59 protein-coding genes and 2 pseudogenes (1 of these 61 running past the window's edge) are annotated in these 55,895 nt (G+C 69.7%); 28 read left to right on the top strand and 33 right to left on the bottom strand.

The window, feature by feature from the left end; all coding sequences use genetic code 11:
• Positions 1-108: 108 nt before the first annotated feature.
• Positions 109-1,653 carry a sigma-70 family RNA polymerase sigma factor gene (locus ABT137_RS16440; protein ID WP_351708836.1) on the top strand — a complete coding sequence of 515 codons (1,545 nt, stop codon included), beginning with the start codon at positions 109-111 and terminating at the stop codon, positions 1,651-1,653.
• Positions 1,654-1,806: 153 nt separating this feature from the next.
• Here ABT137_RS16440 and ABT137_RS16435 read toward each other — a convergent pair whose 3' ends face one another.
• From ABT137_RS16435 to ABT137_RS16395, 9 genes are read right to left on the bottom strand one after another with little or no spacing between them, the layout of a single operon-like run.
• Positions 1,807-2,268 (bottom strand): TadE/TadG family type IV pilus assembly protein, encoded by a 462-nt coding sequence (locus tag ABT137_RS16435; RefSeq protein WP_351708833.1) that lies wholly within the window; start codon positions 2,266-2,268, stop codon positions 1,807-1,809.
• On the bottom strand, positions 2,265-2,684 hold the full coding sequence (locus ABT137_RS16430) for a TadE/TadG family type IV pilus assembly protein (protein WP_351708830.1): 420 nt from the start codon (positions 2,682-2,684) through the stop codon (positions 2,265-2,267). Before ABT137_RS16430 ends, ABT137_RS16435 begins: the two co-directional genes overlap by 4 nt.
• Entirely contained in the window at positions 2,685-3,137 is a 453-nt protein-coding gene (locus ABT137_RS16425) for a TadE family protein (protein WP_351708827.1), read from the bottom strand.
• Between the two features lie 51 nt (positions 3,138-3,188).
• Positions 3,189-3,440: a hypothetical protein gene (locus ABT137_RS16420; protein WP_351708824.1), complete on the bottom strand. Its 252-nt coding sequence runs from the start codon at positions 3,438-3,440 to the stop codon at positions 3,189-3,191.
• 59 nt (positions 3,441-3,499) lie between these two features.
• Positions 3,500-4,420, bottom strand: a complete 921-nt coding sequence (locus ABT137_RS16415) for a type II secretion system F family protein (RefSeq protein ID WP_351708821.1) — start codon at positions 4,418-4,420, stop codon at positions 3,500-3,502.
• Complete coding sequence (locus tag ABT137_RS16410; RefSeq protein ID WP_351709229.1) at positions 4,417-5,400, bottom strand: type II secretion system F family protein; 984 nt, start codon at positions 5,398-5,400, stop codon at positions 4,417-4,419. The genes ABT137_RS16415 and ABT137_RS16410 overlap by 4 nt, the downstream gene beginning before the upstream one ends.
• A 30-nt stretch (positions 5,401-5,430) precedes the next feature.
• Positions 5,431-6,738, bottom strand: a complete 1,308-nt coding sequence (locus ABT137_RS16405; RefSeq protein WP_351708818.1) for a TadA family conjugal transfer-associated ATPase — start codon at positions 6,736-6,738, stop codon at positions 5,431-5,433.
• The gene (locus tag ABT137_RS16400) at positions 6,735-7,574 is read right to left on the bottom strand and encodes a hypothetical protein (protein ID WP_351708815.1); all 840 of its coding nucleotides are present in this window, start codon (positions 7,572-7,574) and stop codon (positions 6,735-6,737) included. Before ABT137_RS16400 ends, ABT137_RS16405 begins: the two co-directional genes overlap by 4 nt.
• Before the next feature lie 17 nt (positions 7,575-7,591).
• Complete coding sequence (locus ABT137_RS16395) at positions 7,592-8,323, bottom strand: hypothetical protein (protein WP_351708812.1); 732 nt, start codon at positions 8,321-8,323, stop codon at positions 7,592-7,594.
• 493 nt (positions 8,324-8,816) lie between these two features.
• Here ABT137_RS16395 and ABT137_RS16390 point away from each other — a divergent pair, with 493 nt between their 5' ends.
• A complete protein-coding gene (locus ABT137_RS16390) occupies positions 8,817-9,488 on the top strand; it encodes a hypothetical protein (protein ID WP_351708809.1) in 672 nt (223 codons plus the stop codon).
• Between the two features lie 9 nt (positions 9,489-9,497).
• On the opposite strand, the gene ABT137_RS16385 is transcribed toward ABT137_RS16390, so the two are convergent.
• From ABT137_RS16385 to ABT137_RS16350, 8 genes are all read right to left on the bottom strand, one after another.
• Complete coding sequence (locus ABT137_RS16385; protein WP_351708806.1) at positions 9,498-10,094, bottom strand: hypothetical protein; 597 nt, start codon at positions 10,092-10,094, stop codon at positions 9,498-9,500.
• Positions 10,094-10,750, bottom strand: coding sequence for a hypothetical protein (locus tag ABT137_RS16380; protein WP_351708803.1), 657 nt, complete (start codon positions 10,748-10,750; stop codon positions 10,094-10,096). The genes ABT137_RS16385 and ABT137_RS16380 overlap by 1 nt, the downstream gene beginning before the upstream one ends.
• A complete protein-coding gene (locus ABT137_RS16375) occupies positions 10,747-11,541 on the bottom strand; it encodes a hypothetical protein (protein WP_351708800.1) in 795 nt (264 codons plus the stop codon). The genes ABT137_RS16380 and ABT137_RS16375 overlap by 4 nt, the downstream gene beginning before the upstream one ends.
• Positions 11,542-11,600: 59 nt before the next feature.
• Positions 11,601-13,016 carry an MrpF/PhaF family protein gene (locus ABT137_RS16370; protein ID WP_351708797.1) on the bottom strand — a complete coding sequence of 472 codons (1,416 nt, stop codon included), beginning with the start codon at positions 13,014-13,016 and terminating at the stop codon, positions 11,601-11,603.
• Positions 13,013-13,252 (bottom strand): hypothetical protein, encoded by a 240-nt coding sequence (locus ABT137_RS16365; RefSeq protein WP_365706376.1) that lies wholly within the window; start codon positions 13,250-13,252, stop codon positions 13,013-13,015. Before ABT137_RS16365 ends, ABT137_RS16370 begins: the two co-directional genes overlap by 4 nt.
• Before the next feature lie 791 nt (positions 13,253-14,043).
• Entirely contained in the window at positions 14,044-15,132 is a 1,089-nt protein-coding gene (locus ABT137_RS16360) for a lipocalin-like domain-containing protein (RefSeq protein ID WP_351708791.1), read from the bottom strand.
• Positions 15,133-15,326: 194 nt separating this feature from the next.
• Complete coding sequence (locus ABT137_RS16355) at positions 15,327-16,361, bottom strand: type 1 glutamine amidotransferase family protein (protein WP_351708788.1); 1,035 nt, start codon at positions 16,359-16,361, stop codon at positions 15,327-15,329.
• 43 nt (positions 16,362-16,404) lie between these two features.
• Positions 16,405-17,241, bottom strand: a complete 837-nt coding sequence (locus ABT137_RS16350) for an oxidoreductase (RefSeq protein WP_351708785.1) — start codon at positions 17,239-17,241, stop codon at positions 16,405-16,407.
• A 178-nt stretch (positions 17,242-17,419) separates the two neighbouring features.
• Between ABT137_RS16350 and ABT137_RS16345 the strand changes: the two genes are divergently transcribed.
• From ABT137_RS16345 to ABT137_RS16315, 7 genes are all read left to right on the top strand, one after another.
• Positions 17,420-18,097 (top strand): TetR/AcrR family transcriptional regulator, encoded by a 678-nt coding sequence (locus tag ABT137_RS16345; RefSeq protein ID WP_351708782.1) that lies wholly within the window; start codon positions 17,420-17,422, stop codon positions 18,095-18,097.
• A gap of 680 nt (positions 18,098-18,777) precedes the next feature.
• Positions 18,778-19,440 (top strand): hypothetical protein, encoded by a 663-nt coding sequence (locus ABT137_RS16340; RefSeq protein WP_351708779.1) that lies wholly within the window; start codon positions 18,778-18,780, stop codon positions 19,438-19,440.
• Positions 19,441-19,508: 68 nt separating this feature from the next.
• Entirely contained in the window at positions 19,509-20,483 is a 975-nt protein-coding gene (locus ABT137_RS16335) for a hypothetical protein (protein ID WP_351708777.1), read from the top strand.
• A 61-nt stretch (positions 20,484-20,544) separates the two neighbouring features.
• On the top strand, positions 20,545-20,847 hold the full coding sequence (locus ABT137_RS16330; RefSeq protein ID WP_089099578.1) for a hypothetical protein: 303 nt from the start codon (positions 20,545-20,547) through the stop codon (positions 20,845-20,847).
• A 58-nt stretch (positions 20,848-20,905) separates the two neighbouring features.
• Positions 20,906-22,048, top strand: a complete 1,143-nt coding sequence (locus ABT137_RS16325) for an enoyl-CoA hydratase/isomerase family protein (protein ID WP_351708775.1) — start codon at positions 20,906-20,908, stop codon at positions 22,046-22,048.
• Positions 22,049-22,057: 9 nt separating this feature from the next.
• Complete coding sequence (locus ABT137_RS16320; protein WP_351708774.1) at positions 22,058-22,726, top strand: hypothetical protein; 669 nt, start codon at positions 22,058-22,060, stop codon at positions 22,724-22,726.
• 36 nt (positions 22,727-22,762) lie between these two features.
• A complete protein-coding gene (locus ABT137_RS16315; protein ID WP_351708772.1) occupies positions 22,763-23,653 on the top strand; it encodes a hypothetical protein in 891 nt (296 codons plus the stop codon).
• 120 nt (positions 23,654-23,773) lie between these two features.
• On the opposite strand, the gene ABT137_RS16310 is transcribed toward ABT137_RS16315, so the two are convergent.
• Positions 23,774-24,070, bottom strand: coding sequence for a GntR family transcriptional regulator (locus ABT137_RS16310; protein ID WP_351708769.1), 297 nt, complete (start codon positions 24,068-24,070; stop codon positions 23,774-23,776).
• Positions 24,071-24,227: 157 nt separating this feature from the next.
• Here ABT137_RS16310 and ABT137_RS16305 point away from each other — a divergent pair, with 157 nt between their 5' ends.
• From ABT137_RS16305 to ABT137_RS16270, 8 genes are all read left to right on the top strand, one after another.
• Positions 24,228-24,575, top strand: a complete 348-nt coding sequence (locus ABT137_RS16305) for a hypothetical protein (RefSeq protein ID WP_351708766.1) — start codon at positions 24,228-24,230, stop codon at positions 24,573-24,575.
• Entirely contained in the window at positions 24,575-24,970 is a 396-nt protein-coding gene (locus ABT137_RS16300) for a hypothetical protein (RefSeq protein ID WP_351708763.1), read from the top strand. Before ABT137_RS16305 ends, ABT137_RS16300 begins: the two co-directional genes overlap by 1 nt.
• A gap of 807 nt (positions 24,971-25,777) precedes the next feature.
• On the top strand, positions 25,778-26,095 hold the full coding sequence (locus tag ABT137_RS16295) for a hypothetical protein (protein WP_351708760.1): 318 nt from the start codon (positions 25,778-25,780) through the stop codon (positions 26,093-26,095).
• Positions 26,092-27,435 carry a putative T7SS-secreted protein gene (locus ABT137_RS16290; RefSeq protein WP_351708757.1) on the top strand — a complete coding sequence of 448 codons (1,344 nt, stop codon included), beginning with the start codon at positions 26,092-26,094 and terminating at the stop codon, positions 27,433-27,435. Before ABT137_RS16295 ends, ABT137_RS16290 begins: the two co-directional genes overlap by 4 nt.
• A 24-nt stretch (positions 27,436-27,459) precedes the next feature.
• On the top strand, positions 27,460-28,125 hold the full coding sequence (locus ABT137_RS16285; protein ID WP_351708754.1) for a hypothetical protein: 666 nt from the start codon (positions 27,460-27,462) through the stop codon (positions 28,123-28,125).
• A gap of 31 nt (positions 28,126-28,156) precedes the next feature.
• Complete coding sequence (locus ABT137_RS16280; RefSeq protein WP_351708751.1) at positions 28,157-28,834, top strand: hypothetical protein; 678 nt, start codon at positions 28,157-28,159, stop codon at positions 28,832-28,834.
• Positions 28,835-29,243: 409 nt separating this feature from the next.
• Complete coding sequence (locus ABT137_RS16275; protein ID WP_351708748.1) at positions 29,244-29,921, top strand: hypothetical protein; 678 nt, start codon at positions 29,244-29,246, stop codon at positions 29,919-29,921.
• A complete protein-coding gene (locus ABT137_RS16270; RefSeq protein ID WP_351708745.1) occupies positions 29,912-30,997 on the top strand; it encodes a hypothetical protein in 1,086 nt (361 codons plus the stop codon). Before ABT137_RS16275 ends, ABT137_RS16270 begins: the two co-directional genes overlap by 10 nt.
• A 154-nt stretch (positions 30,998-31,151) precedes the next feature.
• Here ABT137_RS16270 and ABT137_RS16265 read toward each other — a convergent pair whose 3' ends face one another.
• From ABT137_RS16265 to ABT137_RS16240, 6 genes are all read right to left on the bottom strand, one after another.
• Positions 31,152-31,745 (bottom strand): hypothetical protein, encoded by a 594-nt coding sequence (locus ABT137_RS16265; protein WP_351708742.1) that lies wholly within the window; start codon positions 31,743-31,745, stop codon positions 31,152-31,154.
• Positions 31,738-32,430, bottom strand: coding sequence for a hypothetical protein (locus ABT137_RS16260; RefSeq protein ID WP_351708739.1), 693 nt, complete (start codon positions 32,428-32,430; stop codon positions 31,738-31,740). Before ABT137_RS16260 ends, ABT137_RS16265 begins: the two co-directional genes overlap by 8 nt.
• On the bottom strand, positions 32,423-33,814 hold the full coding sequence (locus tag ABT137_RS16255; protein ID WP_351708736.1) for a hypothetical protein: 1,392 nt from the start codon (positions 33,812-33,814) through the stop codon (positions 32,423-32,425). The genes ABT137_RS16260 and ABT137_RS16255 overlap by 8 nt, the downstream gene beginning before the upstream one ends.
• Positions 33,807-35,327 carry a putative T7SS-secreted protein gene (locus ABT137_RS16250; RefSeq protein ID WP_351708733.1) on the bottom strand — a complete coding sequence of 507 codons (1,521 nt, stop codon included), beginning with the start codon at positions 35,325-35,327 and terminating at the stop codon, positions 33,807-33,809. The genes ABT137_RS16255 and ABT137_RS16250 overlap by 8 nt, the downstream gene beginning before the upstream one ends.
• Entirely contained in the window at positions 35,324-35,539 is a 216-nt protein-coding gene (locus tag ABT137_RS16245) for a hypothetical protein (protein WP_351708730.1), read from the bottom strand. Before ABT137_RS16245 ends, ABT137_RS16250 begins: the two co-directional genes overlap by 4 nt.
• Before the next feature lie 221 nt (positions 35,540-35,760).
• Positions 35,761-36,063 carry a WXG100 family type VII secretion target gene (locus ABT137_RS16240; protein WP_351708727.1) on the bottom strand — a complete coding sequence of 101 codons (303 nt, stop codon included), beginning with the start codon at positions 36,061-36,063 and terminating at the stop codon, positions 35,761-35,763.
• 241 nt (positions 36,064-36,304) lie between these two features.
• On the opposite strand from ABT137_RS16240, the gene ABT137_RS16235 reads away from it, so the two are divergent.
• Complete coding sequence (locus tag ABT137_RS16235; RefSeq protein WP_351708724.1) at positions 36,305-40,882, top strand: FtsK/SpoIIIE domain-containing protein; 4,578 nt, start codon at positions 36,305-36,307, stop codon at positions 40,880-40,882.
• Positions 40,883-40,920: 38 nt separating this feature from the next.
• On the opposite strand, the gene ABT137_RS16230 is transcribed toward ABT137_RS16235, so the two are convergent.
• Both ABT137_RS16230 and ABT137_RS16225 read right to left on the bottom strand, forming a co-directional pair.
• Positions 40,921-42,627 carry a serine/threonine-protein kinase gene (locus ABT137_RS16230; RefSeq protein WP_351708721.1) on the bottom strand — a complete coding sequence of 569 codons (1,707 nt, stop codon included), beginning with the start codon at positions 42,625-42,627 and terminating at the stop codon, positions 40,921-40,923.
• 135 nt (positions 42,628-42,762) lie between these two features.
• On the bottom strand, positions 42,763-43,614 hold the full coding sequence (locus tag ABT137_RS16225; RefSeq protein WP_351708718.1) for a menaquinone biosynthetic enzyme MqnA/MqnD family protein: 852 nt from the start codon (positions 43,612-43,614) through the stop codon (positions 42,763-42,765).
• 317 nt (positions 43,615-43,931) lie between these two features.
• Between ABT137_RS16225 and ABT137_RS16220 the strand changes: the two genes are divergently transcribed.
• Entirely contained in the window at positions 43,932-44,135 is a 204-nt protein-coding gene (locus ABT137_RS16220) for a cold-shock protein (RefSeq protein WP_003992177.1), read from the top strand.
• Positions 44,136-44,228: 93 nt separating this feature from the next.
• Here ABT137_RS16220 and ABT137_RS16215 read toward each other — a convergent pair whose 3' ends face one another.
• Complete coding sequence (locus ABT137_RS16215) at positions 44,229-44,828, bottom strand: helix-turn-helix domain-containing protein (protein ID WP_351708715.1); 600 nt, start codon at positions 44,826-44,828, stop codon at positions 44,229-44,231.
• 179 nt (positions 44,829-45,007) lie between these two features.
• Between ABT137_RS16215 and ABT137_RS16210 the strand changes: the two are divergent.
• The 4 genes and pseudogenes from ABT137_RS16210 to ABT137_RS16195 all read left to right on the top strand — a co-directional run.
• Positions 45,008-45,142 (top strand): annotated as a pseudogene (locus ABT137_RS16210) (AzlD domain-containing protein); the annotation flags it as partial.
• A 37-nt stretch (positions 45,143-45,179) separates the two neighbouring features.
• The gene (locus tag ABT137_RS16205) at positions 45,180-45,833 is read left to right on the top strand and encodes a class I SAM-dependent methyltransferase (protein ID WP_351708712.1); all 654 of its coding nucleotides are present in this window, start codon (positions 45,180-45,182) and stop codon (positions 45,831-45,833) included.
• 61 nt (positions 45,834-45,894) lie between these two features.
• On the top strand, positions 45,895-46,515 hold the full coding sequence (locus ABT137_RS16200; RefSeq protein ID WP_351708709.1) for a TetR/AcrR family transcriptional regulator: 621 nt from the start codon (positions 45,895-45,897) through the stop codon (positions 46,513-46,515).
• Positions 46,512-47,204 carry a response regulator gene (locus ABT137_RS16195; protein ID WP_351708706.1) on the top strand — a complete coding sequence of 231 codons (693 nt, stop codon included), beginning with the start codon at positions 46,512-46,514 and terminating at the stop codon, positions 47,202-47,204. The genes ABT137_RS16200 and ABT137_RS16195 overlap by 4 nt, the downstream gene beginning before the upstream one ends.
• Here the strand turns inward: ABT137_RS16195 and ABT137_RS16190 are convergent.
• The gene (locus ABT137_RS16190) at positions 47,185-48,417 is read right to left on the bottom strand and encodes a sensor histidine kinase (RefSeq protein ID WP_351708703.1); all 1,233 of its coding nucleotides are present in this window, start codon (positions 48,415-48,417) and stop codon (positions 47,185-47,187) included. The genes ABT137_RS16195 and ABT137_RS16190 overlap by 20 nt on opposite strands.
• 482 nt (positions 48,418-48,899) lie before the next feature.
• On the opposite strand from ABT137_RS16190, the pseudogene ABT137_RS51025 reads away from it, so the two are divergent.
• The 3 genes and pseudogenes from ABT137_RS51025 to ABT137_RS16180 form a co-directional block, all read left to right on the top strand.
• Positions 48,900-49,727: pseudogene (locus ABT137_RS51025) on the top strand (MMPL family transporter); the annotation flags it as partial.
• A gap of 183 nt (positions 49,728-49,910) precedes the next feature.
• Positions 49,911-50,894, top strand: coding sequence for an MMPL family transporter (locus tag ABT137_RS51020; protein WP_502984525.1), 984 nt, complete (start codon positions 49,911-49,913; stop codon positions 50,892-50,894).
• A 9-nt stretch (positions 50,895-50,903) separates the two neighbouring features.
• Positions 50,904-51,215 carry a PASTA domain-containing protein gene (locus ABT137_RS16180; RefSeq protein ID WP_351708697.1) on the top strand — a complete coding sequence of 104 codons (312 nt, stop codon included), beginning with the start codon at positions 50,904-50,906 and terminating at the stop codon, positions 51,213-51,215.
• Here the strand turns inward: ABT137_RS16180 and ABT137_RS16175 are convergent.
• Both ABT137_RS16175 and ABT137_RS16170 read right to left on the bottom strand, forming a co-directional pair.
• Positions 51,184-51,456 carry a DUF397 domain-containing protein gene (locus ABT137_RS16175; RefSeq protein WP_351708694.1) on the bottom strand — a complete coding sequence of 91 codons (273 nt, stop codon included), beginning with the start codon at positions 51,454-51,456 and terminating at the stop codon, positions 51,184-51,186. The two genes, ABT137_RS16180 and ABT137_RS16175, sit on opposite strands and share 32 nt — an antisense overlap.
• Positions 51,453-52,319, bottom strand: a complete 867-nt coding sequence (locus tag ABT137_RS16170; RefSeq protein WP_351708691.1) for a helix-turn-helix domain-containing protein — start codon at positions 52,317-52,319, stop codon at positions 51,453-51,455. The genes ABT137_RS16175 and ABT137_RS16170 overlap by 4 nt, the downstream gene beginning before the upstream one ends.
• Positions 52,320-52,451: 132 nt before the next feature.
• Here ABT137_RS16170 and ABT137_RS16165 point away from each other — a divergent pair, with 132 nt between their 5' ends.
• Complete coding sequence (locus ABT137_RS16165; protein ID WP_351708689.1) at positions 52,452-52,868, top strand: ATP-binding protein; 417 nt, start codon at positions 52,452-52,454, stop codon at positions 52,866-52,868.
• Here the strand turns inward: ABT137_RS16165 and ABT137_RS16160 are convergent.
• A complete protein-coding gene (locus tag ABT137_RS16160; RefSeq protein ID WP_351709226.1) occupies positions 52,865-53,704 on the bottom strand; it encodes an SDR family oxidoreductase in 840 nt (279 codons plus the stop codon). The two genes, ABT137_RS16165 and ABT137_RS16160, sit on opposite strands and share 4 nt — an antisense overlap.
• Before the next feature lie 93 nt (positions 53,705-53,797).
• On the opposite strand from ABT137_RS16160, the gene ABT137_RS16155 reads away from it, so the two are divergent.
• Positions 53,798-54,499 (top strand): TetR/AcrR family transcriptional regulator, encoded by a 702-nt coding sequence (locus tag ABT137_RS16155; RefSeq protein ID WP_351708686.1) that lies wholly within the window; start codon positions 53,798-53,800, stop codon positions 54,497-54,499.
• Positions 54,500-54,508: 9 nt separating this feature from the next.
• On the opposite strand, the gene ABT137_RS16150 is transcribed toward ABT137_RS16155, so the two are convergent.
• Both ABT137_RS16150 and ABT137_RS16145 read right to left on the bottom strand, forming a co-directional pair.
• Entirely contained in the window at positions 54,509-55,702 is a 1,194-nt protein-coding gene (locus tag ABT137_RS16150) for a cytochrome P450 (protein ID WP_351708683.1), read from the bottom strand.
• Positions 55,703-55,728: 26 nt separating this feature from the next.
• A protein-coding gene (locus tag ABT137_RS16145) for a DUF1259 domain-containing protein (RefSeq protein ID WP_351708680.1) crosses the window boundary here: on the bottom strand, positions 55,729-55,895 show its end. The gene runs 817 nt beyond the window's last position; 167 of the gene's 984 nt are visible here — the last part of the coding sequence; the start codon falls outside the window, past its right edge; it ends in the stop codon at positions 55,729-55,731.

The following is a 55,895-nucleotide window of genomic DNA, read 5'->3' as shown; positions in this document are numbered from 1 at the left end:
AGTGACATGTGTCACTTTCCGATGCGCTTGAAACTTTGCTTGAACGTTTCGTCATCTACGCTGACAAACCTTCTCCCGCCCCTGCGCCGGCAACTGGAGCGTTCCGCCATGCACGACGGTTCCTCTGCAGTGATCAGCACCACCGCCTACGCCCGGATATACGAGGAACAGCAGCCGCGGCTCGTCGCGTACGCCCGCTCCCTCACCCGCAACGCCTGGGTCGCCGAAGACCTGGTCGCCGAGGCGCACTTCCGGGTCTGGCGACGGCTGGCCGAGGGGCACGAGATCGACAACGTGTCGGCGTACCTGACGACGACCGTCCGGCATCTCGCGTACGCCGCGAACGGTGCCGCGCACGAGACGCCCCGCGACCCGCACGAGGACGAGCAGGCCGAGTCCGGCCGGCACGGCGAGGACCCCGCCGAGCACGTCTCCTCCGTCGACCTGCTCGTCCGCGTCCTGGCCCAGTTGCCCGAACGCTGGGTCAAGGCCCTCTGGCTGGCCGAGGCGGAGGGCCAGCCGCTGGCGCAGATCGGGCCGCAGCTGGGCACCAAGGAGGGCGCCACCGCCGTCCTGCTGCACCGCGCCCGGGAGGGGATGCGGCAGGCCTTCCTGCGCACCCAGACCGGGGCCCCGGACGACCCCGCCTGCCAGGTCCACTGGAGCCGGATGCCCGCGTACGTGCGGGGTGCCGCGACGGAACGTCAGTCCGACCGGCTGCTCGGCCACGTGGACACCTGCGCGGACTGCCGGACCCGGCTCGCCGCCCTGATGAGCGCCAACGACCGGCTCCCCGCCCTGGTCGGGCCGGCCCTGCTGGTGTTCGCGGTGGGCGGCACGGCCGGCAGGTTCCTGCTGACCCTGACCGCGGCCGGGGCCTCGGCGGGCGGCCACGCGGGCGGCGGCGGAGCGGGGAGCGGGCTGCTGCACGGCGTACGGCAGGCCACCGGTGTCGCCGGCGCGAAGGCGCCGGTGGTGGTCGCGGCGGCGGGCGCGATGGCGGCCGGTGCGGCGGCGCTGGTGCTGATACTCGGCCCCGGCCAGTCCGCCTCCGTCCCCGCGCAGCGGACACCGGTCGCCGACGCGCCGGCGGCACAGGTACCGGTGGCCGAACAGCCGTCGGTTCCCAAGGACGCGCCCGCCACGCGGCCGACGGTGACACCGGGTCAGGGCGGAGCGGAGGCGGCACCGCCGCAGGTCGCGGACGACGACGGCGCGGACGGCGCGGTCGCGTCCGGGCCCACGGCGCCGCCGCCGACGGCCGGCGGCAACGGCGACGGCGGCTCGACGGCGGAGCCCGGTGGGAACTCCCCAGGAGGCGACGGGGACGGGACCGGGGACGGCGACGGTGGCAGCACTCCGCCCGCGCCGACGGAGCCGACGCCGCCCCCCGCGCCCACAACCCCGGCCCCCACTCCCCCGGCACCCCCGGCACCACCGGCCGAGCCGACGCCGCCCGCCGATCCCGCTCCCCCGGCGGACCCGGCTCCCGTGGATCCGCCGCCCGTCTCGGACCCGGCCCCGGACCCGGCCGACCCGGACCCGGTCACTCCACCCGGCGACGACTGCCCGCCCCGGCACGGTCACGGCAACGGCCGTACCCACGGCGGCAACGACGACGACAGCCGCAGTCGCACGGCTCCTGAGGCCTGAGCGGGGGTCCGTTGAAGTCAGCTGCGGTTCGGCAGCGCCACTTTAGGGGCGCGGGGAACCGCGCGACCAGCCACGACGGCGCCGCTGACGGCAGACGGCAGACGGCAGACGGCAGACGGCAGACGGCACATCGCGGCACCTCCAGCGGAGCGCCTAGCCGACCTCGTTCTCCGCCGTAGCCTCGCCGTGCACCACGATCGCGCCGCCGTAGAACATGCCCGTGAAGACCGGTTCGTAGGTCAACTGGACCTCGACCTGGACCTGTTGGGTGTCGGCGGCGATGCAGTGGGTGCCCGCGATGTCGGCGGTGGACATGTCCATCTCGCGGGCGAAGGTCTTCACCCGGGCGTCGCAGTCCTGGAAGTTGATCGGCGCTTCGCCCTGGTTCTCGTACAGCTTGTCCAGGTCGAGGTCCTGGGCCGCGTAACGGGCGGCCTGTTCCGCGATGTCGGCGGCCCGTTCGCGCTTGGAGATGGACAGGCCGCCGTCGATGACGAACGCCGACAGGGAGAGGAAGACCAGGGCGAAGATGATGACCGCGCCCGCGCCCGAGCCCCGGTCGTCGAGACGGAGCCGGCGCGCGGTCCACCAACTGCGCAGCACCGCAAGGCTCATGCCGCCCTCCGGAGCGGGTCGAGGGGCGAGGAGAACGTCGAGGAGAGGGTCGTCGGGATGTCCAGGCCCAGCATCGCCAGACCCCTCACCTCGCAGCTCACCTCGACCGTGAAGATGGTGCCGGACTGGAAGCCGGCGCTGGTCTGTACGACGGAGACCGGCCCCGAGCAGACGTCCGACAGGTCGGCCTCGGCGGCCTTCTGGGCCTCCGACATGGCCGTGGCGTGGTCCTTCTGGATGGACCCGGCGCGGGCCGCGTCCCGCGCGGCGCCGTCGATCGCCCCACGCCCGTCGACGAGCTGGCCGAAGGCGACCAGAACCAGAATGAACAGGATCATGACCGGGGCGAGGATGACGACCTCGACGGTCGACAGCCCCCGGTCGTCGTCCAGAGCTCTCTTCTCCACGGCGGACATCTAGTTCTTGTCCTCCACGAACCGCTCCACCGGCCCCGCGGACCGTGCGTGCACCGTCAGGTCCAGGCCCGGGAACACCGTCGGGATGCGGGCCGTGATCTCGACGCCGACCGTGGTCTGCTCCGGCTGGACCATCTTCACGTCGGGCGACAGGACCAGCTGCGGGCCGAGTTGCCTGATGTAGGAGTCGACCACGTCCTGGGCCTCGCCGCGCCAGGCGCCGGGCTCCGCGTCGGCGGTGGCGCGGGCTTTGCGGGCGCCGGCCTGGGCCGCCGCCTGGGCCACGTGGTCGGCGAAGAAGTACAGCGCGAACTGCACCGTCGCGAAGATCATGAAGAACAGGACAGGGGTGAGGAACACGAACTCGATCGCGGTCATGCCCGAGTCGCCGCGCGCGGCCGCCGTCCGGCGGCGTATCCAGCCGCGCAGGCCTCCGCTCACGCCCGCAGACATCCCCGTCACCCCCGTCACCCCGTCATCCCCGTCGTGGTCGCGCCCGGCCGCTCAGCAGGTTCCGCTCGCGTTGGCGCCCTTGATGCAGTTGCCGACCTTGTTGGCGCCGTCGCTCAGCGCGGCGTTGATGATGGCCGCCACCACGCCGACGATCGCCACGACGACCGCCGAGATGATGACCCACTCGACGGCGGAGGCGCCGCGGTCGAGTTCGCCGGAGCGGGCGCGCTGCACCCGGCCCTGGAGGAAGGTGACCAGGAAGTCGACCGCCGGCATCCCGGTGCTGAAGTTCCGTGTGTTCATGATGACTTGTCCTCTCGAAACAGCAGTTGGCGAAGGTTCTCGACTCAGCTCACGTCAGCTCACACCTGGAACACCCGCATCGCCGCCGGGAAGATCAGGAAAACCAGGAAGCCCGCGCACAGCAGCAGCTGGGCGACGAGCATCGACTGGGACTTCTCGCCCGCGCTGCCCTCGATCTCGGCGAGTTCGCGGTGGCGCATGGTCTCGGCACGGGAGGCCAGGGACTCGCGGACCTTGGCGCCGTCGTCCGCGACCAGGGCGAGGGAGGCGGAGAGGTCCTTGAGCTCCTCCACGCCGAGTTCCTCACCGAGCGCGCCCAGCGCCTGCCACTGGCTGACGCCGGTGATGCGGGCGTCGGCGAGGGCGTTGCGGATGCGCTGGTTGGCCCAGCCGTCGGAGACCTCGGCGGCCGCCATCAGGGCCTCGGGCAGGCCGCGGCCGCCGGCGAGGCTCATCGACACCAGGTCGAGGTACGCCCCGATCACGCGCCTCAGGTCCCGGCGCTTCTCGGCCGCGTCCCGTCGTACCTCCAGGTCGGGCAGGAAGAAGAACAGGGCCGCGCAGGCCAGGGCCAGCCAGACCGGGATGACCGGGTTGTGGCCGAAGCCCATCGTGTAGACGACGGCGAACAGGAACGGCCCGAAGATCAGGCCGGCCGCGGCGAGCAGCACCTTGGTCGCCAGGAACTTCTCCCAGCTGCGGTCCAGCACGGCGAGGTCGGCGCGGAGCGAGCGCTGTTCCCAGCCCTGCTGCCGGTAGAAGTCGGCGACGCGGTCGCCGACCTCGGCGCGCAGCGTGCCGAGCCGGCCGGTGTCCTGCGTCCGCCGTGCCGACTCGTAGGCCGCGCCGCGCGCCCGCATCGCGTCGATCCTGGCGACCTGGGCCACCGCACTGCGCCTGGACGGCATCAGGGCACGGATCAGGACGTAGACGCCCAGCCCCAGGGTCACGCCGACGACGATCGGCATCGTGAGATTCACCGGCGTACTCCATCCTCGGTGGGCAGCGGCTGCTGACCGACCGGACCGGACTGGCCCGGCTGACCGGGCTGGCCGGGAGCGGTGCGGGGCGGTCGTACGAACTGCACGGAGGACTGGTCGCGGACCAGGAACCGTTCCGGGGTCTCGATGGTGGACAGCTTGCGCAGCCACCAGAAGCCGAGCGCGAACAGCCCGCAGACCAGGGCGAGGACCAGTTGGCCGACGGCGGTGCCGTACGGCTCCACGAAGTCCCGGTTGAAGACGGCGAGGCCGAGGACGAACGCGACCGACACGGCGACGACGATCTGCACCGAGCGCCGGGTGGACGCCCGCTGGGCCATCACGCGCTGGCGCATGTCCACTTCCTCTCGCGACGACTTGGCCAGCGCGCCAAGGACCTGGCGCAGACCGGGGCCGCGGAGGCGGGCGTTGAGGATGAGCGCCGCCACGATGATGTCGGCGGAGGCGTCGTCGATCTCGTCGGCGAGGTGCTGGAGCGCGTCGGGCAGCGGGGTGCGGGCGCGCAGCCGGTCGACGAGGGCGTCGAGGTGCGGGCGGAGGATGGGCGCGGCGGCGCGGGCGGAGGCCGGGATGGCCTGCTCCAGGCCGACCGCGCCGGCGATGGTGTCGCGCAGCGACTCGGTCCAGGAGGCGAGGGCCTCCACGCGCTTCATCGCGGCCCGCTCCTCGGCGGCGCCGCCGAACAGCCTGTCCCAGAAGAAGACGAGGACACCGGCCGCGATGCCGGCCACCGCCCAGCGGGTCAGCAGCAGCACGACGAGGCCGACGATGGCGGCGAGGGAGCCGCGCTGGCCGGCGAACCGGATGAGCTCGGCGGCCCGTTCGTTCGCCTTCTGCTTCTCGTGGTCAGGCTTGGCGGGCAGGCCGCGCACCGCCAGGACCAGCAGCGCGAGTCCGCCGCCGGCGGCGACACCGCAGCCGAGGGCGTAGAGGACGGTGGTGGAGAAGAGCCCGCCCATGGAGCCCAGGGAGTCCAGGTTCATGTCATGTCACCCCCACGCCCCGTGCGGCTGGTAGCCGTAGGCCATCAGGTCCTCCAGGCAGGCTATGGGCGCGTGCGGGACGACCCGGCCGTCGTGGGCCTCCGCGAACACCTCGCTGGACAGCACCCTGCCGTCCACGCCGTTGACCTCGCGGACCGAGGTGACCATGCGCTGGAGGCGGCCGCCGGTCTGGTAGTTGTTGCGCCGCTGGATGAAGACGACGAAGTTCACCGCGCCCGCGATCAGCATCTGGCTGGCCTCGATGGGCAGCCGTTCGGAGGCCTGGAGCGCGTAGGTCGAGATGCGGTTGAAGACTTCGCTGGAGCTGTTGGCGTGGATCGTGGACAGCGACCCGTCGTTGCCCTGCGACATCGCGTTGAGCATGGTGACGATCTCGTCGCCGAGGACCTCGCCGACGATGACCCGGGAGGGGTTCATACGCAGCGACCGGCGCACCAGCTCGGCCATGGAAATGGTGCCCTGGCCCTCCGAGTTGGGCAGCCGCTCCTCGAACGCGACGACGTTCGGGTGCAGGTCGTGGAAGGTGTCGAGCCCGAGCTCCAGCGCGCGCTCGACGGTGATGAGCCGTTCGTGCGGCGGGATCTCGTTGGCGAGGGCGCGCAGCAGTGTCGTCTTGCCGGCGTTGGTCGCCCCCGCGATCATGATGTTCTTGCGGGCGCGGACGGCGCAGGCCATGAAGTGCGCGACCTCGGGCGTGAGCGTCCCGTTCCCGACCAGGTCGGAGATGAAGACCTTGCCCATGCGGGCGCGGCGGATGGAGAGCGCGGGCCGCCGGGTGACGTCCATGACGGCGGAGAGCCGGGAGCCGTCGGGGAGCCGGAGGTCGAGCTGCGGGTTGGCGGAGTCGAAGGGCCGCGACGACAGACCGGAGTAGGCGCCGAGCACCTGGATCAGCTCGATGAGCTCCTCGTCGGTCTCCGCGACGGGATCCCCGACGGCCTCCCGTCCGTCGCTGAACCCGACGAAGACCTGGTCGCACCCGTTGATGTCGATGTTCTCGACGTCCGGGTCGTCGAGCAGCGGCTGCAGCCGTCCCACGCCGAACAGCGCCGCGTGCACGGCGGCCGCGTACTGCTCCTCGGTCTCCGCGTCCAGCGGGGTGCGCCCGGTGTTGATCTCCGCGCGGGCGTACTCCTCCAGGATCTGGGCTATGACCGCGCGGGCGTACTGCCGTTCGTCCTCGGTGGACATCGGCGTCACGCCGGACGTCTGGTCCTGGCGGCGCTGCTCGGCGATCCGGTCGCCGGCGTCCTGCCGGAACCGCTTGACCAACTGGTGGTCGACAGCGGTCATCGGCCGGCCCCCGCGTGGGGCGCCTGCGTCGGTACGGACCAGGCGGCGCCGTACTGCTGGTGGAGGTCGGCGGTGACCTTGCGGGCCGAGCGGATGAGCAGGGACTTGTCGAGGCGCCCGCGCTTGCGGCCGGCCAGTTGGTCGGCGCCGGCCGGGTCGTCGGCGATGGTGCCGACCACGCGGGCGCCGGTCTGGGCGTGCACGAGCATGTCGTTGACCTGGTTGACCAGCTTGCCGGCGCCGGACGGGTCGGCGATCAGGACCACCCCGATCAGCGGGGTGGCGAGGGCGGCGGCGCCGCGCGGACCGCCGTGCAGCTTCTGCGCGAGGGCGGCGGCCCGGTCCCGGACCCGGGCGAGCGCCTCGGGCTCGGTCCGGGAGACCAGGAGCACGAGCGCCGCGTGCGGGAACATCTCCACGGCCGGGGTGTCGCCGCTGATCCGTCCGCAGTCGGCGATGACGTCGGCCGGGGCGTTCGGGGAGTCGGCGAGGGAGGCGAAGGCGTGCCCGAGGGTGGGCCACAGCCCGGCGAGCCCGGCGGCGTGCTCGGCTATGCCGAGCCCGACGAGCACTTCAAGACCGCCGCTCAACGGCTGCACGTGATCCCAGAGTTGGTCCGGGACGAGTCCTCGTCGCGCGGTGGCTGCGATGGACAGCATGCCGGTGTTGGGGTTGAGCGGTCCGCCGTGCGCGGCGGCGCTGCGGTAGACGAGGTCGCCGCCGGCCGGGTCGGCCTCGGCGAGCAGGACCCGGCGCGGCCAGACCGCGGCGAGCGCGACGGCCGCGGTGGTGACGCCGGGGGAACCCTTGTCGGCGGCGATTGCGATGAGCGCCATGGGGTGGGGCCCGCCTTCTAGTTGCCGTTGCCGGGTACGAGGACGAGGGCGACCGAACCGGTGGCGGCGGCCTGGGCCAGCGCGGCGGCGTCGCCACTGTCGACGGTGAGCGTGACGGCGAGGTTGGTGCTGCTGACGAGGGAGTTGTCGCCGCTCTTGGTGTCCGGTACGTAGCTGACCTTGGCCTGGCTGACGATCGGGGAGTCGCTGCTGCCGGACGACGAGGAGGAGGAACTGTCGCCGGAGGAGGAGCCGTTGCTGCTGACACGGTAGGCGGCGACGACGTCACCGGTCTTGAGCTTGGCGGGGTACTGGCCCTCCTTGAGGGAGAGACCGACCACGGCCTTGCCTGCGGAGAGGGTGCTCCCGGTGCCGAACATCTGCCCCATGACGACCGTGTCCTTGTAGATGGTCGTCTTGGCCTTGAGTGTCTCCAGGGTGCTGAGCTGGGACCACCTGACGTAGTTGATGCTGTCGTCGGCCGCGACCATCACGGACGTCACGTCGCTGTTGGTCACGGACTCGCCGGGCTGGATGTCGGCGGTCACCTTGATGACCTCGATCCGGTCGCCGGCCTGCAGCACGAGCGTCGTCGCACCCAGCGCGCCGAGCAGGATCAGCAGCACGGCGAGCGCGGCCAGGGCGGGCTTGCGCTCGCGCGGCGCGGTGGGAAGCCGGTCACCGGCCGAAGGCTGAGCCGGACCGGCGGAACGACCGGCGCCCGCCCCCGTACGCTCTTGGATCTTCACGCAACCGCTCCCCGTTACAGCCAAGACAGTGTCTGTCAAGAACTCTGAAAACCTGTCAACGCTTGTCACCCTGCCTACCGGCACAGCGAAAGCGGACACTCCACACCAATCACCCCGAACCGGCCAAATACTCGGCCGCGGGGTGAGTGTCAAGCGATCGCACCGTATCAGCCGCACATAAGCCCCTCAAGGCGCGGCCGGACTCCTTGACCTCACTGAAATCGTCGTTGCGATCTGCAACGGCGGTGACCTGTACGCCGGTTGGGATTCCGGACACATCAAGGGATCCCGAAGTGTGCGCCGGTGAATCCTCCCCACCCTGCTCGCGGCCGGTCCGTCCCCGGCGCCGTCACCGTGCGCCCATGAGGCCTGCACGAAGTGCTCACGACGACGGCCGGTTCCGGGCGGCGCCCCGACTAGGATCACGGGATCACGGACCACCCGGCCGGACAACGGGTTTCGCCGCCGTGAACGACCGTGAGGATGGCAGACCGTGACCGTGCCGCAGCGCCACTCCTGGCACCCCCCGGAGGGCGAGGAGCTCGTGGCGCGCGCCCCGGTGTCCTTCGCGACCGGCGCGGCGGACCGGGTCCAGGGCCGGCGTTGGTTCCGCGACCCCGAACGGCGCGACATACAGGGCGAGTTGCCGGACTGGCCGACAGGCCCGGCATACCGCCTCAGATCGAGGATCGGCCCCGTGGTCTGGGCCGTCCTGAAGACCGTGTTCCTCCTCGGTGTCCTCGCGCTGGCCGTGGTCTCCGACGGCAACGTGCCCTCCGGCGGCGGCTCCGGCGGCTCCGGCTCGCTGGGCAGGAGCGAGGACCCGGAGAACGAGGAGACGGACTTCCCGGTGCTGTGGGCGGCCCCCGGCACGGTCGCCCGTACCCTCCCCTGGGAACTCGACCCGGCCCGCCGCCCCGACACGGACACCACGCACCTGGTCCTGACCGACCGCCGCCTGCTGGTCCTCGGCGGACTCCAGGACCCCAGGGAACCCTGGGAGGAAGTCCTCTGGGAGACGGAGCTGAGCGCGGTCGCCACGGTCGAACGACGGCCGTTCAGCGTCGGCGGACGGGACTTCCGGATCACCTTCACGGACGGCTCGTGGTGCCGCCTGACGTCCCTGGAGGGCGAGCCCCTCGTCGGTCACCTGACGGCGGCCTGACCGTTCCGGCTAGGCCGTGACCCGTACGGTCCGGGCCAGTTCGTCGGTCAGCTCGCACAGGGCGTCCGTGTGGGCCGGCGCCTGCCAGGACGTCAGCAGGACCAGCCCCCACGTCTCGTCGGCCCGGATGCCGTACGCGCACGTCTCCATCACCGTCCCCAGCCCGTCCCGGCCGACGTCCCGGACATACGCGTGCCGGACGCGCACCGCGGGCCCGGCGGGCAGGGCGCGCAGCTCCGCCTCGGGCGGCCGGTAGGAGTCGGCGGTGGGAGCGGCGAGGAAGCTCCGGAGGAGGTCGACGGTCACGGCCGGGTACGTGTCGTCGGCGACCAGCGCCGACAACTCGATCCGGGCGAGCTCACCGAGCCGCGGCTCCGGCACGTACGACAGCGCGGTGACCGGTCCACGCCCACGGGAGTCGGCGGCGGCCGCGCGGAGTTCGGCGGCGAGGGCGTCGAGGAGCTTGGGGTCGGGGGTGTCGGGGCCGACGAGCCGCCGGGCGGCGTCCGCGGCCCAAGCGCCCAGCTCGACGGACGTGCGCACGGGCAGCGCGACGGCGTCCTCCGGCGTCCGCAGACGGACGGTGGCGGCGGCGAACTCGGGCATCAGGCCATCCATTGCAAGGTGCGGGCGACGGAGTCGAACAGCGTGACCAGGGCCTCCACCAGCGGCTCCAGCGGCGGTGCCGTCGGCGTCGAGAAGGAGAGCAGCAGCCGCTGGCCGCTGTGCGGGACGGCGAGGTAGACGTCCAGATGAGCGACGGCGAGCTTGTTGCCGTCGGGGTCGTCGGCGGCGGGCCGACGGAGGTAGCGGTGGCGTACGGCGGGGCCGGCGGGGAGGTCGACGAGGGTGACGTCGTCGGCGCCGGTGTCACCGGCGTCGGTGCGGAGGGCGAGGGAGCGGGCGATGTCGCCGAGGTCGCCGGGTTCGGTGCCGGGCGACGGCCGCAGAACCGTCACGACCAGACCGGCGGAGACGGGGACCTGGCCGAGGATCTGGTTGACGACGTACATCTCCACGCCGCCGTTGGCCTGTGCGGCCTCGGCCTGCGCCCGCATCCGCTCCGCGAGCGCGGCCTCCAGCTGCGGGGTGGCCTGCGTCCGCCGCAGCCCCCGCTTGACCAGCTTGTCGATGCGGTGGGTCCAGCGCTCCGGACTGTCCAGCACGATCCGCTCCCAGCCGTCGGGGACGGCCAGGCGGTAGTCGGAGGGGGGTGGGACGGGGGCGCTGGTGACGGCGCGGGTTTCGATGCCGCCGGTCATACGCCGGCCTCGCTCGGGCGACCCCCCCGGTTACGGGGCCTCCTGCTCGCGGGACTCAGGGCGGCGGCAGCCATCGGTGTGAGGACGAGAACGACGGCGGCGCCCAGGCAGAGATAGTCGATGACGCCGTCATCAAGGTCCGACTTGCGTCCCAGGAAAGGCCGGTAGTGCCCTGCTGGGTCGACCACCGCCTGTGTCCTCGTCCCGACCATGGTCTCGTCCGTGCACCACTTGTCGTTCCTGAACACCTGGCGGATCGATCCGTCCGGGAGCTTGACACGGCAGTACAGGGTGGTCACACCGTGCGACCCGCGGTCGACGGCCTTGGCATACGTGACCGTGGTCTCCTGCCCGCGCACCTGGAGATACCACTTGTCGGCCTGCTGGGACCCCAGCCAGACCAGCACTACATAGGCGGCCACGGCCAGCACCCGTACGACGGGGCCACCGCGCAACAGCGGGGCTTTGACCGCCACCCAGATCACGGCCATGCCCCAGACCAGGCCGACGAACAACGCGTACCTGTCGATCAGATACGTGGACGCCAGACAGCCGACCACACCCACGAGGGCGATCAGCGGCAGTCGGATCCAGGGCCATACGCCGGTGGTGTCTTCCGGCTTTCCTCCGTCGATGTCCAGGATGCGCCGCACGCGCCGCGTATGGCCGTCCTCTTCGGCGATCCGCCTCAACTCCGGCAGGCCCAGTCCGACTTCCTCGAACGTGCGCTGCTTGGCCGGCGAGAGTCCGGCGAACAATTCGTCGACGGTCCGACCGTCTTCCCGTGCCACTTCTTCTCTGCTCCCCTTGCCCTCATGGGCCTCGCGATGGTCGGGTCTCGTCGGGTGTCTCAGCCTCCGGCGACCTTCAGATGCCCGTTGTAGAAGGGGATTCCGTTCGCGCCCCAGCCGTTGGTGTGCTTCAGGCCGTCGAAGGCGTTGGGCTCCAGCGAGGTCGGTTCCCAGGAATGCAAGGGGGCCACGTTCATGACGCCCGCGGCCGTCGGCAGGATCTGGCTCGCCTGGTAGAGAGCAGCCCGCGAATAGGCCACGGTCCTGAACCCGGCGTCTGAGAGACCGAGCAGCCTGGGCAGTTTGCCCTTGACGAGTATTCCGTCGTCCTGGGCCGTCTTCGTGATGGCCTCACGTATGTCGTTGTAGTACGCCTTGAAGTCGAGGGAATCCTTGACGATCGACCGCATCTTCGGCAGGACGCTGTTCGGCCCCTTCGCCAGGGCCTCACTGATCTTGCCCGCCTTGACTCCCGTGAGCGCCTCCGCGCTCTCGCTTGCCACCTTCGCGTCCACGCCCAGCTCCCGCAGGGCGAGGAACTGTTTCAAAGCGGCCGACCCTCGCGCGGCGGTGGCCGCTTCCTTCGCGGCCGTGCCCAGGATTCGCCCGGCGCCGAAGGACAGCACACCGACGACGTCGATGGCGACGTCCAGCCAGGTGCCCTTGCCGTCCAAGGCAGAGACCGTGTCGCAGACGAGGGCGACCACCGACGCCACCAGGGCCAGCGCCACGATGATCTCGCCGAGCACGGGGATCGCTCCGAACACGAGCGCCAGGACGCAGAGCACGCCGGCGATCGCCCCCGCCCAATGCCCCACCTCGGCGACCCAGTCCTTCCAGTTGTCCCACCAGTGGTGCTTGGGATCCTTCAGCCCGTCGTGGTCGATGGCGTCCCGTATCGCCTTGGCGGCATACCCGGCCTGCGTGTCCCGGTAGTCGAGCGCGGCCCGGAGCTCCCGCTTCGCCGCGTCGAGATCCCCGTCCGAGGCCTCCTTCTGCCGCTTCAGCTTCTGCTTGTCCGGGTGGTTGTCGTCACCGGACGGATGCTGATCGATCTGCTTCTGGTAGCTACTGCTGTCGGCATCGGCAGCCGCGGCCTTCTTCAGAGCGGAACGCACGCGATTCTGCGCATGGTTGAGGGCAGTGGCCCAGTTCTCCCGCACGGTGTCGGCGATGGGCTCGTACGGCACGGACGAACCGAGTGCCGCCCCCGCCGCCGCATACCGCTGATGCGACTGGCTCAGCAGCTTGACGGTGTCGCCGGTCTTCGTGGTAAACGCCCTCCCGGCGTCGGAATCCCACCCGTTCCCGTCGACGAGGTTGTTCAGCTTGCCGGCCTGCTCCTCGATCAGCCTGGCGGTGTCGGAGATCCGCTTCCCGAGCCGGGCGACCTCGTACGGATCGCCCGGCGTGAACTCCTTGTCGTCATACCGGGCCGTCTGCCAGTCGACGCCGGAGAAGTCGTGATCGCTCACTTGTCCCCCGGCTGAGCCTTGACCAGCGCGTCGGCGAGATGCTGATCGACCCCGTCGTAGGCCTTCGCCGCCTCGCCCGCGGTCTTCCCGAGGAACTCCAGCCCGTCGCAGAGCTCTTTGCGCTTCTTCTTCCAGTCGTCCGCGAAGTCACCGAGGGCATCGGCCACCTCGCCGGACCCGATCTCGGAGCCGTACGAGTCGACGAGATCCTTCGCATGTTCAAAGTTGGACTTCAACTTCGCGACAGATCTGCTGATCTCCCGCAACTCTGTCGTGGACACCTTGACGTGATCCGCCACTACTACCCCCGTGAACAGCTACCTACCCAGCCGCCCCGCGAGACGCAGAGGGCCAGGGTCACTGTGTGTCGAGGGTTTTCGGGTCTACAACCAACGGACCGCAAAGGGAGCTCAAAGGAGCGGGCCGTCATCCGGCGGACCACACAGCCTCCACGTCCTGCTCACGCACCCCCCGCAACCGGTCCGGCGAGCTGCCGTCCCACACCACCGCTCACCCGCGAGCACCGAGTTTGCCGGGACGTTCGCCGTGGCGAAACGACGCACTCCACCGCTGGCGTTCGCCCTCTTGCCGATCTCCATTCTCACGGGGAGCCGACGCTGAAGCACCACACCCTGCCCGCCATCGCCGCTACCGCACTCACCGCGGCCCTGCTGCCGACGGCCTCGCGCCGATACGACGTACCAGCTCGTCCTGCACGCCGCGCTCGACCAGCAGCCGTGTGGTGGGTGGTCCGGCCGCTCTGCGGGGACCAACTGCACATCCTGCGGCGAGGAGGGCCGTCGGCGCCGGAAGCGGTCGATGACGGCGCGAGAGCGAGATGCGGTCCAGGCCGGTGGCCGGCGGATATTTCGTCGGCGGTGCCCTGTTGTGCTCGTGCGGTACGAGGGGCTCGGTTTCCCCGGCTACGGCTACGGCTACGGCTACGGCTACGGCTACGGCAGAACGCGGACCGTCACGGCGATCGCCATCAGGATGGGTGATGTCTCCAAGGACCGTCGGACACGTTCTACTTCCAGAGGCCGAACTGCTCGACGTAGGCGTCGCCGGTGACCGGTTGCCCCTGGTAGGTGCCGCGCACCGATGAGTCGGCCTCGTTGATTCCTGGTGTGAACGGCTGGTTGGCCTGGATTTCCTGGAGCACGGGCCTGGCGGTCACGACGAGCTCGGTGTTCAGGCCGGGGATCGTGACGGTCCATTTACCGGCGTAGCGCTGGCCGGTCGTGGGGCTGGTTTCGAAGTGGGTGGCCTGTGGGGCGAGCGGGTTGACGGAGACGACACGGTGCGTGCCGTCGGGGCTGAGGACGGTGGCCCAGTGCTTTTCTCCGTTGTTGTCGAACATGTCCCACAGGTTGAGGACCTGTCCGTTGTCGAGCCGTACGGCCATCCAGGTCCACTTGTGCAGCGTGTCCCAGTTCCAGTTGCCCCACTGGCGGTCGAGCCAGGAGGTGCCGGTGACGTGTCTGGCTGAGCCGTCCAGCGTGAGGGTGCCAGTGGTCCGCAAGTTGGGGAGCGAGTAGTAGTAGCTGGTGTCGTCCAGGAAGGGGAACAGGCCGGTTCCGTTGTTGTACAGCGTGGGGCCGACGGCCTTCAGCGTGAGGTCCAGGGTCCCCTGGTGCCGGGGCAGTTCTGCCTCCAGGTGCATGGCGTCGAGCGGGCCGGACAGTGATGCGTTCGGCATCCGCACGTCGAGCTTGCCGGCGGACGTGCTGAACTGGTCGGGCTTGAACACCTGCTGCTCCGAGGTGTACGCCCCGCTCGCTTCATCCGTGATGGAGATCTGCGTGATGCCCTTGCGGCTGAGCTGCACCTCGTAGCCGTACTTGTGCCCGCCGGCCTGGATGTGACCGACGGTGTACCACCACTCCTGCTTGGCGTTCGGGTGAGCCGCCTGGTCAGCGGGCATGTGGACGAAGGTGGGGAAGCCGGGATCATCGCCCGGACCAGGCCGCGACGCCTCCTGCGACATGGTGCGTGCGGGGCTGTTTGCGGCGTTGGCCGCCGCGGACATTCCGACAGAGCCCGCGGTGGCGACTCCGGCGAGGGCGACCGCGATCGCCATGGCCCTGCGTCCGTGGATCCGGTTCGTTGTGCGCACCGGTTCTCTCCTCTCGTAACGTGTTCTGATCCCTCGGTGTCCTTCGTGCCCCCGCCTGGCGAGTCGGCCGTTCAGGCCGGCCGGTCACCCGTCGGCGGACTCGGCCGCGACCACTGCGGCCAACCATGGCGCGCCCTCACGGCGCGGCTGTCTGCCGGCCGGACGACAGCGCCCGAGGGGAGGGCCGGGTACATCTAGCGCGTGCGCGACAAGGAGTCGCGTGACCGGCCGCGCACGATCTCGGCCAGGCGGGCAGCCTGCTCATCCACGGCCTGGGGTCCGTTGCCGGTCAGCAGGGAGTGGTCGGCGTCCCAGACCACCCTGGCGGCCGAGGGGTTGAGGGTGAGGCTGACGTCGTAACCGGCCTCCTTGAGTGCCACGTCGACGTAGTAGGTCAGGCGTGTGCGTTCTCCGGGCACCTTCGGGTATCCGGACGCGAGCATCACCTTTTCGCCGTACTTGGGGACGGTGGTGATGCGTGCGCCCTTGAAGGCGTGGTCGGGATCGGTCGTGACCTTCCCGTCGCCGTCGACCCGGTAGCGCGCCGAGGTCAGGCCCACCGGGGCGTGGCAGATGAGGGAGATCGGGACGTCGACCTCGCGGAGTGTGTTGAGCAACTCCCCCATCCACGGGTTGTTGTTGAAGTCGACCATCGGGGCGTGTCCGCCGGGCATGTGCACGAAGGCCAGGTCCGCGAGCGAGAAGTCGGAGGAGGGATCACGGTGCCGTTCGATGAGCTGCTGGATGGACAGGTACTCGCGCTGCGGCGATGCCTCGAAGCCCGCGACGACATCGCTGCGGACGGAGACGGCTTCCGCGTCCGTCCTGGGGAGCGGCTCGGAGACCGGGATGCGGCCCAGGAGCCGGTGGGCGAGGGCGAGTTCGCTCTCGCGGCGCTTGAGGAGGTCCGGGTTCTTCTCGCGCAGCTTCTCGGGGCCGAACCGCTCGACTCCGGCCTGAATGGTGGTGCGGGCGGTGGCGGGACCGAGGCCGGCGGCAGCGTGGAAGTTGAGAGCGAGTCCGTTGACGTCGAGCTGCGGCAGCCGGCCGTCCGGCGTGGCCAGGATGAAGTCGTAGTCCTTCTCGAACTCCGCCATCACGGCGGCGAGTTCGACGAGGAAGAACCCGGTCGGTATCCCGGGGTGGCCGGCGGGCTCAGTCAGCGGGAGCCGGCGCGCCGACGACAGGACGATCAGGGCCTTGGGCCGAGGTGCGGTCGATTCGGTCATGGTCTTTCCATCTCTTCGGAGTTGGTTTCAGGACGGGGGCTTTTCACGCCGGTACACCGGACGAGCGTTTGACGAGCGCGTCGAAGGTGCGGTCCGGCAGCAGCCTGTTGAGGAAGATGAGGGGGCGCGCTCCGAAACCGACGCGGTAGCGGGTGCGCGGACGCCGGGCGGTCGCCGCCCTGGTCACGGTCTTGCCGATGACGGTGGCGGGTGAGGTCATGCGGGTGCCGGGCTGCGAGCTTCGCTCCAGGGACGTGGCCATCGCGTCGGCCTGCTCGCCGTACGGGCCGTGGGAGGAGGTGGCACGCAGCTTGCCGGCCGCGATCGCACCCCAGTCGGTCCGGATGGAGCCGGGCTCGATGAGTACGACGTCGATGCCGAACCGCTTGAGTTCCAGGCGCAGCGCGTCGCTGAGGCCTTCGACTGCGTACTTGCTGGCGTGGTACCAGGCGCCCATGGGAGTGGCGAACCGTCCGCCCATGGAGCTGATGTTCACGATGGTGCCGCTGTGTTGGGCGCGCATGTGCGGCAGGACCAGTTGGATCAGGCGCGCCAGGCCGAACACGTTCACCTCGATCTGTGCGCGGGCCTCCTCCATGGGAACGTCCTCCAGCGCGCCGTACGAGCCGTAGCCGGCGTTGTTGACGAGAACGTCGATGCGCCCCTCGGCCGCGATGACCTCGGCGACCGCATTGTTCACCGAGGTCTCACTGGTGACGTCGAGCGAGAGCGTTCGCACGCCGGACTCCGCCAGGCCGTTCATCCGGTCGATGCGCCGGGCCGCGCCGTAGACGATGAAGCCGGCCTGCTGAAGCTGTCGAGCGGCGGCTTCGCCGATCCCTGAGGAGGCACCGGTGACCAGGGCTACCTTTTTCGTCATTGCCGCTCCTTGCGAGTCGTGTCCCAGCGCACTGGGGCTTGGAAGCGGTCAGGCGCGGGGCGGAGGCCGGTCCAGGGTGATCAGTGGCTTCCGCCCCACCTAACAGACCGGCGGGCTCTTCGAGCATAAGAGACCTTCGGTCTTTAAGCAAGGTACCGGGGGTCTGTAATATGTCCGCATGAACACGTTCCAGCGCGCCAGAAACGAGGAGCAGCGCGAAGTACGCCGCCGGAGCATCCTGGAGACAGCGGCGACCATGCTCAGCGAGATGCCGGTCTCAGCCCTGAGCCTCAATGAGCTCAGCCGCCGCGTGGGACTGGCGAAGTCCAACGTCATGCGCTACTTCGAGTCGCGGGAGGCGGTCCTTCTGGACCTCCTCGAGAGCCTGACCCGCGATTTTCTGACGGAGGTGGTCGATCAGCTGCCCGCCTGCATCGACCGGACCGGTCCCGCGATCACGAGAGCCGAGGCGGTGGCATCGGGACTGGCCACATCGTTCGCGTCCCGAAAGATGCTCTGCGAACTGCTCAGCGCCCAGGCCGGCATCCTTGAGCACAATGTCTCCGCCGAGCTGGCCGCGAAATACAAGCGGGGGGCCCACGAAGGTCTTGCCGGTCTGGCAGCCATGCTGCGGGAGATCCTGCCCGAGCTCGGCGACCAGGAGGCCGCCGAAGCGGCCGGCATGACGATCATCCTCGTCGGAGCGTTGTGGACGCACAGCCATCCGGCGGAGGCCGTGCGGACCGCCTACGCCGGCGATCCGAGTCTCGTATTCATCCGTACCCCCTTCGCCGCGACGCTCGAACGTTCGATCGCCGTCTACCTGATCGGCCTGCTGGCCCAATCCGAACGGTGATCCCAGCGGGACCAACCGAGCGCGGGCTCAAGCGCCGCGTCGGCAGAGGTCTCGCGCCGCCATCGGCCCGCGCCGCCATCGGCTCGCGCCGATCGGCCATCCCTCTCCGGCACCTTCCGCCTCGGATCCGCGCATGGACGGAGCGGGGCGCAGGAGGGGACCTGGGCCCCCGCAACCGAACCGCTCAACGGAGTTCAGGCTTCCTTGCCGAACAGCGGGACATCACCAGGGGCCAGATCGCTCCTGACGCGCACCAGCCGCACGGGGTGCCGCCACCGGCCGGTCGCGCCCAAGGCCACATCGACCGCTACCGGTCCAGCGCCCCAGCGCCGTCGGCGTGAACTGCCGCGGCACGACGTCGCAGTGCTCGCACAACTCGATCACCGACTGGACCAACGGGTCGACCGACGCCGGCATCAGCCCAGCCGCGCCCCGAGCCCTGATTCACCGTCGTCACCCAGAAGACGCGCAGCGAGGTGCACGCGCACCTGCCGAGGCAGACCGGGCCGGAGGGCTGAGCACACACCGGCGGGGGCACGATAAGAAAACGGACCAGCCACGTCGCATCCGGTTCACACCATATTGCCCACGTTGGCAAGGAAGTTCGCGCTGGCGAATCGAGAACCTCGCAGATAGCGTTTGTGTCCTTGCCAAACATCTGTCTCACGGGGGAGTCCACAGTGAAGCGCCGCACCATGCCCGTTGCCGCCGCGCTCGCCGCGACCGCAGCTCTGCTGCTGACGGCGTGCGGAGGCGGGGACGACAGCGCCAAGGGCAACAACGACAAGATCTCGGGGGCCGGTACGGGAGGGTCGAGCTCTCCGTCGCCCTCGCCCTCCGCCTCGGCCGACAAGAACGCGCCGGCGTTTGCCTATCCATCGGACATCGACACGACCGTGGAGCGGCAGTCGACCGGGGACGCCACGAAGGACGCCGTCCTGCGGGACGTCGCCTACTCGGCACAGGCTCGGCTCGAAGCCTTCGCCAAGGGCCAGGGCCAGACGGCCAACATGAACCGCTACTTCGCCGCATCGGCCCTTTCATACTGGACTCAGCGAGTTGCGACGGTCAGAAAAGAAGGCCTCACCGTCACTGGCCACTACCGCTTCTTCAACTTCGAGGTCACGGATGTAGCGAGCGGCAAGACGGCTGCCGTCCGTTACTGCGAGGACCAGAGCAAGGGTTACAGCAAGGAAATCAAGACCGGCAAGGTGCTGCGCACCAAGCCGAGCAATGATGACTTCATCTTCTACACGCTTCAGGCCGCGAAGGACTCACGCGGTGACTGGCAGGTGACCGAGCAGACCTGGAAGAAGGCGGACTCCGCGTGCGTACAGGGCTGAGGTCAACAGCCGCTTGTCCGCTTCTCGGGACACTCGTTGCGGCGACTCTCGTTGTGGCCATCGGGCCCTTGTCTCCCGCCTACGCGGGGGACGGCCAGGTCGATGGCAAGGGGGGCGGCACTCGGACTGATCAACCGCCCGCCGACTCCGGCACCGGCTCCGGTTCGGATTCCGGCGCCGACTCGGGCGCCGGCACCATCGGCGCCCACATCCGCATCAACCAGAAGACGACTGGCTCGTCCACCTCCACCGCGACCACGACCTCCTCGAACGCCAACTGGAAGCCCCCCGTCTGCTGGTACGAGCCGATGTACTCGCCGGACGAGTACGAGGACTTCATCAAGTCCTCGTACAAGGGCGCCCAGGAACCGGCCGCGAGCTACGCGAAGAAGCGCGCCGACGAGGACTACCACAAGGGCGACAAGGGCCTGTGGTGGCAGGTGCAGTTCCGGAACGACAACTACACCGACGCCTGTCCCGTGACCCCAGCCAACTGGGAGATCTGGATCCCGCCCGCCCAGCCGAAGGCGGATCCCAACCAGCTGACTCCGGAGATCCTCTCCGAACTCGCCTACAACTCCACGAAGTTGCCGAAGCCGCCCGTGGTGCTGAGCCCGAGCCCGGACCGACTCAAGGTGAACCTCGGTACGCGGGTGAAGTTCGAGGGGAACTTCGACCGGGTCTGGACGACCGCCAGCATCAACTACAAGGGCGTCGCGATGGCCGCGACGACCGTCGCGACTCCCGTGGCCCTCAGGGTCGACGCGGGTACGTCGGACGCCGATCCGCAGACCTGCACGTACGACCTGGTGAAGGGCAACGACGGCTACACGGTCGACAGCAAGGACGCGGCCTGCAACGTCACCTACCAACGCTCGTCCGGAACCGGCACCTACCCCTTCAAGGCGTCGATCACCTGGAAGGTGACCTGGACGGACTCGGCCGACCCCGACGGACCCGCACGGCAGCCGGGCCTGCCCGACGGCCTGTCGACGTACGAGCAGAACGTGACCGTGAAGGAAATCCAGGCGGTCAACCGCTGACGAGACGTGGGCGGCCCGCCGAGCTCCGGCTCCGGGCTGCTCCAGGAGACCGGAATCCGACATGAGTGACCTGCGCCTCGAAGACACGATCTTCCAGGACCTGAAGAAGACCTTCTCGTCCATCAGCGACCGCATGGAGACCACCCGCCGCACCCTCCGCAGCGCGGACGCCTCGGCCGTCGGCGAGAAGCAACTCGTCGAAGACGTCCAGGACTTCGCCGACGACTGGGGCTACGGCATCAAGCAGCTGGGCAAGCACACCCAGGGCGCCGTGAAGATGATCAACAAGATCGGCGAGAGCTTCGGCAAGCTCGACCTGGACCTGGCCGAGTCCCTCAAGGCTCCCCAGCAGAAGGGCAAGTGACGTGGCTGGGCAACGGCCTGCCTTCCCCCACATAGGCTGGGACCCCACGCCGGGGAGCGTGGAGGACACCCGGGACCTCGCAAAACAGCTCGGCAAGCTGGCCGGCGAGTTGGGTACGGCGCTGAGCGAGCTGGAACGCATCGAGACCGGTGCCTGGAAGGGCAAGACCGCGATCGCCTTCAGCGAGTACGTCGGCCAAGACGTCACCCCGCTCATCCGCAAGAGCCACGAGTCCTTCGACAAGGCCTCGCGCGCCCTGCACCGCTGGGCAGGCGACCTCCAGGACTTCCAGGACCGGGCGGACCGGCTGGAGAAGAGCGCCGGGGAAAAACTCGACGCGAGGGCCGAGGCCGAAGGGAAGGCCGCCGGCAAGGGCAGCGACGAACTCGCCAAAGCCTCGAGCGCCGTGGACGGCGTCATCCAGAAGGTCCATGAACTGGAGGCGGACTACCGGGCAGCCGCCCGTCAGGTCAGCAAGGAGCTCGACAAGGCCGGCGACATCGCGCCCGACGAGCCAGGCTTCTGGGACAAACTCGGCAAGGGTATCGAGGGTGCCTGGGACGCCACCGGCGACTGGATCAAAGATCACGCGGACGTCTTCAAGGCGATCGGCGACCTCCTCAGCCTGGCCAGCGGTGTACTGGGACTCCTCGCCATCATCACCGCTCCCTTCGAACCCCTAGGCGCCATCTTCGCCGTCGCAGCGATGATTACGAGCGGCGCAGCCCTCCTGACCCATCTGGTTGCCAAAGCAGCAGGCGCGGACGTCAGTTGGACCGAGATCGGATTCGACGCCCTCGGTGTCCTGCCTGGTGTCAAGGGGCTCACAGGCAGCGCAGAACTCGCGAAGGGCGCCAACGCGGCCGCACGGGCCGCAGAGCTCGGCGAGGGCTACCGCGGTGTAACCAGCGTCGGGAAGGCATTTGTTCTCTTCGGCCCCATCAAAGCGGTGCCCATGGTGAAACTGGGTGAAGGCGGCAGCCGACTGACCTTGGCGGTCGAAAGCGGATTGCAGAATATTCGCAAGGGTCAGTTTCTCGGCACCCAGGGCATCAACTTGGTGTCGGGTTTGAAGTTCATCAAGGGGGCCGACGCAATCGCCCCCATGGGCAGGGCGGGCCGTATCATCGATGGTTCGATCAAGGGCGCCCTCGATGCCTACAAGGTGCATACCATCGCAAAAAATGACTTTGGGGGCTGAGCGCTGTTCATGAGCATCCCCGAGACACTCCAGGACCTGACTATCGAGGGCGCCGTACTGCCCCCAATGGCCTTCCGACTGCCCCACGGTATGCACGCGATCGAGGTTTCACTCGATGCAAACGAGCGGGCACAGGCAGCACAGCAACTCGTCCGCGAGATCTATCCACATGGTGAAGTGCCGCTGTGGGAAACCATGGGGTCGCTGTACAGCGCCATGGCCGACCAGATGCTTGCGAGCGGGGTCGGTTTCTTCGGTATCGGACTCTACGGACTGGAGGACGACGGAGGCGTGGCACACTGCTCGCTCACCATCGCGGCCTTCGAGTCGGGTGAGACGGATCAGGAGGTCGTCGCGCAGGGAATCAAGGCACTTCTGCTCCGGGACCCATTGCGCGAGGTGACCTGGCTGGACCTCCCGTGTGGGCCGGCGGTCTGCGGAGTCACCTTCCAGAAACTTGTCGTGGACGGCGGATACACGAAGTCCGGCCAGGACGAGGAACTCATCATGGGACAAATCCAGGTGCACATCCCGTTCGCAACCGGTCCGTACACCGCTGTGTTTACCCTGGACACGGCTTCAGTGGAACAGTGGGATGAGTTCGCACACGCCGTGGCGGGAATCGTCGGCTCGGTGGAATTCCCGCCCTCGACCGCTCCTGCCGGTCTTCCCGACTGACCGAGTTGTGTTCCTCCGTGGAGAGATGACGTACTGATGGACTGGTATCCCGAAGCCGACGAGGACCTGCTGATCAGGACCGCGGCCAAATTCGCCACCGGCATCTCACCGGCTGTCTCCGGATCCCGCTGGTTCCGAGATCTCGATCGCAACGACATCCAGCAGGAACTGCGTGACTGGCCTGAGGGTCCGAGCTACACCCTGCGTACGACTGGGGACCGTGTCGCGCAACGCACCGGCCGTGCCTTCGCCGTCGGGATTCCACTGATCGCCAACCTCATCGCGAACATCGGCGGAGCCGCTGGCTCGCCCTTCGGCGACGTACCCGTGCGTGGAAGGCCGGAGGAACCGGAGAACGAGGTCGAGGACTTTCCCGTCATGTGGGCCGCGCCCGACACTCTGGCGCGGACCGTGCCCTGGCAACTGGATCCAGCGCGCCGCCCCAAGGGCTACGCCACCGACGTCGCCCTGACGAGTCGGCGCCTGCTCTTTCTTGGTACCCGAACAGGCACATTGGACAAGGCCGACGTGCTCGCGGAATTCCCTCGCGATTCTCTCGCCGGAGCAAGGCGGATGACATACAGCGAGGCCGAAGCCGACGTACGGCTGAGCTTCGTGGACCAGTCCTGGATCCGTCTGTTCACCGGCAATCCCGACAGCGCCGAGCGGCTGTGCCAGCTACTCTCCGGAGCCGTCCACACCGTCACCGAAAGCGAGTTGTCCCCAGGTCAGCGTGCCCGGCTGACGCGATTCCTCGGCGAACTCCCCAGCCGTTCCCAGCCCCCGGTCATCACCCGGCTCCGGAGCGGGATCGTCATGGTGGAGGTGAGTGTGCCCACGAAGGCAGCCAAGGACGTTCACGAGACCCACTCCATCCTCATGGGTCCCTCCGGAGAAGCAGCGGCGCCGAAGCCGGGCGATCTGTAGCGAGGTACGCATCCGAGGGCGGACGGCAACAGTATCGGTCACGCGCCACACATCGACGTCGAGTAGCCGACGCAGCTCAAAGAATGCAGAAGAGGCCGCGCGACACACCGCGCGGCCTCTTCAGTTGTCCGAATCGCTCTCCTTCTCCGCGTCGACCGTTGGCTGTTCGACCACGAAGGATCCCTTGCCGCGCACTGTGACGATGAGGCCGCGCTCGCGCAGTTCCTGTGCGGCGCGACGTGCGGTGAGACGGGCTACGCCGTACTCGTCGGCAAGATGGTTCTCGGAGGGGATGGGCCTGTCCGGTGCCAGATCTCCAGATGCGATCTTCCCTGCGATGACGTCGGCCAGCTGAACATAGAGCGGTCTGGCGCTCATGGGGTCCAGCGGGGTCATCGATTCTTCCGTATCGCTCATATGTCCAACGTAGAGCGGTGGCGACCTGCACAATCGTATGGATCCCTCTGCACTTGTATGCAGAGGGCTATAGACCGGTGTAGCGTCAAAGACGACAGACCCCGGCGAGGTGGCTAGACCTCCCGGGGCACGGCCAACGCTTACAAGGAGCGTCGACATGCACGACCCTATCCCTCGCGCCCTCCAATGGCTGCGCCTCCTCTTCGCCCCCGGCACCGGTAAACGGCGCCGCCGCCCTCACCGTCAGCCCTTCCTCCACCTGCACCTCACCCTCGTACGCTGCCCGCTCACCGCCGAGCCCCGGCACCTCCCCGGCCACCGGTCGCCGTACGGCCTGGTCACCTTCCTCGACGGCGCCGACTCCGCGCTCGTCCGCCCCTACCTCACCGCCCACGAACGCGAGGCCGCCCTCCAGCGGCGCCGCCGCCTCACCCTCGTACTCGCCGCCGACTTCGGGATCGACCTCGACCAGCACGTGGTCGGCGCGCCGGAGGTGGCTGCCTGATGGAACAGGCAAGGAGCAACACGCACGCCCCAGCCTCCGCCCGCCTCCTCCCCTGGCCCACCCCCGAGGGCAAGCCTTGCTACTTGGTCACGGACAACAACGGCAGCTACCTCTCCCGCCTCGCCGACGACCAGGAGGCCGCCCAGCTCACCACCGCCACCGACGTCCTGGTCAGTGCCCGCGAGGTGCTCGACGACCTGATGTCGCCGTACACCGAGGTCCGCTACGTCGGCATCCGTCTCGCCGAATGCCTCACCGACGCGCTGCGCGTCGCCGAGTCCCGAGGCATGCGCTTGGGCGTACCGGACGATGAGGACGACCACGAAGGCACCCACGGACAGGCAACGCAGAACACGGCGACCGGGCTACGGTTGAAATCACCACGCGTCGAATGAGTTCAGCGGTCATGATTGCCGACGCCGCCGAACCGATATCGACCGTCCTGCCCATGCCGGAGCACCTCGAAGGCCCCGCGCGCGGCGATCGCGCGGGACACCCCGCAGCTGCTTCCCACCTTCGACTCCGACGCCGGCCTTCCGGAGAACAAGCACGTCGAACCCGTCCGGTCCACCGCTTCCAAGGGGCTGCGGATTCTGTACTTCGAGTGGAGGTCTTCTGACGGCGAAGCCAAGCCGAGCACACCGGTGGCAGCAGAGGACCGTCGGGTGATCGCGGTGGGGCGGACGGCCCGTCAAGGGCCCGCTCGCCCCACGGGGCTTCTGCGGCCCGTTCACGGTATTCACATATGCACGGACCGCTTCGCCTTGCCAGTGGGGTGCGTCGAGAAACCAGGGGGACGAACGTGCGGCCGCCTCATGGCCGTGGAAACGACGGTCGGCTCGGCTTACCTGAGGAACGACGGAGCGGCTGACAGCCTCCCAGCCGCCCGCCCCCCTCCCCCCACACACCAGGAAGCCGGTCTCCGGAATGACCGGATCTGGGGGGAAGTTCACGCTAGCGAACCACACTTCTTGAAGATAGCGTTGGACTCTCTTGACGAACTTCTGACTCTCGGGGGAGTCCACTGTTGAAGCGCCGCCGAACACTGCTCCACGTGTGTCGCAGCGAAGGACACCGGACCCTTGCCAGGCGATGCGACGGGGGCGAGCGAGCCCTTGCCGCCGACTGCGGCGCACACTGCTCCTCCGCGTTCCCTGCCGCCACGAGTGCGAAGACCCCTGATTGCCGCGGGGAAGAAGCATATGGCTGACCGCCTGGTAGTGGACGGCGGCGAACTCGCCCATTTCATGAAGCTGCTCAACAAGTCGAGCAGTTCACTGAAGGGTCTACGCAAGGCCCTGAGCGATGCCACCGTCACGGGTCTGGGCACCGACGACCTGGACTCGGCCTGCGAGGACTTCCAGGACGACTGGAGGTACGGGACCGAGGAGATCGGAAAGCAGACCGAGGACCTCGCCAAGATCATCGGCGAGAGCAAGAAGAGCTACGAAGAGGTCGACAAGGCGTTGGAAGAGGCCTTGAAGAAGTCCAAGCACAGCGGCGCAGGGGGGACGAAGTGACGTACACGCCGGGCGCCGAAAGGCCGCCGTACGCCAACTCTCCGGCCGCCCGCGACGGCACTCTGCCCCAGGGCCTGAAAGCCTCTCCGTCCATCCCGAATCCGGACTATCCGCACCTGGGCTTCAACCCGACGCCGGGTGACACCGACACAGTCCACGACCTGTACCTCAAGCTCGGCAACTGCGCCAAGGTCCTCGAAGAGTCCCATGGGCTCGTCACCAAGCTCATGGACGGCAGTTACTGGGAGGGCGACGCCGCTGTGGCCTTCCGCGAGCAGATCGAGGGAGGCCCCCTCCCCCTCAATCTGAAGAACGCGGCGCACTCCATCCGTAAGGCCGCTCGCCAACTCGACAGCTGGGAGGGCGAGCTCGAAGAGTTCCAGCGTCGGGCCAAGAAGCTTGAGCAGGAGGCCCAGGACGCCCGGTCCACCCTGGACGCGGCGAAGGGGAATGCCGCGAAGGCGAAGAACGATCCCGGGCTCAAGGGCAAGGGAAGCGAGCACGACAAGGCACAGAAGAGCCTGACCCACGCCAACACCGCCGTGGAGACAGCGCAGTCCGAACTCGACGAGATCATCGGACGGGCGAAGAAGCTCGCCGAGGAGCACGAGGAGAAGGCTCGGTACCGCGCCGGAAAGATCCGCGACGCCACGCAGAAACTGGCGCCGCACGAGCCGGGCTGGCTGGACGAGTTCAGCGACTGGTTCACCGAGAACCTGCCCGACATTCTGAGTTTCACCGCGGGTGTCATCGGTCTGGTGGCGCTGTTCGTGGCGACCGGAGGTGTGGCCGCGGTGGTGCTCCTGCTGACGGCAGCCGCATTGAGTGCGACCGCCCTCACCATGCGGCTGAGCGACTCCGAGGTGCTCGCCTCACTCAAGGACGGATTCACCAAAGGTGAGTTCGACTCCGACTTCTGGGGGAATGTCGTCAGTCTCGGCGGCGACGTGCTCGGAGCGGTTCCCGGTGTGGGCGCAGTGGGCCTGGGCGCCCGTGGCGCAGTGAACGCCCTCCGCGCCGGCGAGGAAGCCGTCACCCTCGGAACGGTGCTGAGGACATTCGGCGGCGAGACGATGACTCATGCCAAGGCGATCACCGGCCTCGGAAATCCGGCGTTGAACCTGGTCGTGCGTGGGGCACGGGACTCGGCACGGGCCGGTGAGATCGTGGAGATCACCTCTGCTTCGCTCGGTGTGGTGACTGCGGGCTACGGACTGGTGTCCAGCGCCGTGGACGAGCTCGACAACGACGGTGCCAAGGACAGCGGCACCGGAATCGACGGCGTTCGAAGCATCCTGGACGGCGGCGCGCTGATCGACCTCGCACGGCATGTGTTCTGATTCGAAGAACGAGAAAGAGCTCATATGAACCCCGCAGACCACCCCACAGCGTGGGAGCACCCTCCGACCCGGCAAGCCTGGGGCAAGCAGCTGGCGATGAACGTGGCCGCTCTCGTCGCCTGGATCGCGTCATGGTTCGCCCTGCTGGCCGCATTGGCGGTGTTCCTGGGGCCCGGGTTCGTGGTCGTCGTCGTACCGTTCCTGATGTACAGCTTTTACCGGGCCTTCCTTCAGCTCTTCGTGATCGCCGGCGTCTTCCGGATGCGCCGGGTCCTGCGGGTGTACCCCTGGCAGCTGTCCCACGAGATCCCGTACGGCCTCACCAAGCGAACCGATGTCGTCGGCAGGCAGTTCGGCTGGTTCGAGTTCCCGAACCCGGCTCGGCCGGAGGAGTCGCTGCCCATGGTGTTCGGCCGGCACTGGGGAGTGGGCTGGTGGAGCCGACGCATGTCACCCCGTGCGGCATCCGAGCTGAAGGCCCAGATCGGCGAGGTGTGGTTCGCCGGCGACCCACGTTTCATCGGGGTGCTCGGCGCGCCCGCGTCCGACGGATCGATGCCACGCCGCCTCCGTTTCCTTCACCAGCAGAGCGGGGCGGACGAAGAGACTCGTGGTGTCGCCGGCTGGGGGGCCACCGCCGAGGACATCGAGCGCGGTCGTCGCGCCGGGGTCGTGCCCACCCGTCCCTGAATCCCCGACACCGACGGAACTTTCGAAGAACATGGATCCAACGCCCCAGATCGTCATCGACGACTCGGCCACCGACCCGCACGCCGGAATCTGGTTCGCCACCCCCGGCGGCTTCACGGAGCTGCCCATCGACGTGCTTCTCGCGCCGCCCGCTTCTGCCGACGCGGACCGGCTCCGTCAGGCACTGGCCCCCCTGGTCGAGGCCATCCCCGACGGCGTCACCAGGCAGCAGTTCATCGCCCAGCTGGCATCGGGACAACAACTCCTTGGCGCCCTGCGCGAAGTGGGCACCGTCCACTGCGCTCTGGGCGTCCACCGCGACGATGTCGCGGGGAGCAGCGGCGATACCCTGCACTCCCTCTTCACCGTGTCATGGCGGGACGTCGCCTGGGCACCGCGGCCGGTGAGCGCGGCACGGGCAGTGGCGACGGTGGAGCAGCATGCGCACGTCGAGTACCTGGACCTGCCCAGCGGACCGGCGTCCATGGGCGAGACGGTACGCACCCCATCCCCCGAGTCCGGTCTTCCCCCGACCCCGCTGCTCCAGATCCACGCCTACCTTCCCCACCCGGACCGCAGGCGCATGGCAGTTCTCACACTCAGCACCACCGCGGTGGAACGACGCGTCCAATACCGCGCGATACTCCACAACATCGCGGAACTCACGAGCTTCGAATCGCCCTTGGGCGACGCCCGGAAAGAGAAGTGAAGGAAGGGCACTGAGCCCGCCTTGACGCATCGCGCCTCGCCGAGTGCCTCACCGACGCACTGCGCGTCGCTGAGTCCCGGGGCATGCGCCGACGGGCAATGTCGAATGCGGGAAGCACAGGGCCGAACCGGAGCCGTGTGCATCGGTATACCCGCCGTACGCCCGCCCGAGCTGCAAAGCGCCGCGATAGCGAAACGGAACTCATGCCCTACGGCACCGGTACGCGACACACAAGCGCACCCAAGGCCGTCACCCGTTCAGGCTGGATCAGGACGCAGGTCACACCCCCGAGCACCCCATGCGCCCAGGATTATCACCATTCACAGCGATGTTCGCGCTGGCGAAACCGGGAACCTCCCCGATACCGTCGGATCTCTTGAATGGACTTTTGTCTCATGGGGAGTTCACTGTGAAGCGCCGTACTTTGCCCGCCGCTGCCGCACTGGCGGCAACCGCAGCACTGCTGTTGACCGCCTGCGGCAGCGGGGACGACAAGGCCAGCGACAACGACAAGATCGCCGGGGCCGACCAGGGGACGAAGACGCCGGCGGCTTCGGCATCCGCTTCAGGAGCACCGGCAGCGGACAAGCCGGACGGCGTGGATGTGTCGCTGCCGAAGGACATGGACCTGACCATGGTCTTCGACTGGGACAAGCCGAAGGACAAGAACGAGGCGGCGGCGATGGAGGATGCCGCGAACTTCCTCCGCGCCATCTACCGGGGCATCGACAAGCGAACGACCAAGGACGCGGCACTGACCACGTACGCCACCGGTGACGGGCTCCACTACGGGCAAGTGCAGATCAATGACTGGATCAAGGGCGGTTGGACGGCGACCGGCACGGAGCGCCACTACGACGTCAGCACCCGGTCCACCACGAACAGCCAGGCCGTGGAGGTGGCTTTCTGTGTGGACTCGACCAAGTTCTATGGCAAGGAGATCAAGACGGGGAAGGTCCTGAAGACCAAGCCCAGTCTCGCGGACTTCGACTACTTCAAGATCGTCATGGCCAAGTTCCCCACGGCCGACGACCTGTGGCAGGCATCCAAGGTGTACGTCCAGACCAAGGCGGCGAAGTGCCAGTGAGCGGGTCGCGACGCGTACTGCTCGGTACCGGAGCGCTGACGCTGGTTCTCGGTGGTCTCCTCCTCACGGAACCGGCCTACGCGTCAGGACCGCTGGGCAAGGATAAGGGCGCCGACACAGAGCAGTCGGGCGGCGGGGACTCGAACGGCATCTACGCCACCGCAAAAATCCAGTACTCCGGCGCCGTCACCAAGGACGGCGGCACCGGAAACATGACCTCCTCCGACGTCAACTGGACGCCTCCGCCGTGCTGGTACGCCCCCTACCTCGGCGCCAAGGACTTCAAGAAGAAGATGTCCGGGCAGATCGAGAGTGCCAAGAACACCCCCGGTATGGGCGGTACCGCGGGCGCGGCGATCGGCGAGATGCAGCGTCACTACGAGGACGAGTACGGCTGGACGGACACCCCCGGCTACAAGGACTACAACGTCGACAAGGACGGCGAGGGGATGTTCTGGGCCGCGGTCGAGAATCCCGACGAACCCGACGTGCTCAAGCGGAGTTCGTGCAACGACCTCCCCTTCTGGGTCGACAACGGCAACGCCCCGCCGGCCCGGTTCAAGCAGGCCATCAAGCCGGAGATCCTCGCCGCCCTCGCGTACCAGCGCATGCAACTGCCCCACACCAAGGTGACCCTCGCGCCCGCGGCCACCACCAAGGTGAACCTGCCGACCTGGGCCTGGCTCGACAAGGCCGTCTTCGGCGAGGTGCAGGCCACGGCGGCGCTCAACGTCCCCGGCTTCAGCATCCAGGCCACGACCACCGCGAAGCCCGTCTCCCTCAAGCTCGAACCCGGCACCGCGGACGCCGAGACGTTCCCCGCCTCCGGCGAGTGCGTCTTCAACGCCGACGGCTCCATCGGCCAGCCCTACGCCAAGGGAGACGCGGGCAAGACGCCGCCCTGTGGCATCAGGTACCTGCGCTCCTCCGGCGACAGCGTCTTCAAGCTTCGGGCGACGATCACCTGGAAGATCTCCTGGACGGGAACCGGCAACGCGGGAGGAGACCTGCCCGACGGCACCTTCGGAACCACGCAGGACGTCACCGTCAAGGAAATCCAAGCCGTCGTTCGCTGATCAGACGCATGTGTCCTGCGGAGAGAGGGAGTTCGCCGTGCCGTTCGGGCAACACCCGGCGGTCAGGACGCCAGTGCTGGCCTGAGCCGAGACGATCGCGTGTGCGGTCCCCTGGTCGTCGACGAGCAGTCGACGACCATCGGCTCCCCTCGGCTCAGAACCCCACCGTCAATGTCCGCGCGATGCTGTCCGCGGCCTCCTCGATCTCCTCGTCGATGCCCGGCACGGACCAGGAGACCTGGAGCACGACGGCGTTGTCGGTGCCCTCCGGGAGAACTCCGTACGTGACTGTCTGCAGCAGCACTCCGGGACCGCCGCGTGGCATGCCGGCCGCCGCGAAGTGCTGGCGGAGGCGCACGGCGGGGCCGAGAGGCAGTTCGGGGTGTGAGATCTGCGGGGGGCCGAACTCGTGTGTGCTGAAGGTGTCCGCCAGCCAGTCGAGGGAGAAGCGAGGAACTGTCTCGTCGGGCCGGAAGACCTCGACCTCCAGGAGGGCCAGGGCGGTGTCGAACCCGTCCGGATAGAAGGCGAAGCCGTACAACGGACCGCGGTTGCGGCTGTCCTCGGCCCAGCCCCGCAGGTCCTTCCGCAGGGCTCTGCTGTCCAGTTCGTACCCCGCCGCGCGACTCCGCTCGCAGAGTTCCGCCGCGGTGGTCTTCGCCCACTTCTTCACGTCGTCCGAGGGATCGAGCGGGAGCGGCACCCAGTCCGTCGGGCAGACGATGCCGCATGTCTCGATGTCACTCATGGGTTCCGTCACCGTCCAGCCAGGTGAGCGAGCCGGCCACCGCGTCGAAGAGTTCGACCATGGCGTCGGCGATCTGCAGGAGTGGGGTGGAGAAGGTCAGCAGGACGTGCGCTGTGGTTCCCGGCACGAGTAGTTGGTAGTCCACTGTCACGGAGGGCAGCGCCTCGTCGACGCTTCCGGGTGCCCCGGCGGGAGCAGGGGTGCCCGGCTGCCCTGTCGCTCGGCGCACGCGAACCGCCGTGCCCGCCGCCAGCTCCAAGACCGTTGCCTCGGCGGCCATGTCGGCCGAGAGACGCCTGGCCAGTTCGGTCGGGTCGGGCTGGGCTGTGCCCGGTGCCGGTCGCAGCAGCGTGATCAGCAGGGAAGCGGGGATCGTGAGGGGGCCCGCCTGCTGGAGACTCAGGTACAGCTCGATTCCGCCGTCCCGGTAGGCCGCCGTGGCCTGCGCCAAGAGTTCGTCCCGCAGTTGCCGCTTGAGGTGAGGTGCGTTGTCGACTCCCGCGAACTGGCGGTCGACCAAGGCGTCGACCGAGCCCTCGCGCCCCTCCGGGTCGATCCGTACCCGGAACCAGCCCTCCGGCAGCAACAGCCGGTAATCACCGGGGGATGCGGGGTTGCGGGTGCTGCCCACGTTCGCGGTCACAGTGGCTCCGGGGTCGTCGGTCCGGCCGGGGTCGTCACGCATGCTCGTTCGGCTTGTCATAGTGGAAGCGGCTGTACAGCGACTTCGCCGCGGCCGGGCCCCATTCGGCCACGATGGTCAGTGCGGAGAACAGACCGGCCAGGCGGGCTGTGACGCTGTCGCCGAAGAGTCCGGCGAGCAGCACGAGGCTGAAGAGGGGAACCAGCAGCAGCTCGTTTCCGCCGATCACCGAGCTGTGCCAACTCGTCTCGGCGCGCGCGTCCTTGGCCGGCAGAGGCGACATCGCGCGAGCGTCAGCAGCGAGGGGGTGGCTGTGCCACCAGGGCTTCGTGGCCCCCGCGGCCTGCCCGCTGCTTCGTACCTCCTCGTCCACTGCGGAGACCGAGAGCGCCGAGACCATTTCCTCCCAGCGACTCCGGCCCAGCGGACCGGCGAACCAGTGCCGCCACGGCAACAGCGCCCGGGCCTGGCCGCTGTGGTCCCTGAACTCGACGCCCAGCGGCTGCCGGTCCGCCGGGGACACGAGGCGTACGAGCCGCGCGACGCCGTGCGCGCCATCGCGTCCGAGCCAGCGCTCCCGACCGACGGTGTCGGTCAGCACCACGTCACCGGGCAGCACGCGTGCGGACGCCGTACGGCGAAATCGAGGCGTGGCTCCCTCACCTGTCGCCGGTTCGGGCGTGATCAGTACCGCCTCGGCGAAATATCGGCCGTCGTCCCGTCGGTTGCGCCACCACGCGCCGACACGCACCACGGAGTCGGCTGCCGGTACCGCGAACAGAGCGCTCGCGGCGATCGGCAGGCACCAGTCGACATCGCCCGCGAAGGCGACGACGAGAGCGACGAGCCAGCCCAAGAGGCCGAGTCCTCTGATCCAGCTGTGCCAGCGGGGCAGTTCGCGATGAACCGCGCGGTCCGGAGCCGGTCCCGAGCTGCCGTGTTCCGGCAACTCACGTTCACCGGTCTTCGAACGCGGCTTGTCCTCCACCGGGATGCCGAGGGCCGCTGCCAACTCCCGCAGCCCGGTCCGGTCCAGGCACTTCGCGGGTTTCAGTTCCAGGATCCCCACGATGCCGGCTTCCGGCAGCCAGTCGGCGAGCGGGACGCACAGGACGTCATGCCCGTCCTCGTTCTGGAAGACGAGGACACCCCAGCGCTCCGCAGGCCGCTTGGTGACGGTTTCCCACGCGTCGGTCGGCGGCGGGACGAACACGGCTCGCCGAATGCCTCCCGGACCGACCGGATACCGGCGCTCTCGCAGGCGCCGGTCGCGTACGACAAGGGTCTTTCCGTCCGCGTAGAGACGAGCCCGGCGTACGACATCGACGTTGTGCGGGCGCATGCGTCTGGGCCGCACCAGAGCGTTCTGCCTGCCCGGCACCTCCTCCGTCGTCCGCTGCTCGGCCTTCACTGTCCGCTCACCCATCGCCTGTCGTCGTGGCGTCCTTGACCCCGGTTGCCGACCAGACCCCGTCGTCCAGCCCGCTGATCCCGACATGATCGCCGATCCAGCCCGTGATCTCGCCCTTGTCGAGGAGGTCGGTGGCCGAGGCGACGAAGGTCGAGCCCGCCCAGATCCGGGTCTGCGTCTTGAACACTCCGCCGGCCGCCTTCACGGCATCGTCGGCTCGCAGGGACTCCGAGATCTGTCCCATGCTCTTCTCCAGCCCGGCGATGCCGCTGTCCCCGACCCGTGGCCATGCTCCAGCCCAGGTGGAGCCGTCACCCAGCTGCCGCAGGTTGCTCCAATTGAGATCCTTGACGCCCTTGAGGCCTTCCCATGTCTCCTTGCCGATCGACCCAGGGCTGAAGGCATCCATGAGCCGGGCGGTTCCGGGGTTCCATCCCTTCGGTGCGCCGGCGAGGGCCTCGGCACCGGCCTTGCCACGCAGCGCACCGCCGCTGAGTTCGTTGGCTCGCCTCCAGGTCTGGCTCAGGGCCCGCTGGTAGGCGGCCGTACCGGGCTTCGCCTTGATGCCGGCCCTGAGCACGCGCCCCGCCGCGGACCTCGCGGAGACCTTGGCGGCGAGTGACGCGCCCTTGGCCCCCGCGATGGCACCTCGGCCGATGCCCAGCGTGACGAGGCCGACGACGTCTAGGGCGACGTCGAACCAGCTGCCGTCGCCGGACAGGGCCAGCAGCAGGTGCCCCACGAGCGAGACCAGGGTGGCGAGGAGCGCGATGCTGCCCAGGATGCCGGCGAGCGCCTGGCCGACGATCGGGATCCACCCCACCATCAAGGAGAGCGTCCCGCAGATCGTGGCGATCCAGCCGCTCCACGCAAGGATCGATTCGATCACCCCGGCGTGATCGTGCACCCACCCCTTGAACTTGTCCCAGCCACTGTCCTTGAGACCGTCATGGTCGATGGCGTGCCGGATCGCGTCGCGGGCTCGTTTGGCCGCCGCGTCCCGGACGTCCTTCGCCGTCTCCAGCTCCTTCTTCGCCCGCTCCAGCGCCGAACTGGCCGCCTCCTGGCGGTTCTGGAGCTTCTTGCGGCTCGGATCGTCGTCCGGGGTGTCCTTGGGCAGCTTGTCGAGGGCGCCGCCGCTCGCCCGGTGCTCGTCGTCGGCGGTCCGGGCGTCGCGGAGTGCCTTGTCGGCCATCTGCTGCGCGCGGTGGAGCTCCGAGGCGTACTCGGTGGAGGACGAACCGTCGAGAACCCGCTCGCCCAGCGCGTCGGCCGCCGCGTCGTAGCGCTGGAAAGCCTTGCGCAGCTTCCCTCCGGCCTCTTCCGCCTGCTGCCGGAATTCGTCCGCCGCCTTGCTCTTCCACGCCTCGACCGAGGACAGGGCCTTGATCTCGGCGGCTTGCTTCTTGATGGACTCGGCGGTCTTCCGCAGTTCTCTGCCGAGTGCGGCGACTTCGTCGGGGTCGCCGGGTACCGGATCGGCCGATTCGCCGATCACCGCCCACTCGTCGGCCCGGGGCCGTGTCACTTCGCGCCTCCGGTGGGCCTGGCCGGCTTGGCATCCGTCCCGCGCAGGGCCTCGGCGAGCTGGTGGTCGATGTCCTCGTAGCCCTTCGCCGCAGCGGTGAGGATCTTCGAGAGTTTCTCCAGTTCGTCCAGCAGACGCCCGCGGTGGACCCGCCAGTTGTCGCCGAAGTCGTCGAAGACGTCGACCAGCCCCTGTTCGCCGAAGACGGGCACCCCCAGCCCCTTCGCAGGGTTCGCGTTATCGGCGAACTCCTTGTGGATCCTGGAAAGCGAGCGTGCGCTCTCCTTGATGCGTGAGAGATCAGCGGTCTGATCCGACACAACTACCCCCGTTACCCCCGTCGAGAAGGCTCATGAAACGTCGGCGCACAGCCCGTCGGTGCGATGGCCGACCGCTCCATCGCACCGACGTGACTCGTCGCCTGCCGAGGTGACTAACCCTTGGCCTGCTTCGCCAGCGAGTCGTCCAGCTGCTCGTACGCTTCCTTGGCCTTCTTCAGGAAGTCGGACAGCCCGTGCAGGCCCTGGATCGTCTTCGTCGCGCCCTTCGTGAAGTCCTTCATGGAGTCGTCGTACGCTCCCGAGGCCTTCTGGGTGGTGAAGCCGTTCTCCACCAGGGCGGAGACGCGCTTCTCGACGTTCTTGATCTTGTCCTCAAGCTCGTGCATGTCCTTGATCAGGTCGCCCGCGACCTTCTCCATCTCCGCATATGTGAGATCCGTGTCTTTGCTGGCCATGACGGCTCCCTCCCGTTGGTGTGGCCTCAGGGCCTTCCCCCGTGGCACCGTTCGCGCGGATCCTTGGCCATGGCATGGCCGTCCGCACGAGCAAAGATCCTACGGGGGTGACGCGTGCGACCGCACGGGCCTTGTGCGGCGGAATCGTGAATCGCTCACATCCCGTTGCACCCGGGAAAGAGCGGGCGGCTAAGGTCACTTCCACTGTGTTGGGTGCTCTCGGTGTGTTGGGGGACGGAACGTGCGCCTGAGTCTGACCGTCGTCGACCCGGTCGGCGGTGCCACCGCCGACGTGGTGCTCGACGCGGATCCCGAATCGACCGTCGGTGACGTCGCAAGGGAGTTGGCCCGGCAGGTCGGTCTGGGATATCCGGACCCCGGCGAGGGCGGCGCCCAGGTCATACCCATCGGCGCGGGCCGGCAACAGGCCGCGGCCGTCCAGGTCTCCGGGCCGCTCGCCTACGTCGACGGGTACGCCCTCGACCCCGCCGCCACCGTCGTCGGCTCGCCGCTGCGGGACGGTGTCGTCGTCAGCCTGCACGACCCCGCCGGGTGTCTGCTCGGTGAGCCCACCGGCATCGTCGAGTTCCGGGTCGCCGGCGGTCCCGCTGCCGGCGCCGTGCACCGGCTCGGCGTCGGGCGGTACGACATCGGCACCGGACCCGCCTCCCACCTCCGCGTCGAGGACCCGGAGTTGCCCGCCCGCGCCGCCACCCTCACCATCGCCATCGACGGCACCTGCAAAGTGCAGGCGCACGTGGACGACGTGCGGCTGGACGGGGAGGAGTTCCAGAGCGGTGGGGACTGGCCGCTCGGCGCCCAGCTCGCCCTCGGCAACACCCTTCTCGAAATCACCGGGTACAGCCCGCCCAACGCCGCCCTCAAGTGGTCCGACGACGGCGCGGGACTCGACTACAACCGGCCCCCGCGGCTGCGTCCCGCCGACCGGCAGACGCACTTCTCGCTGCCCAACCCGCTCGGCGACTACGAGGCCCGGCCGCTGCCCTGGCTGATGGCGCTGCTGCCGCTCGTCGGTGCCGTCGTCTCCGTGATGATGTTCGGGCGCTGGTACTACCTGATCATGGCGCTGATGAGCCCCCTCATGCTCTTCGGCAACTACTTCATGGACAAGAAGCACGGCAGGAAGTCCCACGCCAAGCAGCTCAAGGAGTACAAGGAGCACAAGGCGCGGATCGAGGGGGAGGCGCAGGAGGCGCTCGTCGCGGAGCGGTCCGAGCGGCGGGCCGCGGTGCCGGATCCGGCCGCGGTGCTGACGTACGGCACCGGGCCGCGGACGCGGCTGTGGGAGCGGCGGCGTACCGACGCCGACCATCTGCTGATCCGGTTCGGCACCGGGCGCGTGCCCTCCGAGGTCGAGCTCGACGACCCGGAGCAGGACGAGCACAAGCGCAAGGTCCGCTGGTACATCGAGGACGCCCCGGTCGGGCTGTCGCTGCGCGACCTCGGGGTGATCGGGGTCGCCGGGCCGGGTGATTCGGCGCACGCGCTGGGCCGGTGGGCCGTCGCCCAGACCGCTGTCCTGCACAGCCCCATGGACGTGCAGTTCTACGTCCTCACCGACAACGACGCCGGCGCCCGCTGGGACTGGGTGCGCTGGCTGCCGCACTCCCGCCCGGGCGGCGGCCAGGACGTGAACGTCCTCATCGGCACCGACTCCGAGACCGTCGGCGCCCGCGTCGGCGAACTCACCCAGCTTCTCGACGGCCGGCAGAAGGCCCTGCAGCAGGGCGGGCGAAGCAAGACGGACGGTCCGGCGTTCTCCGACCCCGACATCGTCGTCGTGTGGGACGGGTCGCGGCGGCTGCGCTCCATGCCCGGTGTCGTACGGCTGCTGAAGGAGGGGCCGGGCGTCGCCATTCGCTCCCTCTGCCTCGACGAGGAGGAGCGGTTCCTGCCCGGGGAGTGCCAGGGGGTCGTGGTCGCCGAGCCGCGGGCCGGCAAGGAGGCCGCGCAAGCGACGCCCGTGGCGCAGCAGGCCGTCGGCGGCTTTCCGTCGTTCCAGGCCTGGCATCCCCAGAGCGGCGGAGGCGGCGAGGAACAGGCCCCGCAGGACCTGGAGTTGCGGCTGCGCGTCGAGCAGAGCGGGGCGCTGCGCAAGCGGAACGTACGGCCCGACTTCGTCTCCGCCGCCTGGTGCGGGCGGCTCGCCCGCTCGCTCTCCCCGCTCCGCGACATCAGCGGCGAGAGCGAGGACTCCGCTCTGCCCGCCGCCAGCCGGCTGCTCGACGTGCTCCAGCTGGAGCCGCCCACGCGGGACGCGATCGCCGCGCGCTGGCGGATGGGCGGGCAGTCGACGATGGCCGTCATCGGGGAGTCGTACGACGGGCCGTTCGGCATCGACCTGCGGCGGGACGGGCCGCACGGGCTCATCGCCGGTACCACCGGTTCCGGCAAGTCCGAGCTGCTCCAGACCATCGTGGCCGCGCTGGCCGTCGCCAACACCCCCGAGAACATGACGTTCGTGCTCGTCGACTACAAGGGTGGCTCGGCGTTCAAGGACTGTGTGAAGCTGCCGCACACCGTGGGCATGGTCACCGACCTCGACGCGCACCTCGTGGAGCGGGCCCTGGAGTCGCTGGGCGCGGAGCTCAAGCGGCGCGAGCACATTCTCGCCGCCGCCGACGCCAAGGACATCGAGGACTACCAGGACCTGGTGAGAAGGGATCCGTCCCGCTCCCCCGTCCCCCGACTCCTCATCGTCATCGACGAGTTCGCGTCCATGGTGCGCGATCTGCCCGACTTCGTCACGGGACTCGTGAACATCGCCCAGCGAGGGCGGTCGCTCGGGATCCACCTGCTGCTCGCCACCCAGCGGCCGTCCGGTGTCGTGTCGCCCGAGATCCGCGCCAACACCAACCTCCGGATCGCGCTGCGCGTGACCGACGCCGGTGAGTCGACCGACGTCATCGACGCGCCCGACGCCGGGCACATCGCGAAGAGCACGCCGGGACGGGCGTACGTCCGGCTCGGGCACGCCTCGCTGGTCCCCTTCCAGTCGGGGCGGGTCGGCGGACGGCGGCCGGGGGCCGCGGACCCGGCCACCCTCGCGCCCTGGGCCGGGGCGCTGTCCTGGCAGGACCTCGGGCGGGCCGCGCTGCGCAAGCCGAAGTCCGAGGCGAAGGAGGACGACGAGATCACCGACCTGAAGGTGCTCGTCGACGCCGTCCGCGAGGCCAACACCGCCCTGCGGATCCCGGCCCAGCACTCGCCGTGGCTGCCCGCCCTCGACGACATGCTGCTCCTCGACGACGTGCCGGCCGTGCAGGCGCAGGGCGCGCTGCCCGCCGCCGCGTACGGTGTCGAGGACCTGCCCGCCGACCAGGCCCGCCGTGCGGTCGCCGTCGACTTCGCGACGTTCGGGCACCTCATCATCGCCGGTGCCCCGCGCACCGGGCGTTCGCAGGTGCTGCGCACCATCGCCGGCTCGCTGGCCCGCACCAACTCCTGTGCCGACGTGCACCTGTACGGCATCGACTGCGGCAACGGCGCGCTGAACGCGCTGACCCGGCTGCCGCACTGCGGTGCCGTCGTCGGCCGCAACCAGACCGAGCGGGTGGAACGGCTCATGGCCCGCCTCTCCGGAGAGCTGAGCCGACGTCAGGAGCTCCTCGCGGACCGGGGGTTCGCGGACATCGGCGAGCAGCGGGCCTCGGTCCCGGAGGCGGAGCGGCTGCCGCACATCGTGCTGCTCCTGGACCGCTGGGAGGGCTGGCTGCCCACCCTCGGCGAGCTGAACCACGGTGACCTCACCGACCAGATCATGGTGATGATGCGGGAGGGCGCGAGCGTCGGCATCCATCTCGTCCTCACCGGCGACCGGCAGATCCTGGCGGGCCGGATCTCCTCCCTCACCGAGGACAAGTACGGTCTGCGGCTCGCCGACCGCGCCGACTTCTCGATGCTGGACATCAACTCCCGCAAGGTTCCCGAGGAGATCCCGCCCGGCCGCGCCTTCCGCAGCGAGACGGCCGCCGAGACCCAGTTCGCGCTGCTCTCCGCGGACACCACCGGTCAGGGACAGAACGCGGCGATCGTCGCGATCGGCGAGGCGGCCGAGGCCCGCGATGTCCGGGTGGAGCGCTCCCGGCGGCCGTTCCGGGTGGACGTGCTGCCCGGCCGGATCTCCTTCGAAGACGCCTGGGCGATGCGCACCCCGGCCGCGGCGGCCACCCCGCTGTGGGCCCTGGTCGGTGTCGGCGGCGACGAACTCACCGCCTTCGGACCGGACCTGGCCCAGGGCGTACCCGCCTTCGTGATCGGCGGGCCCGCCAAGTCCGGCCGTTCCACGGCCCTGTTGGGCTTCGCCCGCTCCCATCTCGCCAACGGCGTGCGGATCGTCGTCGCCGCGCCCCGGCAGTCGCCGCTGCGCGAACTGGAGGGCCGGGAAGGCGTGTTGAAGGTCTTCACCGGGCGGGACGTGGACGAGGACGAGCTGACGGAGGTGCTCTCGTCGGCGTCCCCGGCCGAACCGATCGTCGTGCTGGTCGACGACGCCGAGGTGCTGGACGACTGCGACGCCGAGGACGTCTTCAAGCGGATCGTGGAGCGCGGCACCGAGGAGGGCCTTGCTGTCGTCATCGCCGGTGACGAGGACGAGATCTGCGACGGCTTCTCGGGCTGGCAGGTCGACGCCAAGAAGGCCCGCCGGGGCATCCTGCTCTCCCCGCAGGAGTCCGGCTCCGGCGAGCTGATCGGCATCCGGACCACCCGGGCCATGGTGGGCGGCCCGATCCAGCCCGGCAAGGGCATGCTGCACCTGGGCAGCGGGGAGCACGTCACGGTGACGACCCCGCAGTAGCCGTAAGCGGTCGTACGGCGGGGGATCCCCGAGATCCTTCAGTCCCCCGCCTTCGACATCACCGCCACCGGGTTCCCCTCCGCCGAGCTGTCCGACGTGTAGACCAGGTCGCCGTGGCTCGGGGTCAGGTACACGGTGTTCGTGCCGGGGTCGCAGCCGTCGTGGTTGCCCTCGGCGCCGGTCGAGGAGGCGACGAGCCTGGCCGCCGTCACCGACCTCAGGGTGAGGATGTCCGTGCAGACCCCGCCCAGCTGGTCGGTCTGCCGCAGGCGGCCCAGCTCCTCGCCGACCGCGGCCTGTTCGACGGTGACCCGGAAGGTGCCGATGGGCAGGTTGCCGGACAGGGCGGTGGCCGAGCCCTGCCACGTACCGAGGTAGGCGGCCGGGATCTTCCCGCCGCCGGAGGCGGACGACGCCGATGTAGAGGGCGACTTGGCTGCGGCGCCCGCGTTACTGTCCGTCCCGTCGCCGTCGGTCCCGAAAAACGGCTTCACCAGGAACCCCACCCCGACGGTGACCACCGCCAGCGCCGCGGCCACCGCGAGCGCGACCGTACAGCTCACCCGGCGCCCGCGCCCGTCCGCTCCCGGTACGGCGGTCGCGGCGACGCTCACGGACACCTTGCCGGGTTTCCCGGGCATCGCGGGCGTCCCCTCCGTAGCCACGGCATCCCGCGGCTCCGGTACGGCCTCGGGCGGCACCGTCGGCTCCGGTACGACCGCGGGCGGCAGCGTCGGCTCCGGTACGACCGCGGGCGGCAGCGTCGGCGGCGGTCCGAACTCGCCGGCCACGGAAGGGGTGCTGAATTCCACCGGCCCGGACGCCGGTACCGCGGCCGGCACGGCCTCCGCCGCCTCCAGGTTGAGCACCTCCACCGCGCTCCGGCTCACCCGCTCCACCAGTGCCCCCGGCAGCCACCCGCCGGCCATCAGCCGTGCGGCCCCCTCCGGAGCCAGCCGCCGGGCCACCTCCGCCGGGCCCGGCCGCCGCCCCGGCTCCTTCGCGAGGCAGGCCTCGGCCACCTCCCTCAGCTCACCGCCGAGCGAACCGAGTTCGGGTTCCTCGTGGACGACCTTGTAGAGGAGAGCGGCCGAGGAGTCCCCGGGGAACGGCGGCACCCCGTTCACCGCGTACGCCAGCACCGCGCCGAGGGAGAAGACGTCCGCGGCGCCCGTGGCGCCCTTGCCGAGGATCTGCTCCGGGGACATGTATCCGGGCGAGCCGATCGACACCCCCGACGACGTCAGCGACGCCGTGCCGTCCGTGGCGCGGGCGATGCCGAAGTCGATGAGGAGCGGCCCGTCGAGGGTCAGGAGCACGTTCGACGGCTTCACGTCCCGGTGCACGAGACCCAGTTCGTGCACCGCCGCCAGCGCCTCGGCCAGCCCCGCGCCCAGCGCCCGTACCGTGTGCGCGGGCAGCGGGCCGCCGTCGGTCACGGCGGCCGTCAGGGAGGGACCGGCCGCGTAGGCCGTGGCGACCCAGGGCACGGGCGCGTCCGGATCGGCGTCCAGGACGGAGGCGGTCCAGGCGCCGCCGACCCGCCGCGCGGCCTGCACCTCGCGGCGGAAGCGGGCGCGGAACTCCTCGTCCAGCGCGAAGTGCGGGTGCACGATCTTGACGGCGACGGACCGGCCGCCGGCCGAACGGCCGAGATAGACGCGGCCCATGCCGCCGGAGCCGAGCCGGCCGAGCAGCCGGTACGGCCCGACGGCCGTGGGTTCGTCGCCCGCGAGCGGCAGCATGTGCCCTCACCCCCCAGAGAGTTCAGCAGCAGCCTATTCGCTCCGCGGGTTGTGCGGTTCTTTCGCCGCGGGCCGGTGGGGGCTGGTCGCGCAGTTCCTCCCCCAGCCTTCGGCCGGGGGTACCCCCAGCGCCCCTTACAGGGCGCCCAGCAGGTCGACCTTCACGTCCGCCGCGAACCCGGTCGTCGGGCCCACCCGGCGGGCGAACTCCGCCACCGCCGCCAGCTGCGGCGCGCCGAAGCTGAAGTCGAGGGTGGTGAAGTACTGGGCGAGGGTCGCCTCGTCGAAGGCCTCCCAGCGGGCGGCCTGTTCGGCGACCTTGGCGACCTCCTCCAGGGAGAGGTTGCGGGAGTCGAGGAAGGCGCCGTGCACCTCGCGGGTGATGAACGGTTCGCGCTCCAGGTAGTCCCGGCGCGCCGCCCACACCGCGAAGACGAACGGCAGGCCCGTCCACTCCTTCCACAGCGCGCCGAGGTCGTGGACCTGGAGGCCGTAGCGCGGGCCGTCCAGCAGGTTGGCGCGCAGGGCCGCGTCGCCGATCAGCACCGCCGCGTCGGCCTCCTGCATCATCAGGCTGAGGTCGGGCGGGCAGGTGTAGTAGTCGGGCTGGACGCCGTAACGGTCGGCGAGCAGCAGCTGGGCGAGGCGGACCGAGGTGCGCGAGGTGGAGCCGAGGGCGACCCGGCGGCCGTCCAGCTGGTCCAGCGGCACCTGCGAGACGATCACGCAGGACATCACCGGGCCGTCGCAGCCGACGGCGATGTCCGGGAAGGCGACCAGGTCGTCGGCGTTGCGCAGGAACTCGACGAGGGTGATGGGCCCGATGTCGAGGTCGCCGCGCACCAGCTGCTCGCTGAGCTTCTCAGGGGTGTCCTTGGTCAGCTCGAGGTCGAGGAGGGTGCCGGTTCTCGCGAGCCCCCAGTAGAGGGGCAGGCAGTTCAGGAACTGGATGTGGCCGACGCGCGGCCGGGTGCGAGAATTGTCCACATCGCGACACTAGACCCCATGGGGTACCGTGCTGGGACCGCCCCCACCCCTGGTGTCCCGACCGTCCCTCCGGTCAACCCACCCTCGGGGCGATTCAAACGTCCGGGTGACGTGATCTTGGCCTCTGTTGCTTTCGGCTGCCTACATGCTAGGCTCGCCGCAAGTTGCAGTTTGGTTTCCCTTGCAGTACAGAGCCTGCGGAGCATGTAACCGCGGGCTCTTGTAGTTTTCAGACATATGCAGTTGTGCGGCACTTAGTTTGTTTTCACACTTGCAGGTTCTGGAGCAGGGCGACCCTTTGGGCCCAAGGAGGGCTTATGGCTACCGGAACCGTGAAGTGGTTCAACGCCGAAAAGGGCTTTGGTTTCATCGCCCAGGAAGGCGGCGGCCCCGACGTCTTCGTCCACTACTCCGCGATCAACGCCAGCGGGTTCCGCTCCCTGGAGGAGAACCAGCAGGTGAGCTTCGACGTCACGCAGGGCCCGAAGGGTCCGCAGGCGGAGAACGTCACCCCCGTCTGATCCCAGACAAACCAAGTCTGATCGCAGACTGAGTGCAGTACCCAAGGAGCCCCGCGCCGTCAGGCGACGGGGCTCCTGCCTTTCCACCGCCCCCTAGACGTGCTGCATGACCAGCACGAACGTGGTGCCGGGCGCCAACGCCTCGTACACATGCGGAACATCGCCGCGATACGTCAGATAATCCCCGGGGTTCAATTCGACGGTTTCTCCGCGTGGCCCCGCCTTAACCTGCCCGCCGCATACGACGAGATGCTCGACCGTTCCCGGAATGTGCGGCTCGGACTCCCGCGCCGCGCCCGGCTCCATCCGCAGGTGGTAGATGTCCCGGCGGACGCCGGGCGGGCCGGCGGACAGCAGGGTGGCGGCGAAGTCGGCCCGCTCCGACGCGACCGTGGGCCCCTCCCCCGCCCGGATCACCTGAACGCCGGACACCGGCGGCTCGACCAGGGCGCTGAACGGCACGCCCAGCGCCACCCCCAGCGACCACAGCGTCTCCACGCCCGGGTTGCCGCCGCCGGCCTCCAGCTGGGACAGCGTGGACTTCGCGATGCCGGCCCGTTTGGCCAGCTCGGACAGGGAGAGCCCGGCCCGGGCCCGCTCACGCTTCAGCGACCCGGCGATCCACTCCATCGGAAGCCGGTCCGGCCGGTCCGGCCGCTCTGACCGGCCCGGCCGGTCGGTTGCTTCGGACATCTCGTTCGTTCGCTCCATCGGTACGACCGTTCGCCTTGACGAACACCACCCTACTTGTTCATTGCAGAGAACATGCGTTCGCCAAACCGAACAACCCAGCCGCGGAGGACGGCCTCCCTGGTCCGGGACAGTTCACTCGTCTGGCTGGCCGGCGGGATCGTGGGTGTCTCCTTCGGCGCGGCTTCGCGGGGATCGCCCGCCCGGCCGGGGTGCTGGCGGCGGGCGTACTGGCCTGGCGCAGGGCGCCGTTCGCGGTCGTGGTCCTGGGGGCCGCGGCGGTGACGGCACTGCTGCGGGCGGCCGGGGTCGACTGACGGCCGTTGTCAGTGCCGCCCGTTAGGGTCCGCGGGCATGACCGCCGACTTCCTCACCGCCACGCGTACGTTCTACGACGCGATCGCCGAAGACTACGCCGACCACTTCCGCGAAGATGTCTCCAACCGGCCCCTGGACCGTGCCCTGTTGGCCGCCTACGCCGAACTCGTCGGCCCGGGCGGCACGGTGGCCGACCTCGGCTGCGGCCCCGGCCGCGTCACGGGGCGGCTCGCCGGGCTCGGCCTCTCCGTCTTCGGCCTCGACCTCTCCACGTCGATGCTCGCCGTCGCCCGCCGCGAGAACCCGGGCCTGCGCTTCGTCCAGGGCTCGATGCTGGAACTGGCCCTGGCGGACGGCGCCTTGGACGGGGTGGTGTGCTGGTACTCGTCCATCCACACCCCGGACGACCATCTGCCGCTGCTGTTCGGGGAGTTCAGGAGGGTGCTGCGGCCGGGCGGCCGGCTGCTCCTCGCCTTCCAGGTGGGGGACGCGGCGCGCCGGCTCGAAGACCCCTGGGGGCACCCGGTGGCGCTGGACTTCGAGCGGCGGCGGCCGGAGGAGATGGCGAGGCTGCTGACCGGGGCCGGTTTCCGGCTCCACTCCCGCACGGTGCGGGAAGCGGACGCGGGGCTCGGGGAGACGAGTCCGCAGGCGTATCTGATCGCCACCTCGCCATCACCGGACTTGTGATCACCAGAAGAGAAGAATCGTTGCCAAAAGAGAAGTCTTCTCATTCTGTTACGGTGGCCGCGTGGGGCTGCGGGAGAAGAAGGCACTGAAGGTCCGGGCCGCGATCTACGACGCCATGATCGCGCTGGCCGAACGGGACGGGTACGAGGCCGCGACGGTGGAGCAGGTGGCGGAGCGGGCCGAGGTGGCGGTCTCCACGGTCTACCGGTACTTCGCGAACAAGGACGCGATCCTGCTCGACCCCGTCGAGCGGACCACCGGTGTACTCGCCGACCGGCTGCGGGCCCGGCCCGAGGAGGAGGACGTCGCCGTCTCCCTCGGATGGACCGTGCGCACCGTGCTGGACGTGGGCCCCGAGGAACTGGCCCGGCTGCGCCGGCTGCGCGCCCAGCTCGACCGGGCGCCCGGGCCACGGGCCCGGCTGTGGGACCTGGTGAACCGTGAACGTCTGCTGCTGGAGGACGCGATCGCCGAGCGCAGCGGCCGCGACCAGCTGTGGAACGCGGCCGCCGCACACCTCACCCTCATGATCGTCGGCATGGCGTACGACCACGACCGCGACAGCCTCGACGAGACGGCACCGGCCGACTACGCGGACCGGATCATCGCGATGCTGCACACCGGCGCCGGGGCGCCGATCCCGGCCCGCGCGCCGCGGGCGGACCGGGACCGCCGGCCGTGACCGGCGAACCGATCGACGTGGTGATCGCCGACGACCAGGAACTGGTGCGGGCCGGTTTCGAGATGATCCTCGACGCCCAGCCGGGCATCCGGGTCGTGGGCGTGGCCGGCGACGGTGTGGAGTGCGTCGAACTGGCCCGCCGGCTGCGGCCCGACGTCGTGCTGGTCGACATCCGGATGCCCCGCCTCGACGGGCTGGAGGTCACCCGCACACTGACGGGCGAACGGACCGGCGGGGCCGGGGGCGAGGGCGGGAGCGGTCCGAACGTCGTCGTCATCACCACCTTCGACCAGGACGACTACGTACGGGACGCGCTGCGGTACGGCGCCTGCGGGTTCCTGCTGAAGGACGCCTCCCCCGCACTGCTGGTGGAGGCGGTACGGGCGGCGGCGCGCGGCGACGCCCTGGTCTCGCCGGCGGTCACCGTCCGCCTGCTGGGCGAGCTGCAGCGCGGCCCGCGCAGTGCGCACGACGCGGAGGCGGCCGGGCTGAGCGTCCGGGAGACGGAGATCATGCGGCTGGTGGCCGTGGGCCGCACCAATCAGGAGATCAGCGAGGAGCTGTTCCTGTCGCTGTCGTCGGTGAAGACGTACCTGGCCCGTATCCAGGCCAAGATCGACGCCCGCAACCGGGTGGAGGTCGCGGCCTGGGCGTGGGAGAACGGCGTGGTCACCTCGCGGTCCGGGTAGCATCGCGCGCCGATCGCGGCGGGTGCGGCGGCGAGTCCGGGGACCGGGGCACGCTGGCCCGGACCTCCCACTGGGCGGGGTCGACGGCGCCCGCCCAGAACTCGCCGTCGAGCGCCTCGACACGCTCCCGCAGCCCGATCAGGCCGAGCCCGCTCTGGCCGCCGGCGGGGCTGCCGATGCGGCGGTGCGGCAGACTGTTGGCCACCGTCACGTGCAGCCAGTCCGGGTCGGCGTCCAGCCGTACGACCACGCGCTCGCCCGGCGCGTGCCGGTGCACGTTGGTGAGGGCCTCCTGGACCACCCGGTACACGGAGGTCTCCACCTCCGGGCTGAACCTGCTGGTCCGGGCCGCCGCGGCGGCCTCCAGGCGGGCGGCGGGAGCGTCGGGCCGGCGCCGGGAGAAGCCGGCGACGAGGTCGCCGAGCCCGGAGAGCAGGTCGGCGGGGCGCAGCGCCTGGTGGTCGTCCTCGCGCAGCACGCGGACCAGGCGCCGCATCGACTCCAGGGTCTCCGTCCCGGACCGGGAGATCGCCTCCAGGGCCGGGTCGACCTTCTCGGGCGAGATCGCGTGCACGGTCCGGGCCGCGTTGGCCTGCACGATGATCCCCGTCATGTGGTGGGCGATGAGGTCGTGCAGGTCGCGGGCGAGGGCGAGCCGCTCGGCGTAGCGCACCTCCTGGACGGCACGCCGGCGGCGGGCCTCAAGGGCGCGCAGGGAGCAGCCGATGAGGACCGCCAGCGCGAGGGCGACCGTCAGCACGTACTGCCCGGCCACGAGGCTGAACACGGTACGGCCGCGCAGCGGCATCATCAGCACGGCGGCGACCAGGGCGGCGGCGGTCCAGGCCGTGGTGCGGTCGGACTCCGTCTCGGCGAGCACCCGGACGATCAGGAACAGCAGGGCGAGGAGCTCCAGGAGACCCCAGTCGCCCACCGGCCGCGGGTCGACCAGGCACACGCAGGTCAGCGCGGCGGACAGGGCGGCGATGCCCAGCGACCGGGCCGTGAGCGGCGGCGACCATCGGGTGTCGGGCAGCGCCAGCACGGCCAGCGGACCGGTGACGAACACCGGCAGCCAGCGGATGGGTGAGCTCGCCTGCCCCGGGTTGTACACCGCGAGGATGTCGACCACCCAGGTGAGGGCCAGGGCCAGCAGCGCGGCGGCGGTGACGAGACGCCGCACTCCGGGCGAAAACGGAAGTTTCCAGTCCACGCCTACCAGCGTAGGAAACCGACCCGCTCCCGTGCTGTCGGCCGGATGACCGACACGCTCCGGCACCGGCCGTACCAGAGGCTGACGCGGCCGGGGTGCGGCCCGGCCCAGCATGGTTGCGGGGCACGGGCGTCTCCCCGGCGCCGGTGCCCCGCCCCGAGCCAGTCGACGACGACAGGCCTCGCATGCCCGGAGCACCGCCCCCTGCGCACGGTCCTCGACCGCCGGCGCAGGTGTCTCCGCCCCCACCCTCGTTCCGACGTACGGAGTCTGTTTTCGTCATGGCTACATTCCTGCACCGGATCGGTCGCCGCGCCTTCGAGCGCCGCTGGCTGGTCGTGCTGCTCTGGGCGGTCGTACTGGGTGTCGCGGGTGCCGCGGCGGCCGGCAGCAGCGGAGGCGGCAGTTCCAGCGTCACGCTGCCCGGCATCGAGGCACAGAAGGCCTACGACCTGCTCGGCAAGAAGTTCCCGGCGGCCAACGCCGACGGGGCGAGCGCCCGGGTCGTCGTACGGGCGCCGGACGGGCAGAAGCTGACCGGCGGCACGTCGCGGGCGGAGGTGAAGACGCTGCTGAAGGACCTGAAGGACTCCTCTCCGCGGGTCGCCTCGGTCACCGACCCGTACACCGCGAAGACCATCAGCGCCGACCGCACCACCGGCTACGCCCAGGTCACCTACACCGCCAAGGCGACCGATCTGACCGACGCGGACCACAAGCACCTCGACAAGGTCCTCGAAGAAGCCCGCGACAAGGGGCTGACCGTCGAGGCGTCCGGCTCCGCCCTGACGGCCACCGAGGCCGGCGGCTCCTCCGAGGCGATCGGATTCGTGCTCGCCGCGCTGATCCTGGTCGTCACCTTCGGCTCGTTCGCCGCCGCCGGCATGCCGCTGGCGACCGCAGTGGTCGGCGTCGGGATCACGATCACCTCGGTGACCGCGCTGACCGCGGCCCTGAACCTCAACAGCAGCACCTCGGCGCTGGCCAGCATGCTCGGCATCGCGGTCGGCATCGACTACGCCCTGTTCATCGTCTCGCGCTACCGCGCGGAACGAGCGGCGGGTCACGACGCCAGGGAAGCCGCCGCGCGCGCCAACGGCACCGCGGGCTCCGCCGTGGTCTTCGCCGGGCTGACCGTCGTCATCGCCCTGGTCGGCCTGGCCGTGGTCAACCTGCCGATCCTCACCGCCATGGGCATGGCCGCCGCCGGCGCCGTGGTCGTCGCGGTCCTGGTCGCCGTCACCCTGGTCCCGGCCCTGCTCTCGCTCGCCCCCGAACGGGTCCTCGGCCGCGCGCGCCGCAGGCCGAAGGCCCCCTCGAAGACGCCGCTGGGAGAGCGCTGGGCGGCCTTCGTCCTGCGGCGTCCGTGGAAGGTGCTGCTCGTCTCGGTCGCGGGGCTGGTCCTGGTAGCGCTGCCCACCACCAAGCTCGAACTGGGCCTGCCCGACGACGGATCGAAGCCGCCGTCCACCACGGAGCGCAAGGCGTACGACATGCTCACCGAGGCCTTCGGGCCCGGCTTCAACGGCCCGCTCACCGTCGTCGTCAACGACACCGACCCGGCGGCGACGAAGAAGGCCGTCGGCGACCTCACCGACAGCATCACCGGCATGAAGGACGTGGCCGCCGTCACCCCGGCCGTCTACAACCCGGCCGGCGACACCGCGATCGTCACCGTCGTCCCCAAGAGCGCACCCACCAGCGAGAAGACCAAGACCCTCGTCCACGACATCCGCGACCGGGCCGCGGACACCCGCGCCGCCACCGGAGCCGAGGGCCTGGTGTCCGGCACCACCGCCCTGAACCTCGACGTCGCCGCCAAGTTCGCCCAGGCGATCGTCCCCTACCTGCTGCTCGTCGTCGGCCTGGCCTTCCTCGTCCTGATCCTCGTCTTCCGTTCCGTCCTGGTGCCGCTCAAGGCGGCGGTCGGCTTCCTGCTGTCCGTCCTGGCCGCCTTCGGCGCGATGGTGGCGGTCTTCCAGTGGGGCTGGTTCAAGGACCTGTTCGGCCTGCAGACCACCGGCCCGATCATGAGCCTCGTCCCCATCCTCACGGTCGGCATCGTCTTCGGCCTCGCCATGGACTACCAGGTCTTCCTCGTCACCCGCATCCGCGAGTCCTACGTCCACGGCGCCGGTGCCCGCGAGGCGATCACCGACGGCTTCCGGCACAGCGGCAAGGTCGTCACCGCCGCCGCGCTCATCATGACGGGCGTCTTCGGCGGCTTCATCGGCGGCGACGACGCCATGATCAAGTCCCTCGGCTTCGGCCTCGCCGCCGCCGTGCTCTTCGACGCGTTCGTGGTCCGCATGACCATCGTCCCGGCCGTCCTCGCCCTGCTAGGCGACCGCGCCTGGTCCCTCCCCGGCTGGATCGACCGCCGACTCCCCCACGTCGACATCGAGGGCGAGAAGCTGGCGGTGCCGGCGTCACCTGCCCCAGCCGACACCGAGGCCGGTTTCACCCACGTCGGCTGAGGACCAACCGTGCGCAGAGGTCCCGCCCTCCTCACCCTCGCGGTCGTCGTCGCGCTGCTGGCCCTGTCCCAGCACGCCCGGAAACAGACCGCCGAGCTGCCGGACCTGCGCGGGACGACCCTGCGCACGGCCCAACTGACCGCCCGGGACGCGGGGTTCCGCCAACTCGCCGCCGAGGACGCGCTCGACCGGCACCGGATCCCCGTCCTGGGCGGCAACTGGAGAGTCTGCTCCCAGCAGCCGCCACCGGCGCGCTACGCCCTCACCACGCCGGTCACGCTACGCGTGGTCAAGACGGGCGAGGCGTGCCCGGACCGGTGACGCCCGTGAGAAACGCCGTCCAGGAGGAGGGCGAGAGGGTGAGGTGGGGGGCGGCGGGGCCGGCGGTCCGCTTGGAGTCGCGGATGTGGATGACGGAGGGAGCGGTGCGGACTTCGAGGCACTCGCCGCCTCCGCCGCTGCTGTACGACGACTTGCGCCAGGTGTAGGCGGCTTCGAGGCATTCGCCGCCGCCTCCGTCGCTGTAGCTGGACTTGAACCAGTTGAGTTTCCGGCTGCTCACAACTCCCCCAGCTTTTCGTCGATCAACGCCCGGGACTCCTTGGGCGAGAGTGCCATCGCCCGGATCATTCCATAGCGGTCTGCGATCTTCCGGACCTCGTCGGCGTCAGTGATCAAACGCGGGTACTCCTGGATCTCCGTGTACGCAACTTGCGGGTTCTTCGGAGGTGTCAAAAGGTTGAACGCACCACCCATGTTGGGGTGTTCTTCGATATCGGTGGGCATCACCTGGATCTCAACGTTGCGCAGCCCTCCGATACGGAGCAACTGCTTCAACTGTGCGTCGCGAACGGCCTTGCCTCCAATCGCCCGGTCCAGGACGACCTCCTCCAGCACGAAACCGCACATGGGGGCAGGCCACTTGTCGAAGACCTGTTGGCGTGACAGTCGGTCGGCGATGCGCTTCTCGATGGTCTGCTCGTTAAGCAACGGCCGCCGCTGGGAGAACACCGCCAGCGCGTAGTCCTCGGTCTGCAACAAGCCGGGGACGCCTTGATTGGCGTAGAAGTGAAGCTCAACAGCCTCCGCCTCCAGCCCCGCATAACTCCGGTACCACTCGGGATGCCGCGTCCGCGCCCTCTTCATCGCCTCCTTCAGCTCCGGCACCGCCGCCCCCAGCAACCCCCCGCCCTCCAACAACTCGTCCGCCTTCACCAGCATGTCCGGCTGAGGAACCCGCACCCCCCTCTCCATCGCCGAGATCGCGTCCGGCCCGTACCCCACCAGCGCCCCGAACTCCTTCTGCGTGAGCCCCTTCCGCTCCCGCAGCAGCTTCAGCTGCTTGCCCAGCGCGCTGAACAGTCCCGTCGTACCCTCGGCCTCCGCCGGTGTCTCCGGCCGCCGCTCCTGCTGTACGTCCGTCACGTACGCCTCCGCCTCACGTCGTCGTGGTCACGGCCGACGACCCGTACTCCTCACCCGACACACCCGTACGGCTACCGTGAGTCGCGCGATCGCCCCTGGTCAGGGTACGGAGAACCGGCCACGCTCTGTCACGTGAACGCCGAAATCTCCACCCCCACCGCCGCACTGACGCAGCGTCTGAGCGCCACCCCGCGGGGCGCCCGGCTGGCCCGGCGGCTCGTCGCCCACCAGCTGGCCACCTGGGGATACCCCCACGACAGCGACCTGAACTACACGGCCCAGCAGCTCACCGCGGAACTCGCCGCGAACGCGGTCACCCACGGTCGCGTCCCCGGCCGGGACTTCGAGGTACGGCTGCTCCTGCTCACCCCTGACAACACCCTCCGTATCGAGGTGAGCGACGCGCGGGACGACCGGCAGTTGCGGTTCGCGCGGGAGGCGGAGGCGGAGGGCGGACGCGGTCTGGTGGTGGTGTCGCTGCTGGCGCGGACGTGGGGGGTCGCGGAGCGGGACGTCGGCAAGACGGTCTGGGCGGAGCTGCCTCTCTAGGCGGGCCGCTCGCTCAACAGCTCCCGCATGCCGATCGGTTCGCGGCCGATCAGGTCCGCCAGGGTCGGGTCCACGGTCGCGAACTCGCCCTCACGGGCGGCCAGGAAGACGCCCAGGAGGTGGTCGGCCGCCTCCTCGGGGACGCCGTTGGCCGCCAGTTGCCCGCGGAACGTGTCGTCGGGGGCTATGGTCCTGGTCGCACCGGCCAGGTCGGCGATGTCGGCGAAGGTCAGTGCCTGCACCCCGGTCAGCGGGGGCGTCGGCCCCTCGAAGCGGCCCTCGTCCGCCAGGATCACGGCTGCCGCCTCCGCCAGGTCGTCGTGGGCCGTCCAGCAGACCGGGCCGTCGGCCGGGAGGGCCAGTTCGCCGGTCGCCAGGCCGTGGCCGGCGAACTGCAGCGCGCTCGCCGCGTGGAAGCCGTTGCGGAGGGAGGTCCAGGGGACGCCCGAGGCACGCAGGGCCTCCTCGGTGGCCGCGTGGTCGCGGCAGGCCTGGAAGCGGGAGGTGGGGCTGGTGCCCATGTGGGCGGTGTAGAGGATGCGTCGGACGCCGGCCGCGACGGCCGCGTCGATCGCGGTGCGGTGCTGTCGTACGCCCTCCTCGCCCAGCCGGTCGACGGAGACGATCAGGATCTGGGTGGCGCCCTCGAAGGCGTGTGCCAGGCCGCACGGGTCGGTGAAGCCGCCCTGCCGCACCCGCACGCCCCGGTCCGCCAGGGCCTGCGCCTTCTTCGGGTCGCGGACGCTGACGCCGACCCGCTCGGCCGGTACGCGGGTCAGCAGTCGTTCCACGATGCGGCTGCCGAGTTGTCCGGTGGCTCCGGTCACGACGATCACGATGTCCTCCAGCACGATGGCGATATCGATGGAAACAGGTTCAGCGTAACACCGATATTATCGATGGAAGCGCATGAGCGATATCATTGATACATGGGCTCGGAATCACGTGACACGGACACCCGGCAGCGCGTCGTCGACGCCGCCATGGGACTGCTGGAACGGGAGGGGCGGGACGCCGTCACCACCCGGGCGGTCGCGGTCGCCGCGGGGCTGCAACCCCCGGCCATCTACCGGCTGTTCGGCGACAAGGACGGGCTGCTGGAGGCCGTTGCGGAGCACGGCTTCGCCACGTTCCTGGCCGGCAAGCGGGTCGATCCGGACCCCGAGGATCTGATCGAGGACCTGCGCGGCAGCTGGGACCTGGCGGTCGGGTTCGGGCTGGAGAACCCCGCGCTGTACCTGCTGATGTACGGCGGCACCTCGCACAGCGGGTCGGCCGCCTTCCGGGCCGGGCTGGAGATCCTGCGGGGGCGGGTGCGGCGGCTCGCCGCCGGCGGGTGGCTGCGGGTCGGCGAGGATCTCGCGGTCGATGTCATCCACGCCACCGCGCGCGGCGCCGTGCTCACCTGGCTGTCCGCACCCGAGGCCGACCGCGACCCGGCCCTGCTGACCACCCTCCGGGAGGCCATGGTCAGCGCGGTCACGCATGAGAAACCGGCCGTCCGGACCGGTGGCGGGCCGGCGGCCGCGGCCCGCGCCCTGCGCGCGGGCCTCCCCGGCCAGACGATCCTCAGCAGCGCGGAACAGCACCTGCTGGGGGAGTGGCTGGACCGCCTGGCCGACGAGGAGTGAGGCCGGGGCCTACCAGGCCACCGGCAGCTCCAGTGGGAACCGGCGGATGGTCTCGGTGTCCCAGCGGATCTCTTCCGGGCGCACCGCCAGGCGGAGCGTGGGGAAGCGGTCCAGGAGGCGTTCCAGGGCGACCTCCAGTTCGGCCATCGCCAACGGCACCGCGATGCACCGGTGGCCGCCCCAGCCGAAGGTCATGTGGGGAGCGACGGGACGGTCGGGCACGATCTCGTGGGGATCCGGATAGCGGTCCGGGTCACGGTTGGCCGTCAGGTAGGAGACGTGGACGAAGTCGCCCTGCCGGATGACCACCCCGTCCATCTCGACGTCCTCCAGTGCCACCCGGGGAATGCCCACGCCCTTCCGGAAGGGGATGTACCGGAGCAGTTCGTGGATGAAGTCCGTCAGGTCCTTCCGGTGCGCGCGGGCGTACTCCGCCAGCTTCGGGCGGGTCAGCAGCAGATACATGATGTCGCTGATCTGGCAGGTCGCCGTGTCCTGGCCGCTGAGCGTGAACGTCAGTGCCAGGACGGCCAGTTCCCGGTCGTCGAGCTGGTCCGTGCCGTCCCGTGCCTCGGTGAGCACGCTGATGATGTCCGCACCGGGGTTGTTCCGGCGTTCGGCGACGAGCTCGGTGAAGTAGCCGGTCAGGTCCTCCTTGGCCGCGCGTGCGACGTCCCGGTTGCCCGCGCCGACCACCAGCAGCCGCTGGACCTGCTCCTGCATCCGGGGCCACTCGGCGCGGTCGATGCCCAGCAGGTCCAGGATCGTGTGCTGGGGAAGGGGGTCGGACAGGTACCGGACCAGGTCGGCCGGCTGACCGGCGTCTTCCATTTCGTCCAGCAGCCGGTCCGTGAGGAGGCCGATCCGGCCCCGCATCCGGTCCACCTGGCGCGGGGTGAAGGCCTGGGTGGCCAGATGCCTGATCCGGCCGCTGTACGGCGGGTCCATCACGTTGATCGACTCCGGGGAGACGATCGGCTCGGGCGTCAGGCGCGGATAGTCGTACTCGATGATCGCTGCCCGGCTGAACCGGGGGTCCGTGGTCACCTGCTGCACCGACTCGAATCTGGTGACCAGCCAGGCGTCCGAGTCGCCGTACGGCAGCCGGATGGTGCCGAGGGACTCACGCTCCATGAAGCCGGCCAGGGCCGGATCGAAGTCGAGGGCCTCGCTGAAACCGAAGGGACAGTTGATCGCCTGCACGTACTTCTCCTTCGTCGGTCGGCCGCTCAGTGGAACGGCACGACGTTGGTTGCGTGGACGGCGGCACGCAGGTCCTTCGCGAGCCGCACGGCGTCGCCGATCGCCCAGTAGTGGAGGAAGAACAGGCGCGGCTCGTCCATCAGGTTGTGGTGGTGGAGCTCGACGATGCCGACCCCGCCCTTGCGCAGGATCT

The organism is Streptomyces sp. NPDC001980 (assembly GCF_040296885.1).
Lineage (GTDB): Bacteria > Actinomycetota > Actinomycetes > Streptomycetales > Streptomycetaceae > Streptomyces.
The sequence above is the reverse complement of the archived record's forward strand: the minus strand, read 5'-3'. Positions and strand labels throughout refer to the sequence as shown.

What these genes read in the sequence shown, in the direction of transcription:
- ABT137_RS16440 (WP_351708836.1), top strand. Translation starts at nt 109, where the DNA reads ATGCACGACGGTTCCTCTGCAGTGATCAGCACCACCGCCTACGCCCGG.
- ABT137_RS16435 (WP_351708833.1), bottom strand. Translation starts at nt 2,268, where the DNA reads ATGAGCCTTGCGGTGCTGCGCAGTTGGTGGACCGCGCGCCGGCTCCGT.
- ABT137_RS16430 (WP_351708830.1), bottom strand. Translation starts at nt 2,684, where the DNA reads ATGTCCGCCGTGGAGAAGAGAGCTCTGGACGACGACCGGGGGCTGTCG.
- ABT137_RS16425 (WP_351708827.1), bottom strand. Translation starts at nt 3,137, where the DNA reads ATGTCTGCGGGCGTGAGCGGAGGCCTGCGCGGCTGGATACGCCGCCGG.
- ABT137_RS16420 (WP_351708824.1), bottom strand. Translation starts at nt 3,440, where the DNA reads ATGAACACACGGAACTTCAGCACCGGGATGCCGGCGGTCGACTTCCTG.
- ABT137_RS16410 (WP_351709229.1), bottom strand. Translation starts at nt 5,400, where the DNA reads ATGGGCGGGCTCTTCTCCACCACCGTCCTCTACGCCCTCGGCTGCGGT.
- ABT137_RS16405 (WP_351708818.1), bottom strand. Translation starts at nt 6,738, where the DNA reads ATGACCGCTGTCGACCACCAGTTGGTCAAGCGGTTCCGGCAGGACGCC.
- ABT137_RS16400 (WP_351708815.1), bottom strand. Translation starts at nt 7,574, where the DNA reads ATGGCGCTCATCGCAATCGCCGCCGACAAGGGTTCCCCCGGCGTCACC.
- ABT137_RS16385 (WP_351708806.1), bottom strand. Translation starts at nt 10,094, where the DNA reads ATGCCCGAGTTCGCCGCCGCCACCGTCCGTCTGCGGACGCCGGAGGAC.
- ABT137_RS16380 (WP_351708803.1), bottom strand. Translation starts at nt 10,750, where the DNA reads ATGACCGGCGGCATCGAAACCCGCGCCGTCACCAGCGCCCCCGTCCCA.
- ABT137_RS16355 (WP_351708788.1), bottom strand. Translation starts at nt 16,361, where the DNA reads ATGACCGAATCGACCGCACCTCGGCCCAAGGCCCTGATCGTCCTGTCG.
- ABT137_RS16350 (WP_351708785.1), bottom strand. Translation starts at nt 17,241, where the DNA reads ATGACGAAAAAGGTAGCCCTGGTCACCGGTGCCTCCTCAGGGATCGGC.
- ABT137_RS16345 (WP_351708782.1), top strand. Translation starts at nt 17,420, where the DNA reads ATGAACACGTTCCAGCGCGCCAGAAACGAGGAGCAGCGCGAAGTACGC.
- ABT137_RS16330 (WP_089099578.1), top strand. Translation starts at nt 20,545, where the DNA reads ATGAGTGACCTGCGCCTCGAAGACACGATCTTCCAGGACCTGAAGAAG.
- ABT137_RS16320 (WP_351708774.1), top strand. Translation starts at nt 22,058, where the DNA reads ATGAGCATCCCCGAGACACTCCAGGACCTGACTATCGAGGGCGCCGTA.
- ABT137_RS16315 (WP_351708772.1), top strand. Translation starts at nt 22,763, where the DNA reads ATGGACTGGTATCCCGAAGCCGACGAGGACCTGCTGATCAGGACCGCG.
- ABT137_RS16310 (WP_351708769.1), bottom strand. Translation starts at nt 24,070, where the DNA reads ATGAGCGATACGGAAGAATCGATGACCCCGCTGGACCCCATGAGCGCC.
- ABT137_RS16305 (WP_351708766.1), top strand. Translation starts at nt 24,228, where the DNA reads ATGCACGACCCTATCCCTCGCGCCCTCCAATGGCTGCGCCTCCTCTTC.
- ABT137_RS16300 (WP_351708763.1), top strand. Translation starts at nt 24,575, where the DNA reads ATGGAACAGGCAAGGAGCAACACGCACGCCCCAGCCTCCGCCCGCCTC.
- ABT137_RS16295 (WP_351708760.1), top strand. Translation starts at nt 25,778, where the DNA reads ATGGCTGACCGCCTGGTAGTGGACGGCGGCGAACTCGCCCATTTCATG.
- ABT137_RS16285 (WP_351708754.1), top strand. Translation starts at nt 27,460, where the DNA reads ATGAACCCCGCAGACCACCCCACAGCGTGGGAGCACCCTCCGACCCGG.
- ABT137_RS16280 (WP_351708751.1), top strand. Translation starts at nt 28,157, where the DNA reads ATGGATCCAACGCCCCAGATCGTCATCGACGACTCGGCCACCGACCCG.
- ABT137_RS16265 (WP_351708742.1), bottom strand. Translation starts at nt 31,745, where the DNA reads ATGAGTGACATCGAGACATGCGGCATCGTCTGCCCGACGGACTGGGTG.
- ABT137_RS16260 (WP_351708739.1), bottom strand. Translation starts at nt 32,430, where the DNA reads ATGCGTGACGACCCCGGCCGGACCGACGACCCCGGAGCCACTGTGACC.
- ABT137_RS16255 (WP_351708736.1), bottom strand. Translation starts at nt 33,814, where the DNA reads ATGGGTGAGCGGACAGTGAAGGCCGAGCAGCGGACGACGGAGGAGGTG.
- ABT137_RS16240 (WP_351708727.1), bottom strand. Translation starts at nt 36,063, where the DNA reads ATGGCCAGCAAAGACACGGATCTCACATATGCGGAGATGGAGAAGGTC.
- ABT137_RS16230 (WP_351708721.1), bottom strand. Translation starts at nt 42,627, where the DNA reads ATGCTGCCGCTCGCGGGCGACGAACCCACGGCCGTCGGGCCGTACCGG.
- ABT137_RS16220 (WP_003992177.1), top strand. Translation starts at nt 43,932, where the DNA reads ATGGCTACCGGAACCGTGAAGTGGTTCAACGCCGAAAAGGGCTTTGGT.
- ABT137_RS16215 (WP_351708715.1), bottom strand. Translation starts at nt 44,828, where the DNA reads ATGTCCGAAGCAACCGACCGGCCGGGCCGGTCAGAGCGGCCGGACCGG.
- ABT137_RS16205 (WP_351708712.1), top strand. Translation starts at nt 45,180, where the DNA reads ATGACCGCCGACTTCCTCACCGCCACGCGTACGTTCTACGACGCGATC.
- ABT137_RS51020 (WP_502984525.1), top strand. Translation starts at nt 49,911, where the DNA reads ATGCTCACCGAGGCCTTCGGGCCCGGCTTCAACGGCCCGCTCACCGTC.
- ABT137_RS16155 (WP_351708686.1), top strand. Translation starts at nt 53,798, where the DNA reads ATGGGCTCGGAATCACGTGACACGGACACCCGGCAGCGCGTCGTCGAC.